Source organism: Bacillus sp. FJAT-49736 (assembly GCF_018343615.1).
Classification (GTDB): Bacteria; Bacillota; Bacilli; order Bacillales; family Bacillaceae_C; genus Margalitia.
Map to the genome: position 1 here is coordinate 1588 of NZ_JAGYPI010000006.1, position 56216 is coordinate 57803.

74 protein-coding genes and 1 other annotated feature (1 of these 75 running past the window's edge) are annotated in these 56216 nt (G+C 38.9%); of the genes, 4 read left to right on the top strand and 70 right to left on the bottom strand.

Annotated features, from left to right (window positions below; all coding sequences use genetic code 11):
• Positions 1-359 precede the first annotated feature (359 nt).
• Positions 360-587, bottom strand: a complete 228-nt coding sequence (locus tag KHA87_RS20615) for a hypothetical protein (RefSeq protein ID WP_213096027.1) — start codon at positions 585-587, stop codon at positions 360-362.
• A gap of 154 nt (positions 588-741) precedes the next feature.
• Here KHA87_RS20615 and pdaB point away from each other — a divergent pair, with 154 nt between their 5' ends.
• On the top strand, positions 742-1491 hold the full coding sequence (gene pdaB, locus KHA87_RS20620) for a polysaccharide deacetylase family sporulation protein PdaB (protein ID WP_213096028.1): 750 nt from the start codon (positions 742-744) through the stop codon (positions 1489-1491).
• Between the two features lie 106 nt (positions 1492-1597).
• Here pdaB and KHA87_RS20625 read toward each other — a convergent pair whose 3' ends face one another.
• Positions 1598-2266, bottom strand: coding sequence for a KinB-signaling pathway activation protein (locus KHA87_RS20625; protein ID WP_213096029.1), 669 nt, complete (start codon positions 2264-2266; stop codon positions 1598-1600).
• Between the two features lie 152 nt (positions 2267-2418).
• Here KHA87_RS20625 and gerD point away from each other — a divergent pair, with 152 nt between their 5' ends.
• Entirely contained in the window at positions 2419-3048 is a 630-nt protein-coding gene (gene gerD / locus KHA87_RS20630; RefSeq protein WP_213096030.1) for a spore germination lipoprotein GerD, read from the top strand.
• A 41-nt stretch (positions 3049-3089) separates the two neighbouring features.
• Here gerD and KHA87_RS20635 read toward each other — a convergent pair whose 3' ends face one another.
• The 4 genes from KHA87_RS20635 to KHA87_RS20650 form a co-directional block, all read right to left on the bottom strand.
• Positions 3090-4148, bottom strand: a complete 1059-nt coding sequence (locus KHA87_RS20635) for an Mrp/NBP35 family ATP-binding protein (RefSeq protein WP_213096096.1) — start codon at positions 4146-4148, stop codon at positions 3090-3092.
• Positions 4149-4277: 129 nt separating this feature from the next.
• Positions 4278-4985: an N-acetylmuramoyl-L-alanine amidase CwlD gene (cwlD, locus tag KHA87_RS20640; protein WP_213096031.1), complete on the bottom strand. Its 708-nt coding sequence runs from the start codon at positions 4983-4985 to the stop codon at positions 4278-4280.
• 110 nt (positions 4986-5095) lie between these two features.
• Positions 5096-5539: a YbaK family protein gene (locus tag KHA87_RS20645; RefSeq protein ID WP_213096032.1), complete on the bottom strand. Its 444-nt coding sequence runs from the start codon at positions 5537-5539 to the stop codon at positions 5096-5098.
• 114 nt (positions 5540-5653) lie between these two features.
• Positions 5654-6913 carry an MFS transporter gene (locus KHA87_RS20650; RefSeq protein WP_213096033.1) on the bottom strand — a complete coding sequence of 420 codons (1260 nt, stop codon included), beginning with the start codon at positions 6911-6913 and terminating at the stop codon, positions 5654-5656.
• A 261-nt stretch (positions 6914-7174) separates the two neighbouring features.
• On the opposite strand from KHA87_RS20650, the gene KHA87_RS20655 reads away from it, so the two are divergent.
• A complete protein-coding gene (locus KHA87_RS20655) occupies positions 7175-7552 on the top strand; it encodes a YkvA family protein (protein ID WP_249310708.1) in 378 nt (125 codons plus the stop codon).
• A gap of 53 nt (positions 7553-7605) precedes the next feature.
• Here KHA87_RS20655 and pqqE read toward each other — a convergent pair whose 3' ends face one another.
• From pqqE to KHA87_RS20690, 7 genes are all read right to left on the bottom strand, one after another.
• Positions 7606-8760, bottom strand: a complete 1155-nt coding sequence (pqqE, locus tag KHA87_RS20660) for a pyrroloquinoline quinone biosynthesis protein PqqE (RefSeq protein WP_249310701.1) — start codon at positions 8758-8760, stop codon at positions 7606-7608.
• Positions 8738-9070 carry a pyrroloquinoline quinone biosynthesis peptide chaperone PqqD gene (pqqD, locus tag KHA87_RS20665; protein WP_213096035.1) on the bottom strand — a complete coding sequence of 111 codons (333 nt, stop codon included), beginning with the start codon at positions 9068-9070 and terminating at the stop codon, positions 8738-8740. Before pqqD ends, pqqE begins: the two co-directional genes overlap by 23 nt.
• Positions 9071-9114: 44 nt before the next feature.
• Entirely contained in the window at positions 9115-9843 is a 729-nt protein-coding gene (gene pqqC, locus KHA87_RS20670; RefSeq protein ID WP_213096036.1) for a pyrroloquinoline-quinone synthase PqqC, read from the bottom strand.
• Positions 9844-9845: 2 nt separating this feature from the next.
• Positions 9846-10769 (bottom strand): pyrroloquinoline quinone biosynthesis protein PqqB, encoded by a 924-nt coding sequence (pqqB, locus tag KHA87_RS20675; RefSeq protein WP_213096098.1) that lies wholly within the window; start codon positions 10767-10769, stop codon positions 9846-9848.
• Positions 10759-10998, bottom strand: a complete 240-nt coding sequence (locus KHA87_RS20680; protein ID WP_213096037.1) for a hypothetical protein — start codon at positions 10996-10998, stop codon at positions 10759-10761. Before KHA87_RS20680 ends, pqqB begins: the two co-directional genes overlap by 11 nt.
• A gap of 57 nt (positions 10999-11055) precedes the next feature.
• The gene (gene pqqA / locus KHA87_RS22740) at positions 11056-11130 is read right to left on the bottom strand and encodes a pyrroloquinoline quinone precursor peptide PqqA (protein ID WP_213096099.1); all 75 of its coding nucleotides are present in this window, start codon (positions 11128-11130) and stop codon (positions 11056-11058) included.
• 231 nt (positions 11131-11361) lie between these two features.
• A complete protein-coding gene (locus KHA87_RS20690) occupies positions 11362-13338 on the bottom strand; it encodes an outer membrane protein assembly factor BamB family protein (protein ID WP_213096038.1) in 1977 nt (658 codons plus the stop codon).
• Positions 13339-13679: 341 nt separating this feature from the next.
• Here KHA87_RS20690 and KHA87_RS20695 point away from each other — a divergent pair, with 341 nt between their 5' ends.
• Positions 13680-14135 carry a hypothetical protein gene (locus tag KHA87_RS20695; RefSeq protein WP_213096039.1) on the top strand — a complete coding sequence of 152 codons (456 nt, stop codon included), beginning with the start codon at positions 13680-13682 and terminating at the stop codon, positions 14133-14135.
• 142 nt (positions 14136-14277) lie between these two features.
• Here KHA87_RS20695 and KHA87_RS20700 read toward each other — a convergent pair whose 3' ends face one another.
• The 57 genes from KHA87_RS20700 to cysS all read right to left on the bottom strand — a co-directional run.
• Positions 14278-14748 (bottom strand): hypothetical protein, encoded by a 471-nt coding sequence (locus tag KHA87_RS20700; RefSeq protein WP_213096040.1) that lies wholly within the window; start codon positions 14746-14748, stop codon positions 14278-14280.
• Between the two features lie 102 nt (positions 14749-14850).
• Positions 14851-16782 carry an outer membrane protein assembly factor BamB family protein gene (locus tag KHA87_RS20705; protein WP_213096041.1) on the bottom strand — a complete coding sequence of 644 codons (1932 nt, stop codon included), beginning with the start codon at positions 16780-16782 and terminating at the stop codon, positions 14851-14853.
• A gap of 289 nt (positions 16783-17071) precedes the next feature.
• A complete protein-coding gene (gene rpsI / locus KHA87_RS20710) occupies positions 17072-17464 on the bottom strand; it encodes a 30S ribosomal protein S9 (RefSeq protein WP_213096042.1) in 393 nt (130 codons plus the stop codon).
• 21 nt (positions 17465-17485) lie between these two features.
• The gene (gene rplM / locus KHA87_RS20715; protein ID WP_213096043.1) at positions 17486-17923 is read right to left on the bottom strand and encodes a 50S ribosomal protein L13; all 438 of its coding nucleotides are present in this window, start codon (positions 17921-17923) and stop codon (positions 17486-17488) included.
• 293 nt (positions 17924-18216) lie between these two features.
• On the bottom strand, positions 18217-18957 hold the full coding sequence (truA, locus tag KHA87_RS20720; protein WP_213096044.1) for a tRNA pseudouridine(38-40) synthase TruA: 741 nt from the start codon (positions 18955-18957) through the stop codon (positions 18217-18219).
• An 11-nt stretch (positions 18958-18968) separates the two neighbouring features.
• Complete coding sequence (locus tag KHA87_RS20725) at positions 18969-19766, bottom strand: energy-coupling factor transporter transmembrane component T family protein (protein WP_213096045.1); 798 nt, start codon at positions 19764-19766, stop codon at positions 18969-18971.
• Positions 19763-20632: an energy-coupling factor ABC transporter ATP-binding protein gene (locus KHA87_RS20730; RefSeq protein WP_213096046.1), complete on the bottom strand. Its 870-nt coding sequence runs from the start codon at positions 20630-20632 to the stop codon at positions 19763-19765. The genes KHA87_RS20725 and KHA87_RS20730 overlap by 4 nt, the downstream gene beginning before the upstream one ends.
• The gene (locus KHA87_RS20735) at positions 20608-21447 is read right to left on the bottom strand and encodes an energy-coupling factor ABC transporter ATP-binding protein (RefSeq protein ID WP_213096047.1); all 840 of its coding nucleotides are present in this window, start codon (positions 21445-21447) and stop codon (positions 20608-20610) included. The genes KHA87_RS20730 and KHA87_RS20735 overlap by 25 nt, the downstream gene beginning before the upstream one ends.
• A 461-nt stretch (positions 21448-21908) precedes the next feature.
• Complete coding sequence (gene rplQ / locus KHA87_RS20740) at positions 21909-22271, bottom strand: 50S ribosomal protein L17 (protein WP_213096048.1); 363 nt, start codon at positions 22269-22271, stop codon at positions 21909-21911.
• Between the two features lie 34 nt (positions 22272-22305).
• On the bottom strand, positions 22306-23250 hold the full coding sequence (locus tag KHA87_RS20745) for a DNA-directed RNA polymerase subunit alpha (RefSeq protein ID WP_213096049.1): 945 nt from the start codon (positions 23248-23250) through the stop codon (positions 22306-22308).
• A 174-nt stretch (positions 23251-23424) separates the two neighbouring features.
• Positions 23425-23814, bottom strand: a complete 390-nt coding sequence (rpsK, locus tag KHA87_RS20750; RefSeq protein ID WP_213096050.1) for a 30S ribosomal protein S11 — start codon at positions 23812-23814, stop codon at positions 23425-23427.
• 25 nt (positions 23815-23839) lie between these two features.
• Positions 23840-24205 (bottom strand): 30S ribosomal protein S13, encoded by a 366-nt coding sequence (gene rpsM / locus KHA87_RS20755; protein ID WP_213096051.1) that lies wholly within the window; start codon positions 24203-24205, stop codon positions 23840-23842.
• A gap of 23 nt (positions 24206-24228) precedes the next feature.
• On the bottom strand, positions 24229-24342 hold the full coding sequence (rpmJ, locus tag KHA87_RS20760; protein WP_000868344.1) for a 50S ribosomal protein L36: 114 nt from the start codon (positions 24340-24342) through the stop codon (positions 24229-24231).
• A 38-nt stretch (positions 24343-24380) separates the two neighbouring features.
• Positions 24381-24599 (bottom strand): translation initiation factor IF-1, encoded by a 219-nt coding sequence (gene infA, locus KHA87_RS20765; RefSeq protein ID WP_055741079.1) that lies wholly within the window; start codon positions 24597-24599, stop codon positions 24381-24383.
• Positions 24600-25099: 500 nt separating this feature from the next.
• Positions 25100-25759, bottom strand: coding sequence for an adenylate kinase (locus tag KHA87_RS20770; RefSeq protein WP_213096052.1), 660 nt, complete (start codon positions 25757-25759; stop codon positions 25100-25102).
• Positions 25760-25824: 65 nt separating this feature from the next.
• On the bottom strand, positions 25825-27117 hold the full coding sequence (gene secY / locus KHA87_RS20775) for a preprotein translocase subunit SecY (RefSeq protein ID WP_213096053.1): 1293 nt from the start codon (positions 27115-27117) through the stop codon (positions 25825-25827).
• Positions 27117-27557, bottom strand: coding sequence for a 50S ribosomal protein L15 (gene rplO / locus KHA87_RS20780; RefSeq protein ID WP_213096100.1), 441 nt, complete (start codon positions 27555-27557; stop codon positions 27117-27119). The genes secY and rplO overlap by 1 nt, the downstream gene beginning before the upstream one ends.
• A 32-nt stretch (positions 27558-27589) precedes the next feature.
• Positions 27590-27772, bottom strand: a complete 183-nt coding sequence (gene rpmD / locus KHA87_RS20785; RefSeq protein ID WP_213096054.1) for a 50S ribosomal protein L30 — start codon at positions 27770-27772, stop codon at positions 27590-27592.
• Positions 27773-27785: 13 nt separating this feature from the next.
• Positions 27786-28286: a 30S ribosomal protein S5 gene (rpsE, locus tag KHA87_RS20790; protein ID WP_055737816.1), complete on the bottom strand. Its 501-nt coding sequence runs from the start codon at positions 28284-28286 to the stop codon at positions 27786-27788.
• Between the two features lie 21 nt (positions 28287-28307).
• Positions 28308-28670, bottom strand: a complete 363-nt coding sequence (rplR, locus tag KHA87_RS20795) for a 50S ribosomal protein L18 (RefSeq protein WP_213096055.1) — start codon at positions 28668-28670, stop codon at positions 28308-28310.
• A gap of 33 nt (positions 28671-28703) precedes the next feature.
• A complete protein-coding gene (rplF, locus tag KHA87_RS20800; protein ID WP_213096056.1) occupies positions 28704-29243 on the bottom strand; it encodes a 50S ribosomal protein L6 in 540 nt (179 codons plus the stop codon).
• Positions 29244-29273: 30 nt separating this feature from the next.
• Positions 29274-29672: a 30S ribosomal protein S8 gene (rpsH, locus tag KHA87_RS20805; RefSeq protein ID WP_213096057.1), complete on the bottom strand. Its 399-nt coding sequence runs from the start codon at positions 29670-29672 to the stop codon at positions 29274-29276.
• Positions 29673-29702: 30 nt separating this feature from the next.
• Positions 29703-29888, bottom strand: coding sequence for a type Z 30S ribosomal protein S14 (locus KHA87_RS20810; RefSeq protein WP_055737812.1), 186 nt, complete (start codon positions 29886-29888; stop codon positions 29703-29705).
• Positions 29889-29913: 25 nt separating this feature from the next.
• On the bottom strand, positions 29914-30453 hold the full coding sequence (gene rplE, locus KHA87_RS20815; RefSeq protein ID WP_213096058.1) for a 50S ribosomal protein L5: 540 nt from the start codon (positions 30451-30453) through the stop codon (positions 29914-29916).
• A gap of 26 nt (positions 30454-30479) precedes the next feature.
• Positions 30480-30791 (bottom strand): 50S ribosomal protein L24, encoded by a 312-nt coding sequence (rplX, locus tag KHA87_RS20820; RefSeq protein ID WP_213096059.1) that lies wholly within the window; start codon positions 30789-30791, stop codon positions 30480-30482.
• A gap of 36 nt (positions 30792-30827) precedes the next feature.
• Positions 30828-31196, bottom strand: coding sequence for a 50S ribosomal protein L14 (gene rplN, locus KHA87_RS20825; protein ID WP_213096060.1), 369 nt, complete (start codon positions 31194-31196; stop codon positions 30828-30830).
• A gap of 47 nt (positions 31197-31243) precedes the next feature.
• Complete coding sequence (gene rpsQ, locus KHA87_RS20830) at positions 31244-31507, bottom strand: 30S ribosomal protein S17 (protein WP_066226688.1); 264 nt, start codon at positions 31505-31507, stop codon at positions 31244-31246.
• A gap of 18 nt (positions 31508-31525) precedes the next feature.
• Complete coding sequence (rpmC, locus tag KHA87_RS20835; protein ID WP_003351417.1) at positions 31526-31729, bottom strand: 50S ribosomal protein L29; 204 nt, start codon at positions 31727-31729, stop codon at positions 31526-31528.
• The gene (gene rplP, locus KHA87_RS20840; RefSeq protein ID WP_213096061.1) at positions 31719-32153 is read right to left on the bottom strand and encodes a 50S ribosomal protein L16; all 435 of its coding nucleotides are present in this window, start codon (positions 32151-32153) and stop codon (positions 31719-31721) included. The genes rpmC and rplP overlap by 11 nt, the downstream gene beginning before the upstream one ends.
• 2 nt (positions 32154-32155) lie before the next feature.
• Positions 32156-32812, bottom strand: coding sequence for a 30S ribosomal protein S3 (rpsC, locus tag KHA87_RS20845; protein WP_213096062.1), 657 nt, complete (start codon positions 32810-32812; stop codon positions 32156-32158).
• 3 nt (positions 32813-32815) lie between these two features.
• The gene (gene rplV / locus KHA87_RS20850) at positions 32816-33157 is read right to left on the bottom strand and encodes a 50S ribosomal protein L22 (protein WP_213096063.1); all 342 of its coding nucleotides are present in this window, start codon (positions 33155-33157) and stop codon (positions 32816-32818) included.
• An 18-nt stretch (positions 33158-33175) separates the two neighbouring features.
• On the bottom strand, positions 33176-33454 hold the full coding sequence (gene rpsS, locus KHA87_RS20855; RefSeq protein ID WP_213096064.1) for a 30S ribosomal protein S19: 279 nt from the start codon (positions 33452-33454) through the stop codon (positions 33176-33178).
• 60 nt (positions 33455-33514) lie between these two features.
• On the bottom strand, positions 33515-34345 hold the full coding sequence (rplB, locus tag KHA87_RS20860; RefSeq protein WP_213096065.1) for a 50S ribosomal protein L2: 831 nt from the start codon (positions 34343-34345) through the stop codon (positions 33515-33517).
• Positions 34346-34383: 38 nt separating this feature from the next.
• Positions 34384-34668: a 50S ribosomal protein L23 gene (gene rplW / locus KHA87_RS20865; protein WP_213096066.1), complete on the bottom strand. Its 285-nt coding sequence runs from the start codon at positions 34666-34668 to the stop codon at positions 34384-34386.
• The gene (gene rplD, locus KHA87_RS20870) at positions 34668-35291 is read right to left on the bottom strand and encodes a 50S ribosomal protein L4 (RefSeq protein WP_213096067.1); all 624 of its coding nucleotides are present in this window, start codon (positions 35289-35291) and stop codon (positions 34668-34670) included. Before rplD ends, rplW begins: the two co-directional genes overlap by 1 nt.
• A 28-nt stretch (positions 35292-35319) precedes the next feature.
• The gene (gene rplC, locus KHA87_RS20875; protein WP_213096068.1) at positions 35320-35949 is read right to left on the bottom strand and encodes a 50S ribosomal protein L3; all 630 of its coding nucleotides are present in this window, start codon (positions 35947-35949) and stop codon (positions 35320-35322) included.
• A 33-nt stretch (positions 35950-35982) separates the two neighbouring features.
• Complete coding sequence (rpsJ, locus tag KHA87_RS20880; RefSeq protein WP_003354783.1) at positions 35983-36291, bottom strand: 30S ribosomal protein S10; 309 nt, start codon at positions 36289-36291, stop codon at positions 35983-35985.
• Positions 36292-36859: 568 nt separating this feature from the next.
• A complete protein-coding gene (gene tuf, locus KHA87_RS20885) occupies positions 36860-38047 on the bottom strand; it encodes an elongation factor Tu (RefSeq protein WP_213096069.1) in 1188 nt (395 codons plus the stop codon).
• A 129-nt stretch (positions 38048-38176) separates the two neighbouring features.
• On the bottom strand, positions 38177-40255 hold the full coding sequence (fusA, locus tag KHA87_RS20890; protein ID WP_213096070.1) for an elongation factor G: 2079 nt from the start codon (positions 40253-40255) through the stop codon (positions 38177-38179).
• 50 nt (positions 40256-40305) lie between these two features.
• Entirely contained in the window at positions 40306-40776 is a 471-nt protein-coding gene (gene rpsG / locus KHA87_RS20895; RefSeq protein WP_213096071.1) for a 30S ribosomal protein S7, read from the bottom strand.
• Positions 40777-40817: 41 nt separating this feature from the next.
• On the bottom strand, positions 40818-41237 hold the full coding sequence (gene rpsL, locus KHA87_RS20900) for a 30S ribosomal protein S12 (protein WP_055737797.1): 420 nt from the start codon (positions 41235-41237) through the stop codon (positions 40818-40820).
• A 103-nt stretch (positions 41238-41340) separates the two neighbouring features.
• Entirely contained in the window at positions 41341-41589 is a 249-nt protein-coding gene (locus tag KHA87_RS20905; RefSeq protein ID WP_213096072.1) for a 50S ribosomal protein L7ae-like protein, read from the bottom strand.
• Positions 41590-41726: 137 nt separating this feature from the next.
• Positions 41727-45323, bottom strand: a complete 3597-nt coding sequence (rpoC, locus tag KHA87_RS20910; protein ID WP_213096073.1) for a DNA-directed RNA polymerase subunit beta' — start codon at positions 45321-45323, stop codon at positions 41727-41729.
• 112 nt (positions 45324-45435) lie between these two features.
• Positions 45436-48996 (bottom strand): DNA-directed RNA polymerase subunit beta, encoded by a 3561-nt coding sequence (gene rpoB / locus KHA87_RS20915; protein WP_213096074.1) that lies wholly within the window; start codon positions 48994-48996, stop codon positions 45436-45438.
• Between the two features lie 251 nt (positions 48997-49247).
• Positions 49248-49850, bottom strand: coding sequence for a class I SAM-dependent methyltransferase (locus KHA87_RS20920; protein WP_213096075.1), 603 nt, complete (start codon positions 49848-49850; stop codon positions 49248-49250).
• 83 nt (positions 49851-49933) lie between these two features.
• On the bottom strand, positions 49934-50299 hold the full coding sequence (gene rplL / locus KHA87_RS20925; RefSeq protein WP_249310703.1) for a 50S ribosomal protein L7/L12: 366 nt from the start codon (positions 50297-50299) through the stop codon (positions 49934-49936).
• Positions 50300-50366: 67 nt separating this feature from the next.
• On the bottom strand, positions 50367-50867 hold the full coding sequence (gene rplJ, locus KHA87_RS20930; RefSeq protein WP_213096076.1) for a 50S ribosomal protein L10: 501 nt from the start codon (positions 50865-50867) through the stop codon (positions 50367-50369).
• Positions 50868-50906: 39 nt separating this feature from the next.
• Positions 50907-51056, bottom strand: a sequence feature (ribosomal protein L10 leader region).
• A 45-nt stretch (positions 51057-51101) separates the two neighbouring features.
• On the bottom strand, positions 51102-51800 hold the full coding sequence (gene rplA, locus KHA87_RS20935) for a 50S ribosomal protein L1 (RefSeq protein ID WP_213096077.1): 699 nt from the start codon (positions 51798-51800) through the stop codon (positions 51102-51104).
• A 120-nt stretch (positions 51801-51920) separates the two neighbouring features.
• A complete protein-coding gene (gene rplK / locus KHA87_RS20940) occupies positions 51921-52346 on the bottom strand; it encodes a 50S ribosomal protein L11 (protein ID WP_213096078.1) in 426 nt (141 codons plus the stop codon).
• A gap of 171 nt (positions 52347-52517) precedes the next feature.
• Positions 52518-53051 carry a transcription termination/antitermination protein NusG gene (gene nusG, locus KHA87_RS20945; protein ID WP_213096079.1) on the bottom strand — a complete coding sequence of 178 codons (534 nt, stop codon included), beginning with the start codon at positions 53049-53051 and terminating at the stop codon, positions 52518-52520.
• A 236-nt stretch (positions 53052-53287) separates the two neighbouring features.
• Positions 53288-53470: a preprotein translocase subunit SecE gene (secE, locus tag KHA87_RS20950; RefSeq protein ID WP_213096080.1), complete on the bottom strand. Its 183-nt coding sequence runs from the start codon at positions 53468-53470 to the stop codon at positions 53288-53290.
• Between the two features lie 37 nt (positions 53471-53507).
• A complete protein-coding gene (rpmG, locus tag KHA87_RS20955; RefSeq protein ID WP_213096081.1) occupies positions 53508-53651 on the bottom strand; it encodes a 50S ribosomal protein L33 in 144 nt (47 codons plus the stop codon).
• Between the two features lie 133 nt (positions 53652-53784).
• Positions 53785-54423 (bottom strand): RNA polymerase sporulation sigma factor SigH, encoded by a 639-nt coding sequence (sigH, locus tag KHA87_RS20960; protein ID WP_213096102.1) that lies wholly within the window; start codon positions 54421-54423, stop codon positions 53785-53787.
• An 83-nt stretch (positions 54424-54506) separates the two neighbouring features.
• Entirely contained in the window at positions 54507-55016 is a 510-nt protein-coding gene (locus KHA87_RS20965; RefSeq protein WP_213096082.1) for an NYN domain-containing protein, read from the bottom strand.
• 2 nt (positions 55017-55018) lie between these two features.
• Positions 55019-55762, bottom strand: coding sequence for a 23S rRNA (guanosine(2251)-2'-O)-methyltransferase RlmB (rlmB, locus tag KHA87_RS20970; RefSeq protein WP_213096083.1), 744 nt, complete (start codon positions 55760-55762; stop codon positions 55019-55021).
• A gap of 16 nt (positions 55763-55778) precedes the next feature.
• On the bottom strand, positions 55779-56204 hold the full coding sequence (locus KHA87_RS20975; RefSeq protein ID WP_213096103.1) for a Mini-ribonuclease 3: 426 nt from the start codon (positions 56202-56204) through the stop codon (positions 55779-55781).
• A 2-nt stretch (positions 56205-56206) separates the two neighbouring features.
• On the bottom strand, positions 56207-56216 hold the 3' portion of the coding sequence (cysS, locus tag KHA87_RS20980; protein WP_213096084.1) for a cysteine--tRNA ligase. It continues 1388 nt past the right edge of the window; the window shows 10 of its 1398 coding nt (coding positions 1389-1398); its start codon lies beyond the right edge, outside the window — the gene reads right to left on this strand; its stop codon occupies positions 56207-56209.

Below are 56216 nucleotides of genomic sequence, written 5' to 3' on the forward strand. Positions count from 1 at the left end.
CAGGCAGGTTACCCACGTGTTACTCACCCGTCCGCCGCTAATCATCAGGGAGCAAGCTCCCATCTGATTCGCTCGACTTGCATGTATTAGGCACGCCGCCAGCGTTCGTCCTGAGCCAGGATCAAACTCTCCAAAAAGATGTTTGATATAGCTCATAAAAATTTAAAACATTGACGTTTTGTTCTGTTTAGTTTTCAAAGATCAATTCACGTTGCTTTCAAACAGCAACTTTTATATTATAAAACTTAAAAGCTATCATGTCAACAACTTTTTTTAATCGCATCAGCGACATGTATTAATATAACAGGTTTTAGATATAGTGTCAACCTTTCTCTCTCCCTTTTTTAAAAACAAATTTTTTAGCTTTCCTTCATTACCTTTGTTGGGATTATATAATTTACACACTCATTATGCGGAGCAACTCTTGTGAAGAGCGAAAATAGTATTTTATATCTTTCCTTCATAGCTCTTTTTACAATATGATCGATCCGGGGATCTCTTAGGTCATGCAGTATCTCGTCCATCTCTCTCTTTAATAAATACTGTATTTCTAACTTTTCCTTTTCCTTAATTAGGAGTCCAAGCATTTTGTCCACCCCTTCTTTGTAGTACGTCTAGTTTTTTCCAAATGAGCCAAAATTATAAGAGAAAAAATTTTTTAGGACATATTTTTTATAGGGGCAAGCATAGATTTAGGTAAAAGAACTTGTCTATTCTGTTATTGCAGGAAGGGGGATCAATATGAACTTTTTTATGGTATTTAACGGACGTAAAGTTAAACAATTAATGCTGATTTTGGTGGTTTCGTTTTTCACAGCCCTCTTTTTCTATTCACAATCAGCTGCAAATGTGTCTGTTTTCTCCACTAAGGAAGGTCCAAAAGCTGTATATAAAGGAGAAAAAGGGATTGCGTTGACCTTTGATATTGGATGGGGAGATGAAAAGGCAGCTCCGATTATTGAGGCATTGGATAAAGAGGGGGTTAAATCAGCAACCTTTTTCCTTTCCGGTTCCTGGGCCGAGAGGCACCCGGATATTGTGAATAAGATTGTAAAACAAGGATATGAAATTGGCAGTTTAGGGTACGCCTATGAAGATTATACAGAACTTGATTCCAATAAAATTAAAACCGATATAATAAAAGCACAAGAGGTATTCAACAAGCTGAATATTAAAAAAGTAAAGCTACTACGCTCTCCTACAGGGCATTTTGATGAAAAGACATTAAAGGTAGCAGAAAATTTAGGTTTAACTGTTGTTCATTGGAGTGTGAATTCCGACGACTGGAAAAATCCAGGTGTTGAAAAAATTGTAAAAAAGACAGTAAGGGCTAAAAACGGCGATATTATTTTATTGCATGCTTCCGATTCTGCAAGGCAAACAGCTCAAGCAATTCCCACCTTAGTTAAGGAGTTATCCAAAAAGAGCAATTTCATTAGTGTTTCAGATATGATTGCAAACGGTAAAGTGAAAACAACTCTTATCCAATAGAAACACTTTTTCTTAACTTAATTGTTTTTATTCGAATGCAGAAATAACACCTATTAAGATAGGATTCCTCGAAAACAGCTTCAATAAAAGAAAAACACGAGAAAATTTATTTTTCCTCGTGTTTTTTCGCTTTTATAGCCTTGCGTGCTTCCATTCGTTGCTTTGCTTGCTCCCGCTCAGCTTCTGATTTTTTTAAGTACTTAGGAAGAACCAAAATTTGATAAGCATTACAAAAAATTAATGGATAAATCATAAGGAAGATCCAGCTTTCTTCGTTCACACGTAAAACCGGAACCCATTCCACAATCGTAACAACGACCATAAAAAATAAGGCAGATATAAAAGTATTCTTCTGTGATTGTTTCGCTTTAAAGAAAGCAATTACCAAACCGGCAATTAGGATAAATATCGCTAATCCAATGTACGGCATAATACTATCACTATGCTTGGCAAATCGTTCAAAACGGAAATATACCAAATCAAATAATGCAAATAAAATAAGCACTACCTGTACAGCATTCCACAATGAGCGAAAAATTCCGAGGCCAAATTGATGGATTGTTAAATAAGCAAAAAAGCCCACCTGGCTTATTACACTGAAAATCAATCCAACCCCGACAAGCCAAATAAAAGTAGAAAGAATACTCGTTATATTTAAATGGACAAAATACTTTTGAAACTCACTCCAACGAATTACAAATCCTAATATTCCAGTTGTTAATCCCCCGACAAATAAAGTGGAGAAAAACAAACGTACCCAATTCCTACTCGTCAATTGAGAAATCCCCCAATACCATTTTTATCATCCATATGATTTTACCAACCAAGCTATAAAAAATCTAGAAATTCCTCTTTATATGCATAATTCTTTTGAAAAATAACATATTAACATTAAAAGTTCTAATGCAAATGAAAGGAGCTCTTTTTATGAAAAAGTTCGCTTTATTGCTCCTAACTCCAATGATCATTCTTCTTGCATCCTGTTCGGGCAGTGAAACAAAAGCTGGGCAAATGGATTACGATCAAACAAAAAAAATGATTGTTGATATCTTAAAAACAGATGAAGGCAAAAAAGCCATTCAGGATATAATGACAGATGACAAGATGAGAAATCAATTAATTATGGATCAATCTACGGTCACTAAAACCATTGAAAGTACTTTATCTTCTAATAAAGGCAAAGATTTTTGGAAGAAATCTTTCAGTGATCCCGAATTTGCAAAAGCTTATGCAAAAGGTATGAAGAAGGAAAACGAAAACTTGTTAAAAAGTTTAATGAAAGATCCTGATTATCAAGGGATGATGCTTTCCCTTCTAAAGGATCCTGAATATCAGAAGCAAGTTATTCAGCTAATGAAAAGCAAGGAAATGCGTAAGCATTTTCAAAATACAATGATTGAAACCTTCGACAGCCCATTATTTAAAGCAAAAATGCAAACTACCTTGCTTAAGGCAGCCCAAGAAATGAACAGTGAAAAAGGCGGTCAACAAAATCAAGGTCAGCAGCAAGGTGGAACTTCAGGCGGACAACAACAAGGCTCATCTGGAGGAAGCTAAATGATATACGAAAACCTGCTGTGATTACAGCAGGTTTTATTTCATCTATTTAATAACTCCACAACTTTATTGGCAATATTCTCATAAATTTTACCCAATCTATGATCTCTATCATAAATGGAAGGTGCAAAGTCCTCCTCGTTCCAATCCGGTTGCTGAAGAGGAAGCTGTCCTAAGAGCTCTGTTTGTAATTCTTCGGCAAGCTTTTTACCGCCGCCTTGGCCAAATACATATTCGCGCTCACCTGTTACCTTACTTTCAAAATAAGACATATTTTCAATAACACCAAGTATCTCATGGTCCGTCTTTAATGCCATTGCACCTGCACGAGCTGCTACAAATGCAGCTGTTGGATGTGGTGTAGTTACGATGATCTCTTTACAATGCGGCAGCATGGTATGAAGATCGAGAGCTACATCACCGGTTCCCGGAGGCAAGTCAAGCAGCAAATAATCTAACTCTCCCCATTCTACCTCGGTAAAAAAGTTATTGAGCATTTTCCCAAGCATAGGTCCGCGCCAAATAACCGGTGCATTGTCTTCCACAAAAAAGCCCATGGAAATAACCTTTACTCCAAATCTGTCAACCGGAATAATTCGATCTCCACGTACTACAGGACGCTGAGTTACCCCCATCATATCAGGTACACTGAATCCATAAATATCTGCATCAACCAACCCTACCTTTTTGCCTAGTCTTGCAAGCGATACAGCTAAGTTTACAGATACAGTAGATTTTCCTACTCCACCTTTTCCACTGGCAATCGCAACGAAGGTTGTTTTACTATTTGGAGACAAAAGGTTGCTTCCCTGGTTCTCAGGCTCTGCACCTCTGAATTGCTGAAGAACTTCCTCTGGGAGCTCAGAGAAACGAATTCCGACTGTTTTCGCCCCCGCTCCCTTCAACGTATTAACGATTAATGTTTGTAATTGCAATTGTTCGCTCGTTCCCGTTTTAGCAACTGCAATTTTAACACTTACATGCTCTTTTTCTTCCTTTATTTTTATTTCAACAATCCCGTTTGTTTCTTCCAATGTTTTATGTAAAAAAGGATCTTTCATTACTTTTAATAGGTCAAAGACTTGTTGCTCGGTTAACAACATCATACACCTTCCTTTAATCGGTTCTCTCTTAGACATATCCAAGTATAACATAATTTTAATAACGGAAGAAATGAGAGAACTTTTTCCTTCTTTGCAAAAAGAAAAGTAATCGAAGACCGATTACCCTCATTTAAGATCCTTTTCATTTGTAAAATATCTCATAATACCATTATAAATAGACGCTGAAACCTTTTCTTGGTATACATCCGATTTCAAATTCTGCCTTTCTTGGGCATTGGAAAGAAATCCAACTTCTACTAGTGCACCAGGTTTTTCTGAATTTTTAACGATATATACATTTTGCAGCATTTTCGCTTGTCTATCTGTGTTACCTAAATTTCTTATTAGCTCATCTTGAATAAACTTTGCAATCCGTTTATTTTCAATCAAATGAGGAGAATAAAAGGTTTGTGCACCGCTCCATCTCGGTGATGGAATCGAGTTCAAATGAATGCTAATATATAAATCAGCATCGGAGTCATTAATCAATTCAAGCCTTCTTTTCAAATCCTCTACTTTCCTTCTGCTGTATCCCCTAACCTCACCTGCTAAATCTTTATCTGTTTCTCTTGTCATTAATACAAGGGCACCTTGCTCCTGTAAAAAATCCCTTAACTTAAGCGAGATTTTCAAGGCAATTTCTTTCTCTAAAGCATCGCTATCCCCCGCACCACCGTCAGGTCCCCCATGGCCAGGATCTAAATAAATAACTTTCCCTGAGAGGGGCAGATTCCATGAATCCCAAGTATCTTTTTGGAAAAATTGAAATTGAAAAAGTAAAAAAAGCAAAATTGCCCCAAAAATAAAACTAAATATCTTTATCCTTCGTTTCATTTGGATTCTTTCCCTTCCTTGTCTCTATTCAAAACATATGGGACAAGGATAGGTTTTAGAACATGAAAAAATGGGACAAAAAGTCCCATTTTTACGTTGATGAAATTATCCTAATGAAGCCTTAGCTTTCTCCTCTGTTCCCCTTTTTTAAAGCCCTCCATCCACCATTTATCAACAAACTCTACACATGAGTAATAGGTTGATTCCTGGATAAGGCTTTCATCCCCGAATTTCCAATATAGCCAAAAGTTATATAATGTATCTGTTAAATGCTTCAATTCTTGTTCACATCTTGATTTAATATGTTCAATTGGCTCCCTGTCGTATCCAAAACGGCTATATTGTCCTCCCAATAGATAGGCCTCAATCGCTACATCATAGCAACCTTCCTCCACGCCTTGTTGAACCCATATTCCACCTTGAACTCGCTCAGAACCAAATGAATCTTGAACGCTTTTCTTTAAGCTCTCAATTGAAAGCTCTCGAAGCAGCTTTCTTTCATTTTTTATTTGCCTTTCTCGTCTTTTCTCAGATAAAGTTGTGATAACATTCATTTTCACTCCTCCTAACGCTATTTTTCAACGAATGCTATCTTCTGATTCAAAAACAAGAGGCTAAAACATTACCAATAAAGATATCATTATCCAACCAGTACCGTAGAGGAATCATCATCCAGATGAAGCTTGTGACTTCATACGAATATCATAGGTTCGAAATATTTTTCCATATAAATAAGCAAAACTAAGCTGTAAACTGGAAGCAATATAAAAAGGAAGTGCAAGTGTACCTAACCCAAAAAGATAACCGCTTATATAAGGACCAACCGAAGTAGGAATGCGCATTGACAATACATTGATACTAGAAGCAAAGCCCCGGCGCCTGTCCCGTGTTAAACTTACGCTCAATGCTTGCTGCGCCCCCTGTGTACCGCGGTTTAAAGCTGTTCGGATAATGTACAAGACTGAAACTAGAATATAATTTGATAAGATTGGCATTAAAAGCAAGAGTATGCTTGCTAAGAAGCGCATCAGCACTATTGACCGAATCGTCCCGTGTTTACTAGATAATCTCGCTTGAAAAAGGGAAGTGATTCCAGTTGCAAAAAAGGTAATAGCTAAAGTACCACCAATTTGCGCACTTGTTGCCCCGAATTTAGCCGCAAACCAATAAGACATCATTGGCCCAGTTAATCCAATTGCAACTCCATTTAGAATATTAACCGCGGCAAGCTTTAATATCGCATGATTTTCTTCATGTGATATTTCCTTTTCTAGTTTTCCAGGAACTTCATTTTTATTTTGTCTTGCTGTTCTCTCTTCCCGAATGATAAAAAGGATGACAGTAGTAATGAGATAATTTAGGAAGATAAATAAAAAAATCGGGTGAAAAGAGGATGCATCAGGAAGATAGTTTTTCCATATAACTAATAATCCAGCGAGTACCGCCCCAGCCCCCATTCCGAAAAAGCTTAGAGCATTATTGAAACTATATACCTTTCCGCGATCAGCCACCGTAATAAAGGATGCCAGCCAGGCTTGCTCTACCGGAGCACTCGGACTTGGTGAACCGGCATCCGCTTTTCCAAAGCCAGATAATGCAATAGCCATAAATAATAAGGTAAAATTTGTTGATAATATACCAATCAACGCACATCCAGCACTTAAAATTTCATAGAAGAGCATAAATGGCTTTCTTCCAAATCGATCACTATATATACCAATAACTGGTGCGAGAGCAACTCCAAGTAATCCTCCTGTTGTAAGGACACTGCCAATTGCAGCTGTACTCCACCCTATTGCACTAAGGTAAAGAGTCAAATCAACAACTAGCATACCTTGTCCGATACTTCGTAAGGCATTAACAGCCATAAGTTTTTTAGCCTCCGGATGAATTTGTCCAGCCTCTAAATCAACAAATTTCCAATTCACTTTTCATCACTTCATTTCCAAATTCAATAATAGTATATAATTCCTCTTTCCCCGGTTGTTTCCACAACGAAGACTTTTCTTATGATACCTATTCTCCATATCCTTTATACACAATGAAATAAGAGTGTATATTAAGCACACCGCAAGGGATTTCCCGACATAATATGTTTAAAAACTCGATATGGAAGCATAATAGAGGAGACAAAATAGGGCTTGCTTATGAATGAGGATAGAAGTTGGAGAGAAGGGAACGGGTTGATTATGAATAAAACTAATAAGTGGAAACAGCTTATTCAAAATATTAAGCGTAATATTTATATCTTATATTTGGCATATCGGCATCCGGAAACACCTTGGTATGCAAAAGCTTTTTCCATATTAATAGTAGCTTATGCATTAAGTCCGATAGATTTTATTCCAGATGTGATTCCAGTATTAGGTTATGTAGACGAGGCAATTCTTCTACCGTTAGGAATATTAGGAGCTTTTACCCTAATTCCAAGTCAAATATTGCAGGAGTGCAAGGAAAAAGCTTCTCAGAATTCGAGCAAACTGAGAAAAAGTTGGGCAGCGGCAATTGTTATCCTTTTAGTTTGGATTAGTGTTGCGGCTTCTATTCTCTATAAATGGGTTATTTGAAATTTGTCATAAAGCAAAAACTGGTGCCGAGTTGGCACCAATTATTCAGGAAATTATTTTGTTTTTATTTTATTAACAGAATGTTTGTCGAGAAGAAATTTCCGATAAATCATGCGTGAATTAAATGTTATAGCTTGTTTGTTATTGGTATCCTGAATCGCTTCTTCAATTAAATGATGCTCTGGCGCTAAACTGCAGGCTGGGTCTGTAGAATAAGCATTCCCCGTTAAAGCAAAAGCTTGACAACGGCAACCACCACCATCTTGATGCCTCAGCTCACAGGAAAGACAAGGCTCCGGCATCCATTCATCACCTCGGAAGCGATTAAAAGAATCTGACTCATACCAAATATAGGTTAGTAAAGACTTACGAACATTTTCAAATGTGAAATTTTCTATCATGCCTGCTGTAGGGCAGGGAAGAACATCTCCATTCGAAGCTACTGTAAAACCAATTGCACCCCAGCCTCCCATACACGGCTTTGGGGTATTTGCATAATAATCAGGAATAACCCAAATAATTTCCATCCTACTGCCAATCCGCTCTTTTGCAGCTGTATAGATTTCACTTGCCTGATCAACTTGTTCCCTGCTTGGTAATAGCCGTTCTCTATTAAGTAATGCCCAGTTATAATACTGGGTGTTCGCCAGCTCTAGACGTTCTGCTCCCAATTCTTCTGCGAGCTGGATAATTTCATCTAAATAGCCAATATTCAAGGAATGTAATACAACATTTAAGGATAAATGCAAACCTGCTCTTTTTACCGCCTCAGCTGCCGCCTTCTTCTTCTCAAAGGCTTTATATCCGCCAATCATATCGGAGAGCTTTGCTTCGGCCGCTTGAAAACTCACCTGTACATTTGCCAAACCTGCCTGCTTCAACCTATTAATTCTTTCTTCTGATAAGCCAATACCGCTTGTAATAAGGTTTGTATACATCTCTAATTCATTTGCATGACGGATAAGTTCAACTATATCATTACGTAGGAGGGGTTCACCTCCAGAAAAATGTACTTCTACCACTCCCATTTCTGCCGCCTGCGTCAAAACACGGCACCAGTCTTCTGTTGTCAGTTCTTCTCTTTCTAAGGTCAATTCCAGAGGGTTCGAACAATATGGACAATGTAATGGACAACGATGAGTAAGCTCTGCAAGAAGGGAATATGGTGGGTCGACTGAACTGCTCCTATTTTGTTTTATTTGTGTCATAATTATGGATCACCACCCATCCTTGTTCCCTCATTTCCATCAGGAATTCAGTAATGTCCTCTTCCATCCTTTGCAAATCAGGCAAAGCTTCTTCACCCGTTGTTTCTGCCTGTAATGAATTCCTAATATGTTCTGTAATCCCTGATACCGCCAGGCTTCCATCACAAAGAGTTAGGATTGATGCGGCTGTTTCGTTCAAAACCACAACCTTTTCTGGTAACAAAAGAAGATGTTGCTCTCTCACCTTATCGAACTTTAAGCGTGCCTTTGCAGCAATTTTCGGAAAGCTGTCAGCTAAAATATGCCCCACCACCAATCCACTTTTTTCTTGGGCGCACCGACCATAATGATGACTTAAGGAAAGGCTCTTTCAATGGCATCCAACTGCACCCACAACACATCACATTTAAAACGTAATGCTTCTACAGCCTTCTGTTGATCCTCCAGTGTTTGACAATAAGACAGCACAAGCTTAAGAGCTACATCTGAATCATGGGGAGCTTGAGTGAGGCGATTTTGGAAATATTCCAATCCTGCACTGTTAATCCAAGGGTAAAGCTTCTCTATTACCTTCATTCTCTTAAAAATAAGATTAGGTGAGAACAATTCTGTTAACGAAGAGGCAACTGCTTCGATCCACGGTTTTGTCCGTGCAAAATTCACATAAGCATCTACCGCAAATCGAACACCTGGAACCACATGATCTTCTCTTACAATTTCTTCCCTAGTTAACCCAACAGCTTCACCGAGCTTGAGCCACGCCTCAATTCCGCCATCTTCTTCAGTGGTACCATCATGATCCATTATCCTTCCAATCCATTCGCGTCTTAGATCTCTCGAAGGCAGGTTCGACAAGATAGCAGCATCCTTAATAGGTACCGATTTCTGATAGTAATAGCGGTTTGCTACCCATCCCTGAATTTGTTCCTTACTTAATTTTCCCTCGTGCATCCGTACATGAAAAGGATGTTTGTCATGATAAAAGGAACGCCCAACATCCTTTAATCGTTCTGTAAATTCATCTGACGTCCAAACCTGCTTTGTATTACTTTCCTGGCTAACGGAAATACCTTGTTCCAGCATGATTACACCTCCAATTCCATACCGTCATAGGCAATCTCAATGCCAAGCTGTTCTAATCTCTTCCTCTCCATTGAATGTTTCAGAAGAATAGGGTTGCTATTATTAATGTGTATCAAAATTTTCCGTCGAGCCGGATAACCTGCTATCATTTCCGCAATCCCTGCTTCTCCGCTAATTGGAAGATGCCCCATACTCCGTGCATTTCGTACGGCGGCACCCATCTCAACCAATTCATCTTCCGACCAGAAGGTTCCATCTACTATCAAGATATCAGCTCTCTGAAAACAAGCCTCTATACTAGGGGTCATTCTTTCTAATGTTGGAAAATATGCAAGGGATTTTCCAGTTTTTATATTACGAAAAACTAATCCAATCTCCCAAATTCCTTCATCTACATTATTCGATTTACTATATAACGGCGGTTTTCTTGAAACCGGTACAGTTTCAAGGATAACAGACTCTTCTTCTCCTTCTCCTAAAGGTCCCACTTGTACCTCGGAATTTGGAGAGAGAGGCTGCCATTCCCATGAGCAATAGCTTGCGAGCATTGGGAACACAGGAAAGTCAGAATGCAAACAATTTCGCACTCTCTCTGTTCCATAGATGGTCAGATTTGAACCCTCTCGAAGTTGCAATAACCCTATCGTATGATCGAGCTCAGCATCTGTTAAAATAACACCTGCAATTGGAGTCTCCCTTATACCAGGGCCTGCATGCAAAGCTGAAAAAGATTCGATTTGATTATGGACATCCGGTCCAGCATTAACTAGGTACCAATCCTTGTTATTTACACTGATAGCAAGTGATGATTGTGATGATGGGTAGACTCCAGCTTTTCCCTCACGTACACTTCTACAATTGGAACACGCGCAATTCCACTGTGGAAAGCCTCCTCCTGCAGCAGCTCCTAATACTCTAATTCGAATTTGGTTTCAGTCCTTTCGACGTTGATTCTACACCCACATTTTTCCCTGATTCCCGCTTTCCAAGGACCCTCCCAACTTGCCACCCAATCACCATATTGGTAATAGCCATCAAGGAATATAATAAATAGTCACCAATTGGCTCAGGAGTTAGAAGATCGACAGTCAGCCACACTCCTACGGAAGCAATTCCGATAATCGCGCCTATTAATGATTTAACGTAACGAGTCATTCTATCTGCACCACCTCTTGAATTTGATAAATCCATTAAATGCATGCTGCATCCTAACTACTTGCCGATATAGGCATACATTGTCACTTCAGAAGATGTATTAATCACTTTATATTCAGGCTTCTTCCACATGTTAGTCACCACCTTTCATGACACCAGCAAATAATAAATTCTCCCTCACAAAATTATCTTATGTCGTTAGATTCCTCGAAATAACTAGAATTTTGACTGGAGGTTGTCCGAAAGTGTACGGTTTTTGCAATTTATAACAAAAAAGGACAAGGATATAAGCTATCCTTGTCACTCCATGGTACCCGGCACCATATATTATGTTTTTGACTTTATGTCATGTCTTTGATTGGATTATTTTTTTTGCGATAACCATCGTGCAAGTGTTTTTGCATCGTCACCTTGAACAAGACCAGCAGGCATACGGCCTTTTCCATTTATTATCTGATTTAAAATATCTTGTTCAGACATTCTGCTACCTACATGCGTTAAATCAGGGCCAACGCCACCCCCTAGATTTTGTCCGTGACACGAAGCACAGCTCTTTTTAAAGATTGCTGGAGCGGCAGTATTACCAGGCTGCTTCTTGGCTTTTTCCTTATTACCGCTGCTACCATCATTGGCATTATCATTTTTACCTGAACCTTCTGGACTTTGTTCCGGAGTAGTGGATTTATTGCCACCAAGTCCATAGGTGACTACCTTCGTACCAGTAACAAAAGTAACATATTGTTTACCATTGTCCATATAGATGGCCGGTGCCATCATGACCTGTTTTCCACCTGTATTTGCGTTCCATAATTTCTTTCCCGTTTTGATGTCCATTGCGCTGACGGTTCCATCTAACTCTCCATAAAAGGCAAGTCCTGTTGCGGTGCTTGTGAAGCCTCCACGTTGCGGTTGCTTCGTTTTTATTTGATAAGCTTGCTTTCCAGTATTTAGATCAATTGCGGTGATTGTTCCGGATGACTCGGTACCCTTAGGAGAAGGTAATACCTCTGTTCCTGGGAATAAACCATTTTTTCGTTCCACTTCTTTTTCATCTTTTGCTGCAATACCTAAAGTTGGCATGTTAATACCAGGAATCAGCACATAGTTCGTTCCAGGATCATATGTTTCCGTGGCGTAATTCTGACCACCTTCCACTCCTGGCCATTGGAGAACAGCTTTGTTCTTATCTGTGGTTAGTGGTGTATGCTTAATTTTGACGAATGGTACACCATCATAAATAGTATCGCCTGTTTTCGCATCCCAAGCATACCATTTTCCATTCTTGCCTCCATGAACGACAACCTTTTGTTTGTTTCCCTTCACAGTCGCATTGAGAACCATTGGAGTGGCTGCTGCATCGTAATCCCATTGATCTTCTTCCATTTCTGAATTTGCCCAAATCAATTTACCAGTTTTACTATCAAGAGCAACAACCGAATCGGTGTAAGGATTTTTTCCCGGACGAATTTTTATAAAGTAATCTGGAGCTGGATTTCCTACCCCAAAGTACATCATATCCGTATCAGGATCAAATGCCATCGGGTTCCATACTGCTCCACCACCCGTATATTTTCCTTTCACCCAATCTTTACCTTTCTCAGGGACGGTCCAGAATGGTTGATCCCAAACAGGAGAAAGATCACTTGCTTTAAAAGCCATTACGAAGCCACGGATTCCATTATCACCGCCGCTGCTTCCAACATAAATATTTCCTTTATAGTACATAGGAGCCGATGTCTCATAATACCTATTTTCAAGGGTGACTCCTTCCATCCCCTTCGTATCCCATAAATTAATTAATTTATCTAATTTTCCAGTTTTCGCATCCAGTTTAGCTAAACGATTATCAGCAATAAGTACAAATACCTTACCCTCTGCAACGGCGACGCCACGGCTTGCCACTACCTCTAGAAGGCTTAAATCAGCTTTATCAAGATGACTCTGAACTTCTTTCGGCGGCTTCCATTCCCAAATTTTCTTTCCATTAGAAGCATCCATTGCAAACACTCTGTTTAAGGAAGTTGTTACATACATTACCCCATCTACAACAACTGGATAATCCTCTGAGGCATTAGGAGCTGTTTTATCCCAACCTGCTAAATCCTGTTGCCAAACAACACCTAACTTCTTTACATTGTCTTTTGTAATCTTGTCATAGGGAACATGCCTTGTTTGCTGCAGGTCATATCCCCAATTTGGAAAACCTGTTTCCTTAGTAACTTCGGCCGTTTGATTACCAGCATTTTTATTTTTCTTATTATTTCCTTGTTTTGTAGAACAGCCAATCATTAAAACAGCCGCAAGCATTACTATACTAGTCACTTTTACAAAACGCCTCAAAAAAAGTCCTCCTATTCTATATAGTTTAGAGTGGTCAAATCCAGTAAATTTGGAAGACATTATTTTATCAGACCTTCCTCTTTTTCTATATTGAGTTAAACAGACCTTAATTATGCAAAAGAAAAAACAAATAAGATAATTTTTAAAGGCATAAAACTTGGTCATTTTTATATAAAAATCATGATCAAAATACTCCAGAAGAATATTTCCTAAAAATGGAGACAATCTATAATCGTAGGTAGGCATAAGGGTTTGACATTTACATATCTGAAACAAGCAAGGACTCTTTTGTCAGCCTTTATGCAAACAAATAATAACCAATAATAGGATGGTGGTTTTAAATGAAGATTTTCTCAAAGGGAAAGAATTGTTTTGGAGTTTTTGTTTTATCCGTTTGCTTACTTTTTGGTTTGTCATTGGCTTCTTCCCAACATTTGAGGGCAGAATCAGTTCTTGGATCGACGGAAGATAAGGGCATCACCCTTACACTTGATAACTATGAAATACAAAACTATGGTCAAGAAATGATAGTTAACTACACTATTCATGCTGCATCAGAAACTCTGTTAAATGAGGATGGGATGGCACCGATAAAAGATTTAGATTTTTCGATTGGAAATAGAGTAGTCCAAGGAAAAGACACTTGGCATAAGAAAATTGGAAACCGAAAATACCAAGGTGCGATAAAGGTAGACTTACCGCAATATAGACCGGCCACCTCAAATGTGATTTTTAATACTGATTCTATCTCTAACCAAAAGGGGAAATGGACCATTAACTTCCAAATACAAAAATAGTTCATTGGGAACTGTTGAAGTCCCAGGCTTGGCCTGGGACTTCTATTTTTATATTTTGATAAGCCTTATTAAAACGGGAATCCAAAAATTAATCCCGTACCATTTTAAAAATTGATACGGGATCCTTTAAGGTATCACTATCTTAGTATTTATCGCTCCTAAGGAGGAATTTAACGGTCCATTGACCCTTTTGATTCAAAATTCCATGTGTATGAATGGACATTTCAGAATTATCGGGTCTGTAATGCTGTAGTTGTACTGTTATAGTTCCTTTATACTCGTTACTACTTACTCTTTTAAACGATTCGAATTCCTCACGAACTAACGTATGTCCAATCCAAATATACGGATTCTGGATCAAACCTTTTGCATTCGGATTAACTTGTATATTCGAATTTGAATGTATCGTATAATGCAACTGAATATTTTGACCGTGGTTTACAATGGAATAGCTATTGATTGTAAACTGGATTCCGTTATCCTCGGATGAACCTAGGACCTGTCTTGATTGTGATTCTGCAATAATCAAAGCAGGGGAGGTAAAGCCAAAGAGCAAGCAAATGATTAAGGACACACCAATGAATTGCACGGTATATTTCGATAGATTCCTCATTTTCCACCATCCTTATTATTAATTTCTATAATTTGTTTTCTTTTATGAAGCAATCCGAGTCTAAATAAACAGACTCGACTTGGATCGCTTCAAGAAAACACCTTATTTCTTTTTGGATAGCCAATCCGCTAGTGCTTCTGCTTCTGCACCTTTAGCTAATCCTGCCGGCATGCGGTCTCCACCGTTTAAGATTTGATTCAGTATGTCATGTTTAGACATCGATTTACCTATGTGTTGAAGATTTGGAGCAGTTGCACCTTGAAGATTATCTCCATGACAAGAAACACAACTTCTTTTGTAAACCGTCATCGGGTCAATTTTAACAGTATCTGCTTGCCCTTGTAATTTTGCATTTTTATTAATAGCTCCAGGTTTTAACTTACCCCCGAGTCCGTAAACGACTACCTTCGTACCACCAGTGATTAACGCCACATATTCCTTACCGTCCACTGTATAAATGGCTGGTGCCATTTTGATTTGTTTTCCTCCACTGTCCATGCTCCATAACACTTTATTGTTTTTAATATCGAGAGCATTCACTTTTCCGCTCAATTCCCCGTAAAAGGCAAGTCCTGAGGCTGTACTTGTGAATCCACCATACATCGGATCGTCCGTTTTCCTTTGATATGCCTTTTTCCCCGTATTCATATCAATTGCTGTAATGGTACCAGAAGGCTTAACATCTTTTGGTAAAGGCAGTATCTTCGTACCTGGGAAGGTATTATTATCTTTTGCAATCTCTTTTGCATCTTTAGCTGCTACCATTAGATTAGGGCTGTTAATACCAGGAATAAGCACATAGTTGGTGTCAGGATCATAAGTCTGTGGAGCATAGCTTTCTCCACCTGGTGTTCCTGGCCATTGTAGTTTAACCTTACTCTCATCGCTTGGTACGGAAGAATGTTGAATTTTGACAAACGGTACACCATCATAAATGGTTTTCCCCGTTTTTGCGTCCCATGCATACCACTTTCCATTCTTACCGCCTTCCACCACAACCTTTTGTTTTTTCCCGCCGACCTTTGCATTGAGAATCATCGGTGTCGCGGCAGCGTCATAATCCCAAACATCATGATCGACTTGAGATGATGCCCACTTAAATTTCCCTGTTTTACTATCCAAAGCAACGATAGAATCAGTGTAAGGATTTTTTCCTTTTCTATCTGCATCGTAAAAGTCAGGAGCTGGGTTCCCTACTGCAAAATACATCATATCTGTATCTGGATCAAAGGACATCGGCGTCCATACGGAACCTCCGCCCGTATATTTCCCCTTCGCCCAACCCTTTCCTCTTTCAGGAACGGTCCAAAACGGCTCTTTCCATAGCGGTTCCAGGGTATCAGCTTTAAACGCCCAAACGAAACCTCGTGTACCATTATCGCCACCGCTGCTTCCAACGTAAATGTTGCCATCATAATACATTGGGGCCGAAGATTCATAGTATCTGTTTTCTAACTTGATAGTAGGCTCATGATCCCAAAAGTTTACCATTTTTATCAGTTTTCCGGTTTTCGCATCAAGTTTGGCAAGTCGATTGTCTATCATCAAGACAAATACATTGCCATTGGCTACAGCTACGCCTCTACTTGCCACATTGGATTGCCATGGCAAACTATTAAGATGGTCAAGTACCTCCTTAGGAGGTGTCCATGCCCAAAGCTTCTTTCCGCTAGCACCGTCAATGGCAAATACATGATTTTTGGCACTAGTCACATACATCACCCCATCATGCACGACTGGGAAATCCTCTTGTAAGTTAGGAACATCTTTATTCCAATCCAAGATATCTTGTTGCCAGGCAATCCCCATTTTTTTCACATTATCTTTTGTAATTTCTTTATAGGGCACATGTCGGGTATGCTGAAGGTCATAGCCCCAATTTGGGAAACCTGTCTCCTCTACCTGATTTGCCTGATTGGATTTCTTCGTTTCGTTTCCCTTATTTGCATTGTTTTGGTTATTCTTCGTTTGACAGCCAACCATGACTATACCGGCAAGCAAGACTAAACCTGTTGACTTAAAAAAACGCCTCACAAAAATACCCTCCTTAAGACAATTTCTTTTATAAGAACAATGGTATATTTTCCTAAGTGCCCTCAGATTATACAAATTGTGAAACATACACCATTTTTATTTTGTCTGGAGTTAAGTGAGGCTATTTTACAAGTTCACTTTCGCTTATGTAAGATAACTATTCCTTATAAAGGTCAATTCGTTTCTAATTTCATGATTTTATAGTGTTGGAATACGTGGATATAAGGAATTTTTCAAGCAAAAAAAGACCCCCAGACAAAATGTCTGAGAGCCTTTGAAACGTTGATAATTAACGTTTTGAGAACTGAGGAGCACGACGTGCACCTTTAAGACCGTATTTTTTACGTTCTTTCATACGTGGGTCACGTGTTAATAGACCTGCTGGCTTTAATGTTGCACGGTAAGCAGGATCTGCTTGTAGTAACGCACGAGCGATACCATGACGGATTGCACCAGCTTGACCAGTAAATCCACCGCCGTTAACATTTACTAATACATCATAGCTGCCAAGTGTTTCAGTAGCAACTAGAGGTTGTTTGATTACTTCGATTAATGCTGCAAATGGAATGTAGTTTTCTACATCACGACCGTTAATAACAATGCTGCCGTTACCTGGAACTAGGCGTACACGAGCAACAGAGCTTTTACGACGTCCTGTTCCGATATATTGAACTTGTGCCAAAATAATACCCTCCCTTATAAATTATCCGCGAAGTTCGTAACTTTCCGGTTTTTGTGCTTGATGTGGATGTTCTGCTCCAGCATAAACATGAAGCTTTTTGAACATTTGACGTCCTAAAGATCCTTTTGGAAGCATGCCTTTAATAGCAAGCTCAAGCATTTTCTCTGGATAGTTTGTACGCATTTCGTTTGCTGTACGAGTTTTTAAACCGCCTGCAAATTGAGTATGACGGTAGTAAATTTTGTCAGAAAGTTTTTTACCAGTTAATTCGATTTGAGATGCGTTAATAATAATTACATGATCACCAGTATCAACATGTGGTGTGAAAGTTGGTTTATGTTTACCGCGTAAAATAGATGCTACTTCACTAGCTAGGCGACCTAAAGTCTTGCCAGCAGCGTCTACAACATACCATTTACGTTCAACTGTATTTGCATTAGCCATATACGTAGTACGCATTCGTTACCCTCCTAAAAATAAAAAATATCCATTATCTTGTATTTATTTCATCACAATAAGTTTCCGGGGCTTATCGTGGGGTTAAAAATAATACCATAGGTTATAATATCTTTTTCTGACGTCAATGTCAAGATAATGTTACACCTGGTTTAGTTGTTTTAATAGAAAAGAGAAAGTGCCTTGCTCATCGGCGTATGGATGAGTGATATTAGAAGCGTCAATTCACTTGGAGCTAGACATCTCGAAAAGCAGAATCTCCTTGCTCATGGATGTATAGCCACTTGGAATACCTTCTATTCATAAAATACTTTCCATAAATATAAACCTTCTGGCCCAGCAGTTTTTCCAGCAAGCTTTCTATTTTTCTCCTCTATTATCATCGGAATTTGCTCAGGCTGTTTTCTGCCTCTTCCTACTTCTAATAGTGTCCCCATAATAATTCGCACCATATTATATAAAAATCCATTGCCGACAAATTTAAAAATCAATTCATCCTTTTCCTGAGTAAAACTAATTTCGTGCAGCGTCCTAATTCTGCTCGAAACAGTTGTTTTAGCAGAACAGAAGCTCGTAAAATCATGGGTCCCCAAGAAGTATCCCAGTGCCTTTTCCATAGCTTCTAAATCTAGTTTATATGGATAATAGTGCGAATAGTGGCGTTTAAATGGATCTCTTTCGCTGCTAGTATATACTCTATAGCGATATTCCTTGCCAATCGCACTATGTCTTGCATGAAAATCATTATCTGCTGCTTCCACACTTTTGACCACAATATCATCCGGAAGTGTCGTGTTTAGAACAGTCGACCATTTCTCCACAGGTACTTCAAGCGGAGAATCAAAATGAATCACTTGACCATATGCGTGAACACCTGCATCTGTACGGCCAGATCCTTCTACAATAATATGCTGCCCTTTATGAATCTTGCGGAGCGCTTTTTCAAGTTCTCCTTGAACCGTTCTATCTCTCGGTTGAATTTGATAACCGCAAAAGCTGGAGCCATCATAAGATATTACACCTTTGTAACGTGACATAAAAAACCTCGTTATGATCGTAGGATAGTTAAAATTGCTGTAATAAAAACTAATACTATAAGACTTGCTGTATCAGAGAAGGACCATAGCAGCAATCTATATTTTGTTCTGCCTTCCCCACCGTGATATCCTCTCGCTTCCATCGCTGTTGCTAGCTCCTCTGCACGTTTAAATGAGCTAACAAAAAGAGGAATCAATAAAGGAACAATTGCCTTAATCCGATCTTTCAATGGACCGCTTGTAAAGTCCACCCCTCTTGCCATTTGTGCTTTCATAATTTTATCCGTCTCGTCCATCAAGGTAGGAATAAAACGCAAGGAAATGGACATCATTAGTGCCAGTTCATGGACAGGAAATTTGATTTTTTTTAATGGATTTAATAATGTTTCTAAACCATCTGTTAACGAAATTGGTGAGGTTGTTAAGGTTAATAATGATGTAACAAAAATCAAAATCATAAATCGAAAGGAGATAAATAATCCTTGTCTTAACCCTTCTTCATATATTTTAATAAATCCCAAATGAAAAATAACCTGCCCTTGTTTCGTAAAAAATAAGTGTAATACTAAAGTAAAAAGTACAAGCCAAAGCACCGGCTTTAAGCCATTAATAAAAAATCGAAAAGGAATCTTTGCTATAAAAATTAGTAAGATCGTAAAAGCAGCTAAAATAGCATAGGTAACTACATTATTTGCCAAGAAAACAATACAAATAAATGCGAATACAAATATTAGTTTCGAACGAGGATCCAAATGATGTACGATAGAATCAGCAGGAACATAGCGCCCAAAGATCATTTTCTCCATCATACCCGAACACCTCTCCATTCCACATTTTTCAATGCCTGAGTTAATTCATCAATGGTAAGACAGGTTTTCCCTAGCTTTACATGGAACTTTTCCTCAAACAAATATTGAAAACGGACAACATCCGGTACATTTAATCCTAAGGAAATTAACTCCTTTGGCTCCGAAAAAATCTCTTGCGGAGTCCCCTTTTGCTTTAACTCCCCATGCTGTAAGATTGCAATTTCATCTGCATAAATAGCTGCATCCTCCATGCTATGGGTTACTAGAATCGTGGACAAGCCTTTTTCCTTATGCAAGCGGTAGAACATTTCCATAATCTCTTTCCTGCCTCGCGGATCAAGTCCAGCCGTAGGCTCGTCTAATACAAGAACCTCAGGTTCCATTGCTAAAACACCTGCAATTGCAACTCTTCTCATTTGACCACCGGACAGATCAAACGGTGACTTTAATAGGACCTCTTCCGGCAATCCTACTTGCAAGATCAGCTCTCTTGCCCGTTTTTGTGCATCTTCCTTTGAAACACCAAAATTCATTGGTCCGAAGCAAATATCCTTTTCCACCGTTTCTTCAAAAAGCTGATGCTCTGGGAATTGAAATACTATACCGACTTTTTGTCGAATGGGACGAAGCTGTTTTTCTTTTTTACCGGACATAACAGTTCTATCACCAATGGTAACTTTGCCATTTGTCGGCTGTAGTAAGGCATTTAAATGCTGAAGTAAAGTAGATTTCCCTGATCCAGTATGACCGATTATTGCTAAAAACGTGCCTTGTGGTATTTGAAGATTGATATCATGAAGAGCCAGTCTCTCAAATGGTGTACCGGCTTGGTATCGATATTCTACTTGTTCGAGTGTAATGTCCATAATGCATCCACCAATTCTTCTTCTGTAAGATAATATGATTCCAGGGGAAAACCTATTTCTTGTAAAGATTTAGACATTTTTATGGAGAAAGGTATATCCAAACCTAATTTAACTAATTCTTCATCCATCTCAAAAATTTCACTTGGGAGTCCTTCTCTATAAACTTTCCCACTATTCATGACAATAATTCGATCTGCTCTTGCTGCCTCTTCCAAATCATGTGTGATTGATATAACTGTTAATCCGATTTGATCCTTTAATTCACGGATAGTGTTTAAGACTTCTAACCGCCCCTTCGGATCTAACATAGAAGTAGCTTCATCCAAAATAATGACATTCGGTTGTAAAGCAATAACTCCTGCAATCGCCACTCTTTGCTTTTGTCCGCCAGATAAATGGTGTGGCTCTTGATCGAGAAATGCAGACATATTGACCTTTTCTAATGATTCAAGGACTCTCGTAACCATTTGTTCACGTGGTATCCCATTGTTTTCTAAACCAAAAGCCACATCATCTTGTACAGTAGTACCCACAAATTGATTATCAGGATTTTGAAAAACCATTCCGATTCGTTTTCTAACATCCCAGATGGTTTCTTCCGATAAAGAAATACCATCAACACGCACTTCACCCTTTTCTGGGAATTGGAGACCATTAATTAGCTTCGCAAGCGTAGATTTCCCCGATCCATTATGTCCAACAATTGCAAGCCATTCTCCTCCCCTTACTTCCAAGGAAACGTCTTCAAGCGCATAATGCTCCTGACCTTCATATTTATAGAATATATTTTCAATAGAAATTATGGGTGCTGCCATCCAATTTCCTCCTCTGTCTATGCTAGTCTAGTCATTCTAAAACTCTGCTCTACTGTTTTTTAGGCTGTTTTCGCATTTGTTGTTGCTGTTCTTATGTTGTTATCCATCCTATTATAGGTTTGGCTAAGGGATATCTAATCTTAAGATGATTATGGATACATTGCCTAGATAAGGATTATTATAAGGTTATTGTTAACAAAGGCTACAAAGTATAAGTAATGAGCCTTTATTAAAATCGAGATTTATGAAATAAATAAAAAAGCCCGTACCCCTCTCCAAGGTTACGCGCGCCCTTTTTATCATCACTCTAGTATTAGAGATGGAGAGGGATACAAGGAGCTAGACGGGACAGCCAATTTACATTTCTGCCCATCATAACACTCTGATAGCTTTATAATTATACAAAAAGGGCATTGAAGCAGTTATGAATAACTGTCCTGCCCTTGATGTAAAAAGTAGTATTATACTAATTCGATAACAACTACAGGTGCACCGTCACCGCGACGAGGTCCAATTTTCATGATACGTGTGTATCCGCCTTGACGCTCTTGATAGCGAGAAGCAATATCACCAAATAGCTTTTGAACAGCATCTTGGTTTGTTTCAGCATCTGCAACTTCGTGGCGAATATATGCAGCAGCTTGACGACGTGCGTGTAAGTCACCACGCTTACCAAGTGTAATCATCTTTTCAACAACTGAGCGCAATTCTTTCGCACGAGCTTCAGTTGTTTCAATACGTTCGTTGATGATTAGGTCAGTTGCTAAATCGCGAAGTAATGCTTTACGTTGGGCACTTGTACGTCCTAATTTTCTGTAAGGCATGAAGTTTCCCTCCCTTGTTGAATTTTACTTTATATCAATCGTCTTTTCTTAAGCCAAGACCAAGCTCTTCTAGCTTTGCCTTTACTTCTTCTAAAGACTTACGACCAAGATTACGTACCTTCATCATATCCTCTTCAGTTTTGTTGGCCAACTCCTGAACAGTGTTAATCCCAGCACGTTTTAAACAGTTATAGGAACGAACGGAAAGATCCAATTCTTCAATGGTCATTTCAAGAACCTTTTCTTTCTGATCCTCTTCTTTTTCAACCATGATTTCAGCATTTTGAGCCTCATCCGTTAATCCGACAAAGATGTTTAAATGTTCATTTAAAATCTTTGCACCAAGAGAAATGGCTTCTTTTGGTCCAATGCTGCCATCAGTCCAAACATCGAGTGAGAGCTTGTCATAATTGGACATTTGTCCAACACGTGTATTTTCCACTTGGTAGTTTACACGTTGAACTGGAGTATAAATAGAGTCAATAGGAATAACTCCAATAGGATGATCCTCACGCTTATTAAGATCTGCTGGTGTATAACCGCGACCTCTAGTAGCAGACATACGCATACGGAAATGGGCATTTTTTGCCAAAGTAGCAATATATAAATCTGGATTTAAGATTTCTACATCACTATCATGTGTAATATCTGCAGCCGTAACGACTCCTTCTCCCTGAACATCAATTTCAAGCGTCTTCTCTTCGTCAGAATATATTTTTAATGCTAGCTTTTTAAGATTTAGGATAATAGATGTAACATCTTCCACGACGCCTTCAATTGTTGAGAACTCATGCATTACCCCATCTATTTGAATAGACGTGACAGCGGCACCTGGGAGTGAGGATAATAGGATACGACGTAAGGAGTTACCCAAAGTTGTACCATATCCACGCTCAAGCGGTTCTACGACGAACTTTCCATAAGATGCATCATCGTTGACCTCAACCGTTTCAATTTTTGGTTTTTCAATTTCAATCATTCAAATTTACCCTCCTTCAAAACGTCGAAACCCCGGTAAGAAATTAATTCTAGTAAACCGAAATTCCCCTGTATACATTCCCGTTTGTGCACAACAACTGGATTAATCTAATCTGTTTTAAAAACATATCATATCCCATTATAGACAGGGATACAAAATCTCATACAGAGAAAATTAAACACGACGGCGTTTTGGTGGGCGACATCCATTATGTGGAACTGGTGTAACGTCTTTAATTGCTGTAACTTCTAATCCTGCAGCTTGTAATGCACGGATCGCAGCTTCACGGCCAGCACCAGGACCTTTAACAGTTACTTCAAGAGTTTTCATACCATGCTCCATAGAAGCTTTTGCTGCAGTTTCAGCTGCCATTTGTGCCGCGAATGGAGTAGATTTACGAGAACCTTTAAATCCTAGCGCACCAGCACTTGACCAAGCAAGAGCATTTCCATGAGGATCAGTAATAGTTACGATTGTATTGTTAAATGTAGAACGAATATGTGCAATACCAGATTCGATATTCTTTTTCACACGACGTTTACGAGTATTAGTTTTACGTGCCATTCTATTAAGAAACCTCCTTTGCTAATTATTTCTTTTTACCTGCTACAGTCTTACGAGGACCTTTACGAGTACGTGCATTGTTCTTCGTGTTTTGACCGCGAACTGGTAAGCCACGACGATGACGTAGACCACGGAATGAACCGATTTCCATCAAACGTTTGATGTTTAATGAAATTTCACGACGAAGGTCACCTTCTACTTTAAGCTTGTCGATAATATCACGAATTTTATTTAATTCTTCTTCTGTTAAATCGCGAACGCGTGTATCTTCAGATACGCCTGCTTCAGCTAAAACTTTTTGAGCAGTTGGTTTACCAATACCATAGACATAAGTTAATGAGATCACTACACGTTTATCACGTGGAATGTCAACACCTGCAATACGTGCCATTGAAAAAGCGCACCTCCTTCAATTTATCCTTGTTTTTGTTTGTGTTTAGGGTTTTCACAAATAACCATGACTTTACCTCTTCTGCGAATAACTTTGCACTTTTCACAGATTGGCTTAACTGATGGTCTGACTTTCATCTGTCTTTACCTCCTTAACAGTACGGAGTGCATTACTATTATTTATAACGATACGTGATTCTTCCGCGCGTTAAATCATATGGAGAAAGCTCAACCGTAACTTTATCCCCAGGTAGAATTCGAATAAAGTGCATTCTGATCTTTCCGGAAACATGTGCTAATACGGTATGGCCATTCTCTAATTCTACCTTAAACATTGCATTTGGCAAAGTTTCACTTACAGTACCTTCAACCTCGATAACATCGTCTTTCGCCATCGAACCCGACTCCCTTCTATCAAGCATATGGGACCACTTTTAATATCGCATTATATTACATAATGATATATTGGTGGGTCTTCATGTAATTCTTGACCAATCCTATGTTCAGCATACTTGCCAACATAAAAAAGCCTTTTTGCTACGACAACTAATGAATCGCATGAGAGATGTTCGAAAGACGCTCACAAGGCTTTTAATCTTGTAAGCCTTGATAGAGAGATTTTCTCAAGTCACCTCTAATAGCTTCCCGGTTTCTATGTCAATTGTACCTAAAGGATAGGTCCATAAAGAATCACCATGATAGCCATTATAAATAACATCGTCACCGATGTTAGATGTCTCCATCTTAATATTGATTACAAGAAATGATGGAACAAATAATATTGTTCACGAAAAAATTTGCACCCACGCATTCCATTATAACCTTTCATTGAAGGAAATGCATCAAACCTATACATAAAATTTTCAGCAATTACATCCAATTTTAGAAATGTATATTAGGCTTTACTGGATAATCCTTCTAATAACACTTCAATGTCAACAAATACTTTATCAATATCCTGTTGACCATTGATGGATCTCAAATAACCTTTTTGTTCATAAAAATCAAGCAGAGGCTGAGTTTGTTTAATGTTAACCTCTAATCGGTTTTGAACAGTTTCTTCATTGTCATCTGGTCTTTGATATAATTCTCCGCCACAACGATCACATACACCAGATTGCGTTGGAGGATTAAAAACCAAGTGATAAGTGGCACCACAATTTTTACAAATTCGGCGGCCAGTTAAACGTTCCATTAAAATATCTTTATCTACTTGAATATTGATACAAAAATCGATTTGCTTTTGAAGATCCGTGAGAATTGCTTCAAGTGCTTCTGCTTGAGGAACCGTTCTTGGAAACCCATCAAGTAAGAAACCATCTTCACAATCCTTTTTGCTTAAACGTTCACGAACAATGCCGATTGTTACTTCATCCGGAACAAGTTCGCCTTTATCCATAAAGGATTTAGCTTTCAAGCCTAGCTCCGTGCCCTCTTTCATAGCTGCTCGGAACATATCGCCAGTTGAAATATGAGGTATTCCATACTTATCGACGATTTTTTCAGCTTGTGTTCCTTTTCCGGCACCGGGAAGACCCATTAACACTAGATTCACCAGTACTTCCCCCTTAAGACTTAATTCATGTTTTAGGAACAACTAATTGCTCCTAAAACACAGTATTACTTAATAAAACCTTTATAATGACGCTTTACAAGCTGTGATTCTAATTGTTTCATTGTATCAAGCGCAACCCCGATCATTACAAGCAAGCTTGTTCCACCGATCTGAACTGCTGGTGGCAACCCGGCAAGGTCCGTAAATAGAACTGGTAGAATCGAAACAACCGCAAGGAATATAGATCCGACGAATGTTAAACGATATAGTACCCTTGTAAGATATTCCTGAGTACTCTTACCTGGACGAATTCCTGGAATGTATCCACCTTGTTTTTTCAGGTTATCAGCCATCTGCTCTGGATTAACTTGAACAAACGCATAGAAGTAAGTGAAAGCTATGATTAACGCAACATAGATTACAGCACCTACCGGTTTCGTATAATCAAATACCCACTGGATTGTATCTGTTACATTGTTTGAACCAAAGAAAGATGCAATTGTTCTTGGAGCTACGATAAACGATACCGCGAAGATTACTGGAATAACCCCTGCTGCATTTACTTTTAATGGTAAGTGAGTCGATTGTCCTCCAACAGGACTACGACCTGCAAGACGTTGTGCATATTGAATCGGTATTTTTCTTAATGCCTGTTGAACAAAGATAACACCAACTACAATAGCTATTACAACTAAAACAATAAGTAGTAAGATAACTATCTTTAAAAATAGCTGTTGACCAGCATTTTTAAATTGTTGTTCAAAAATCTGAGTAATCATACTTGGTACTCTGGCAACGATACCTGCGGCAATGAGAATCGAGATTCCGTTACCAACACCATATGCTGTAATTTGTTCACCAAGCCACATTAAGAATGCAGTTCCAGCAGTCAAAACAACAGCAATGATTAAATATGTTCCCCAGTTAGGATTCAAAATTAATTGACCTTGTGTCATAGAGTTGAATCCGTATGACATACCAATGCCTTCAATGAAAGCAAGAATAATTGTGAAGTAACGTGTAAATTGCGCTAATTTACGACGTCCCACTTCACCTTGTTTAGACCATTCCGTAAACTTCGGAACAACGTCCATTTGCAATAACTGAACAATGATTGAAGCAGTGATGTATGGCATTATTCCCATTGCAAATAAAGAGAATTTATAAAGTGCTCCACCACCAAAAGTATTCAGAATACTGAAGAAACCACTTTGGTCGTTTGCTTCTAATGCAGCCGCGTTTACAAATGGAACGGGAATAAAAGCTCCAATTCTAAAAACGACTAGCATTAAAAGAGTGAAGATAACCTTACGTCTAATATCACCTACACGCATAAAATTGGAGATTGTCGAAAACATTAAATCACCTCGGTAGTTCCGCCAGCAGCTTCAATTGCTTCTTTAGCAGCAGAGGAGAATTTGTGAGCTTTTACAGTCAACTTTTTCTCAAGCTTACCATTTGCAAGAATTTTGATTCCTGCTTTTTCTTTGCTTACAACTCCTGTTTCGATAAGAAGAACTGGTGTAATCTCAGTACCGTCTTCAAAGCGATTTAATGCATCAAGATTAACGATCGCATAATCCTTACGATTGATATTAGTGAAACCGCGTTTTGGTAAACGACGGAATAAAGGTGTTTGACCACCCTCAAAGCCAAGGCGTACTCCGCCGCCTGAACGAGCGTTTTGACCTTTATGACCTTTACCAGCTGTTTTACCATTTCCGGAACCAATACCACGACCGACACGATTACGCTGTTTGCGTGATCCTTCTGCAGGTTGTAATTCATGAAGTTTCATCATCGGCACCTCCTTGTATAAACAAAATTGGATTACTGTTCTTTCACTGTGACAAGATGAGCAACTTTAGTAACCATACCACGAATAGCAGCATTGTCTTGATGCTCAACTGTTTGATTTACTTTACGCAAACCAAGAGCTTTAACTGTTTCACGTTGATCCTGAGGACGACCGATCAAGCTACGAGTGAGGGTAATTGCTAATTTGTTTGCCATTATAATTCCCTCCTTATCCTAACAGTTCTTCTACTGATTTATTACGTAATTTAGCAACATCTTCGGCACGCTTCAATTGCTTAACTCCCTCAATTGTTGCACGAATCATGTTAATAGGTGTATTTGAACCTAATGATTTAGATGTGATATCAGCTACCCCAGCTAATTCAAGTACCGCACGCACTGGACCACCAGCAATTACACCAGTACCTGGTGAACCTGGCTTCATAAGGATAGAACCAGCACCAAAACGACCGATCACTTCATGTGGAATGGTTGTACCTACCATAGGTACTTCCACTAAGTTTTTCTTAGCATCTTCAACAGCTTTGCGAATTGCATCAGGTACCTCTTGAGCTTTTCCAGTTCCAAAGCCAACATGACCATTTCTGTCTCCAACAACCACTAGTGCTGAGAAACGGAAACGACGTCCACCTTTAACAACCTTCGCAACACGGTTAACAGTAACAACGCGTTCTTCTAATTCAAGTTTGTTAGGATCAATGTTACGCATCTATATGTCCCTCCTTTTTTATTAAAATTCCAGTCCGTTTTCACGAGCTGCATCAGCAAGAGCTTTAATACGTCCGTGATAGAGATATCCACCACGATCGAATACTACACTCGTAAAGCCTTTTTCAACTGCACGCTTTGCAATAAGTTCGCCGACTTTTTTAGCGGCATCCACATTGCTAGCTGATTCTAAGTTTAGTTCTTTTTCAAGTGTTGATGCACTTGCTAAAGTTACACCTTGAGAATCATCAATCAATTGTGCATAGATATTTTTATTAGAACGATATACGTTTAAGCGAGGACGTGCTGTTGTACCACTTAATTTAGCGCGTACACGTGCATGTCTTTTTTTACGTACCTGATTTTTATCCGGCTTAGTGATCATCTGTGGTAACTCCTTTCTACTGTCTAGGCAGCATTATTTACCTGTTTTACCTTCTTTTCTACGTACATATTCGCCTTCGTAACGAATACCTTTACCTTTATATGGTTCTGGCGGACGAACGTCACGAATATTAGCAGCTAAAGCGCCAACGCGTTCTTTACTTGTACCTCTTACAATAACTTTTGTATTGGAAGGTACTTCAATTTCAAGACCACTTTCAGCTTCGAATTCAACAGGATGAGAATAACCAACATTCAATACAAGTTTAGCGCCTTGTTTTTGAGCACGGTATCCAACACCGACTAATTCTAATGTTTTTTCGTAACCTTTTGATACACCTTCAACCATATTTGAAAGCAAAGCACGTGTCGTACCATGTAATGCACGATGTGCTTTTGAATCTGAAGGACGAGTAACATTGATTACATTCTCTTCAACGTTAATAGCGATATCAGGGTTAAAGCTGCGACTTAGCTCGCCTTTAGGACCCTTAACTGTTACATTGTTTTCTCCGTCTACTGTAATAGTTACACCAGATGGAATTTCAATAGGTTTTTTACCTACACGGGACATTTTGTTGCACCTCCGTTCATTTAAAAAGTATTACCAAACGTAAGCTAGTACTTCTCCACCAACTTGTTTGTTACGAGCTTCTTTATCTGTTAATACACCTTGAGAAGTAGATACGATAGCTATACCAAGGCCGTTAAGAACTTTTGGAACCTCATCAGCTTTTGCATATACACGTAATCCAGGCTTACTGATACGCTTAATACCAGTGATTACACGCTCATTGTTTGAGCCGTATTTCAAGAAGATACGGATGATCCCTTGTTTGTTATCTTCAATATATTCAACATCACGAACGAAACCTTCACGCTTTAAGATTTCAGCAACTTCTTTTTTAAGTTTAGAAGCAGGAACTTCTAATTTTTCGTGACGTACCATGTTTGCGTTACGAATACGAGTAAGCAAATCTGCGATTGGATCTGTCATTACCATATGATTTTACCTCCTTCCCAAATTCGGGTTTTACCAGCTAGCTTTTTTGACACCAGGAATTTGACCCTTGTATGCAAGTTCACGGAAACAAATACGGCAAAGTTTAAATTTGCGAATAACTGAATGTGGACGGCCACAACGTTCGCAACGTGTATAAGCTTGCACTTCAAACTTTGGTGTGCGTTTTTGCTTCACGATCATAGATTTTTTAGCCACGTTTACGCCTCCCTTATTTTGACGTTTACTTTTGGAATGGCATTCCGAACTGAGTTAATAACTCACGACCTTCTTCGTCTGTTTTTGCAGTTGTTACGATAACGATATCCATACCACGGATTTTACTTACTTTATCGTAATCAATTTCAGGGAAGATAAGCTGTTCTTTAACACCAAGTGTATAGTTTCCACGACCATCAAATGACTTCTTAGAAATACCACGGAAGTCACGAACACGTGGAAGTGAAACTGAAATTAATTTATCTAGGAATTCATACATACGTTCTCCGCGAAGAGTTACTTTACAGCCGATAGGCATACCTTCACGAAGACGGAATCCTGCGATAGAGTTTTTCGCTCTAGTAATAACTGGCTTTTGACCAGTGATGATTGTTAATTCTTCAACAGCATTGTCAAGTACTTTTGAATTTTGAACAGCGTCACCAACACCCATGTTGATTACGATCTTTTCAATTTTCGGTACTTGCATTACTGATTTATAACCAAATTTACTTGTTAAAGCTGGAGTTAATTCATTTACATATTTTTCCTTTAGGCGGTTCATGTAGTGTACCTCCCTTCATCTAAGAACTATTTATCTAAAACTTCACCAGATTTTTTCGCTACACGTACTTTTTTGCCATTTACTTCTGTATAACCAACGCGAGTAGGCTCGTTTGATTTAGGATCTAATAACATTACATTTGATACGTGAATAGGTGCTTCTTGGCTAATGATTCCACCTTGTGGGTTAACTTGAGAAGGCTTGGAATGCTTTTTAATAATATTCACACCTTCAACAATCACACGGTCTTTTTTAGGAAATGAAGCAAGGATAACACCTGTTTTTCCTTTATCTTTACCTGTAATAACCATTACTTTGTCGCCTTTTTTTACATGCATCTTAATCGCACCTCCTTGATTAATAATCCGATTATATTAAAGAACTTCTGGAGCTAAGGATACGATTTTCATGAAATTATTGTTACGTAGTTCACGAGCAACAGGTCCGAAGATACGAGTTCCACGTGGACCCTTATCATCACGGATAATTACACATGCGTTTTCATCAAAACGGATGTATGAACCATCAGGACGTCGCATACCGCTTTTCGTACGAACAATAACAGCTTTAACGACATCACCTTTTTTAACAACGCCTCCTGGTGTTGCTTGTTTGACTGTACAAACGATAACATCACCAATATTAGCTGTTTTGCGGCCAGAACCACCTAGAACTTTAATCGTTAAAACTTCTCTAGCACCAGAGTTGTCAGCAACTTTTAAACGAGTTTCTTGTTGAATCATGATTGTTTACCTCCCTTCGGAATAAACATAAATCCGATACTTTTTTATTAGATAATAACAGCCTTTTCAACGACTTCTACAAGACGGAAACGTTTTGTCGCAGATAATGGACGAGTTTCCATAATGCGAACGATATCGCCGATTTTAGCTTCATTTTGCTCATCATGAGCTTTGAATTTTTTAGAGTACTTCACGCGTTTGCCGTAAAGTGAGTGTTTTTTATAAGTTTCTACAAGAACAGTAACTGTTTTGTCCATTTTATCAGAAACAACACGTCCTGTATAAACTTTTCGTTGGTTGCGTTCACTCATTGTGCAAACCTCCTCTCATTATCGATTGTTAACACCGATCTCTCTTTCACGGATCACGGTTTTCATGCGAGCAATCGCTTTGCGTACTTCACGGATGCGAGCAGTATTTTCAAGTTGCCCTGTAGCTAATTGGAAACGAAGGTTAAATAACTCTTCTTTTAAAGATTTAACTTTTTGTTCTATTTCTGCAGTGGTAAGGTCACGAATTTCATTAGCTTTCATTTGATTCACCACCAATTTCTTCTCGTTTTACGAATTTACATTTAACCGGTAACTTATGAGCTGCAAGACGAAGAGCTTCACGAGCGATTTCTTCAGATACACCTGCAATTTCAAACATAATTTTACCTGGTTTAACAACTGCCACCCAGCCTTCAGGAGCACCTTTACCGGAACCCATACGAACTTCTAGTGGTTTTGCAGTATATGGTTTGTGAGGGAAGATTTTAATCCAAACTTTACCTCCACGTTTCATATAACGAGTCATCGCGATACGAGCAGCTTCAATTTGGCGGTTAGTGATCCAAGATGCTTCAAGAGCTTGTAGACCAAATTCACCAAATGCTACTTCTGTACCACCTTTCGCACGACCACGCATTTTTCCACGATGTTCGCGACGATATTTAACGCGTTTAGGTAATAACATGATTATTTTCCTCCTTCCTCAGTCTTTTTCTTCGTAGGAAGAACCTCTCCACGATAAATCCATACTTTCACACCTAATTTACCGTAAGTTGTATCTGCTTCAGCATGTGCATAATCAATATCAGCACGTAAAGTGTGAAGTGGAACAGTTCCTTCGCTGTAGCCTTCTGTACGAGCCATGTCAGCTCCACCTAGACGGCCTGAAACTTGTGTTTTAATTCCTTTTGCACCAGCACGCATTGCACGTTGGATAGCTTGCTTTTGTGCACGACGGAAAGATACACGATTTTCTAATTGACGAGCAATATTTTCTGCTACTAATTTAGCATCAATATCTGCTTTTTTGATTTCTACAATATTAATGTGTACGCGTTTGCCAGTTAGTTCGTTAAGAGCTTTACGAAGTGCTTCAACTTCAGTACCGCCCTTTCCAATTACCATACCTGGTTTCGCTGTGCGGATTGTGATGTTAATACGATTTGCAGCACGTTCAATTTCAACACCAGAAACAGATGCATCGCTTAAACGTTTTGAAATGTATTCACGAACTTTAATGTCTTCATGTAGAAGGTCAGCGTAGTCCTTTTCCGCGTACCATTTAGATTCCCAGTCACGAATGACTCCGATACGTAAACCTATTGGATGTACTTTTTGTCCCACGAATTATCCCTCCTTCTTTTCTGATACTACGATTGTAATGTGGCTAGTACGTTTGTTAATTTGGCTTGCACGGCCCATAGCACGTGGACGGAAACGTTTTAGTGTCGGTCCTTCGTTTACATATGCTTCTGTAACTACAAGGCTATTAACGTCCAAATCATAGTTATGCTCTGCATTAGCAATAGCAGACTTTAATACTTTTTCAACAATTGGTGAAGCTGCTTTTGGCGTAAAGTTCAAAATAGCAATCGCTTCTCCTGCTTGCTTTCCTCGAATTAGATCAACAACTAGGCGTGCCTTACGAGGAGCAATACGAACTGTTCTTGCAACAGCTTTAGCTTGCATCGGGATGCCCTCCTCTCATTAGCGTCTTGTTTTCTTATCGTCACTAGCGTGACCTTTATAAGTACGAGTTGGTGCAAATTCACCAAGCTTATGACCTACCATATCTTCTGTTACATAAACCGGAACGTGTTTGCGACCATCATAAACCGCAATTGTGTGACCGATGAATGCAGGGAAGATTGTAGAACGACGAGACCAAGTTTTGATTACTTGTTTTTTGTCAGTTTCATTAAGCTTATCAACTTTAACCATTAAATGTTCATCAACAAAAGGTCCTTTTTTTAAGCTACGACCCATGCTCGAACCTCCCTTCGTGATTGCGCTACGGCCCTTAATTTGAACCGTAGTTCAACCGCGTTATTTTTTGCGACGACGCACAATAAATTTATCAGATTTGTTCTTTTTCTTACGTGTTTTGTAACCAAGTGTCGGTTTACCCCATGGAGTCATTGGTGACTTACGTCCGATAGGAGCACGTCCTTCACCACCACCGTGAGGGTGATCGTTAGGGTTCATAACAGATCCACGAACAGTTGGGCGCTTGCCTAACCAACGAGAACGACCTGCTTTACCGATATTGATTAATTCGTGTTGCTCATTACCAACTTGACCAATAGAAGCACGGCAAGTTGCAAGAATCATACGAACTTCACCAGAAGTTAAACGTACTAATACGTATTTTCCTTCTTTACCTAGAACTTGAGCAGAAGTACCTGCGGAACGTACTAATTGTCCACCTTTACCAGGCTTTAACTCGATGTTATGAACAACTGTACCTACAGGAATATTAGCAAGTGGAAGTGCATTACCTACTTTAATATCTGCATCTGGACCAGATACAACTTCCATACCAACTTTTAGGTTTTTTGGAGCTAAGATATAACGCTTCTCACCATCAACATAATTGATTAGTGCGATATTAGATGAACGGTTTGGATCATACTCAATTGTAGCAACGCGTCCTGGTATACCATCTTTATCACGTTTAAAGTCGATAATACGGTATTGACGCTTATGACCGCCACCTTGATGACGAACTGTTAACTTACCTTGGTTGTTACGGCCGCCTTTGCTTTTAAGAGGCGCAAGTAATGATTTTTCCGGTCTATCAGTAGTGATTTCCGCAAAATCAGAAACTGTCATGCCGCGACGTCCATTAGAGGTCGGTTTATATTTTTTGATCGCCATGTTTTTCCCTCCTCTTCTATTCTTTCGAGATTATTAAATTAAACTTCGAATAACTCAATTTCTTTGCTGTCAGCAGTTAATGTAACAATTGCTTTACGGCGCTTGTTTGTATAACCTGCATGTTTACCCATACGCTTGAACTTGCCTTTATAATTCATCACATTTACCTTTGCAACCTTCACACCAAAGATTTCTTCAACAGCATCTTTCACTTGTGTTTTATTTGCACGCACATCTACTTCAAATGTATATTTCTTGTCAGCCATAACATCAGTAGATTGTTCTGTGATGACGGGGCGCTTAATGATATCACGTGAATCCATTAACCAAGCACCTCCTCTACTTTTTCAACTGCAGCTTTAGTCATGATTAATTGATCATGAGATACTACATCTAATACATTAATACCATTAGCATCAACAACAGTAATACCAGGGATATTACGAGCGGATAGTGCAACATTTGCATCTGTGCCATCTGTTACTACTAATGCTTTCTTAGCCACTGATAAGTTTTTAAGTACTGCTGCAAATTCCTTTGTTTTTGGAGCATCAAAAGATAATGATTCTAATACAAGAATATTAGCTTCTAATACTTTAGAAGAAAGTGCAGATTTGATTGCTAAACGACGTACTTTCTTTGGTAGTTTGTAGCTATAGCTACGAGGAACTGGACCAAATACTGTACCGCCTCCACGCCATTGTGGTGATCTAATAGATCCTTGACGAGCACGACCAGTACCTTTTTGACGCCATGGTTTTTTACCACCACCGCTTACTTCAGAACGGTTTTTCACTTTATGAGTACCTTGACGTAATGACGCTCTTTGCATAACAATCGCATCGAACAATACGTGTTGGTTTGGTTCAATACCAAATACGGAATCATTAAGTTCTATTTCTCCAACTTGAGATCCTGTTTGGTTATATAGAGCTACTTTCGGCATTCCTGTTTCCTCCTTTCCTTAATGTTAATTACTTTGCTTTAATCGCAGATTTGACTTTAAGCAATGCTTTTTTAGGACCAGGAACATTACCCTTTACAAGGATAAGATTGCGTTCAACATCAACTTTCACAATTTGCAAGTTTTGAATAGTAATTTGCTCTCCACCCATGCGTCCAGGTAATGCTTTTTGCTTGAATACACGGTTTGGAGCAACAGGACCCATAGATCCAGGGCGACGATGATAACGAGAACCGTGAGCCATTGGTCCACGAGATTGTCCGTGGCGCTTAATTACACCTTGGAAACCTTTACCTTTAGAGATTCCAGTTACATCTACAATGTCACCTTCTGCAAAAATATCAACTTTGACTTCTTGACCAATTTCATACCCATCTAAGTTTTCTACGCCGAATTCGCGAACGAAGCGCTTAGGAGCAGTATTGGCTTTTGTTACATGACCTTTTTCCGGCTTGTTAGCAAGCTTTTCACGTTTGTCTTCAAAACCAAGCTGAATTGCTTCGTAACCATCAGTATCAACAGTTTTCTTTTGAAGAACAACGTTTGGAGTTGCTTGGATTACAGTTACAGGAATAAGATCACCATTCTCAGCAAATACTTGCGTCATACCGATTTTTCTTCCTAAGATTCCTTTGGTCATGAGTCACACCTCCTGTTTTCCATAAAATATTTATTAAAGTTTGATTTCAATGTCTACACCAGACGGTAAATCTAAACGCATTAGCGAATCTACTGTTTGTGGAGTAGGGTTCACAATATCGATTAGACGTTTATGCGTACGCATTTCAAATTGCTCACGAGAATCTTTGTACTTGTGCACAGCACGAAGAATAGTGTATACAGATTTTTCTGTTGGTAACGGAATCGGACCAGATACAGCTGCACCAGATCTTTTTGCTGTTTCAACAATTTTTTCTGCAGATTGATCAAGGATTCTGTGATCATATGCTTTTAAACGAATACGAATTTTTTGTTTTGCCATTACTTTCCCTCCTTTTTCGCCTATTTTAAATAGACATTCTCCATGGAAATTTCCCTCACACTCGCCATGGCAAAGCGGCCGGGTGTGTCGGCAACCTTCCACTTCATCGCAGTCAAAGACCAACATTATCTATTATACATAAATCATATATAATATGCAATACTATGATATATATTTGTTAGGTCTCCTTCACTTTTTTTATTATACATATTTCAACTATTAGCATCAAGGTCTTCTGCCTATCGTGGAATTTTCAATTAATTTTATTTAGAAATGTATATTATATAGAAGAAACTAAGTATAAATGGAGACCAATCACTGATTACGGTATTATTTACTAGGTTTTTTTATTTAGTTCTTTCCTAAAACTTTCCTTTTGGTAACGAAAACCTAATATCAATCCTAACTTTGGTTAATAATAGATAATCATTTTAATAAAAAAATGCATCTAAAACGAGTCCATATTAGAATAAAGAACAATTTACGAATAACAAAAATATATTTACAAATCAGCTTAATATAAAAAAGCAGACGATCGTCATCGTCTGCTTTTAATTTATTTCGTTTATTATTTTTGGATTGTAGTTACAACGCCTGAACCAACAGTACGTCCACCTTCGCGGATTGAGAAACGAGTTCCTTCTTCAATCGCGATTGGAGAAATTAGTTCTACAATCATTTCTGTGTTATCGCCAGGCATAACCATTTCAGTACCTTCTGGTAATTGAACAATACCAGTTACGTCAGTTGTACGAAAATAGAATTGTGGACGATAGTTTGAGAAGAATGGAGTATGACGTCCACCTTCTTCTTTAGATAATACATAAACTTCAGCTTTGAAGTTAGTATGTGGAGTAATTGTTCCTGGTTTAGCAAGAACTTGACCACGTTGGATTTCTTCACGAGCAACCCCACGAAGAAGTGCACCGATGTTATCTCCAGCTTCTGCATAATCAAGAAGCTTACGGAACATTTCAACACCTGTTACAGTTGTTGATTTTGGTTCTTCAGCTAAACCGATGATTTCTACAACATCACCAACTTTAACTTGACCACGCTCAACGCGTCCTGTTGCAACTGTACCACGACCAGTGATGGAGAATACGTCCTCAACTGGCATCATGAATGGTTTGTCAGTATCACGTTCTGGAGTTGGGATATACTCATCAACTGCAGCCATTAATTCAATGATTTTTTCTTCCCAAGCTGGATCTCCCTCAAGAGCTTTAAGAGCAGAACCTTTGATAACTGGTACATCATCACCAGGGAAATCATATTCAGATAGAAGGTCACGAACTTCCATTTCTACTAATTCAAGAAGCTCTTCGTCGTCTACCATATCACATTTGTTTAAGAATACTACTAGGTAAGGAACACCTACGTTACGTGATAAAAGAATGTGCTCACGAGTTTGTGGCATTGGACCGTCAGCAGCAGATACTACTAGGATACCACCGTCCATTTGAGCAGCACCAGTGATCATGTTTTTAACGTAGTCAGCATGTCCTGGGCAGTCAACGTGTGCATAGTGACGAGTATCAGTTTCATACTCAACGTGTGCAGTGTTGATTGTGATACCGCGCTCACGCTCTTCAGGAGCACCGTCAATTTGATCATATGCGCGTGCTTCTGCTTTACCTTGCTTAGCAAGAACAGCAGTGATTGCAGCTGTTAAAGTAGTTTTACCATGGTCAACGTGACCAATTGTACCGATATTAGCATGAGTTTTGGAACGGTCGAATTTAGCTTTAGCCATTAGAAAATCCTCCTCAATTTTAAAAATTAGTTTAAATAAGTATATATGGTGCTTAAAAGATGTGTACATCATCTTTTAAGCAGTCATAGCATATAATGTATTTATACTTTATTAAAGGCGATAAATCAATTATTCACCTTTATTTTTTTTGATAATTTCTTCAGAAATAGATTTTGGAACTTCTTCATAGTGATCAAAGTGCATAGAGAACACTCCACGACCTTGTGTGCTAGAACGAAGTGATGTTGCATATCCAAACATTTCTGAAAGTGGAACCATCGCACGAACTACTTGTGCATTTCCGCGAGCTTCCATACCTTCAACACGTCCACGACGCGCTGTAATTTGACCCATGATATCACCTAAATATTCTTCAGGGATAACTACCTCAACCTTCATAACAGGCTCAAGGATTACAGGGTTACATTTTGATGCAGCATTCTTAAGCGCAAGAGATGCAGCAATCTTAAATGCCATTTCACTTGAATCGACATCATGGTAAGAACCATCATATAGTTTTGCTTTAACATCAACAAGTGGATATCCAGCAAGAACTCCTCGGTCAAGTGCATCTTCAAGTCCAGCTTGCACCGCAGGGATGTATTCACGAGGAACCACACCACCGACAATTGCATTTTCAAACTCGAAGCCTTTTCCTTCTTCGTTTGGTGAGAATTCAATCCATACGTGACCATACTGTCCACGTCCACCTGATTGACGAGCAAACTTACCCTCAACCTGTGCAGATGAACGGAATGTTTCACGATATGAAACTTGAGGTGCACCAACGTTTGCTTCTACTTTAAATTCACGTTTCATACGGTCAACAATGATATCTAAGTGAAGCTCGCCCATACCGGCAATAATGGTTTGTCCAGTTTCTTGATCAGTATGTGCACGGAATGTTGGATCTTCCTCTTGTAGTTTTTGTAATGCTGTAGACATTTTGTCTTGATCAGCTTTTGATTTAGGCTCTACGGATAACTCAATAACTGGTTCTGGGAATTCCATTGATTCTAAGATTACAAGGTTCTTTTCATCACATAGAGTGTCACCAGTTGTTGTATCTTTCAATCCTACCGCAGCTGCGATATCACCAGCATGAACTTCTGAAATTTCAGCACGGTGGTTCGCATGCATTTGAAGAATACGACCTACACGTTCGCGTTTACCTTTAGTGGAGTTTGTTACATAAGAACCTGATTGTAACGTACCGGAGTAAACACGGAAGAATGTTAATTTACCAACATACGGGTCAGTCATAACTTTAAATGCTAATGCAGCAAATGGCTCATCATCACTTGAATGCTTTTCGATTACTTCATCGGAATCAGGAGCAGTACCTTTAATTGCAGGTACATCTAATGGTGATGGAAGATAGTCGATAACCGCATCAAGCATTAATTGAACACCTTTGTTTTTAAAAGCAGATCCACAAATTACTGGGTAGAATTCTACATTACAAGTACCTTTACGAATTGCAGCTTTTAGTTCCGCAACAGTGATTTCTTCACCGCCAAGGTATTTTTCCATTAGCTCTTCATCCAGTTCAGCTACTGCTTCTACTAGCTTTTCACGATATTCTTCTGCTTTATCTTTATATTCAGCAGGAATTTCAGTTTCTTCGATTTCAGTTCCCAAATCGTTACCATACATAATAGCCTTCATTTCAACAAGGTCAATAATACCTTCAAATTGATCTTCAGCTCCGATTGGTAATTGGATTGCATGGGCATTTGCTTGCAAACGATCATGCAAAGTACCTACTGAATATAAGAAGTCCGCACCAATTTTATCCATTTTATTAACGAATACAACACGTGGTACTCCATATGTTGTTGCTTGGCGCCATACTGTTTCTGTTTGTGGCTCAACTCCGGATTGGGCATCAAGAACTGCTACCGCACCATCAAGTACACGAAGGGAACGTTCAACCTCAACAGTGAAGTCTACGTGTCCTGGTGTATCGATAATGTTAACGCGGTGACCTTTCCACTGCGCAGTTGTTGCGGCGGATGTGATTGTAATACCACGTTCTTGTTCCTGCTCCATCCAGTCCATTTGAGACGCGCCTTCATGAGTTTCACCGATTTTATGAATTTTACCAGTGTAATAAAGAACACGCTCAGTAGTTGTCGTTTTACCAGCATCGATGTGTGCCATGATACCGATATTACGAGTATTTTCTAGAGAGAACTCTCTTGCCATGTGGTTTTCACCTTCCTTGTATGAGTAAGTTTTTTAAATTGAAGGTTTGATTACCAACGATAGTGAGCAAACGCTTTGTTCGCTTCAGCCATCTTATGAGTATCTTCGCGTTTCTTAACAGATGCACCAGTGTTGTTAGCTGCATCTAGAATTTCATTAGCAAGACGCTCTTCCATCGTTTTTTCTCCACGAAGACGAGCATAGTTTACTAACCAACGAAGACCTAAAGTTGTACGACGATCAGGTCTTACCTCAACAGGAACTTGATAGTTTGCACCACCTACACGGCGAGCTCGTACTTCAAGTACTGGCATAATGTTCTTAAGAGCTTGATCGAACACTTCGATAGGCTCTTTACCTGCACGTTCACGAATTAAATCAAAAGCATTATATAAGATAGTTTGAGATTTACCTCTCTTACCATCTACCATCATCTTGTTGATTAAACGTGTAACTAGTTTTGAATTATAAATAGGATCTGGTAAAACGTCTCTCTTTGCTACTGGACCTTTACGTGGCATTATGTTTTCCTCCTTTCAAAAGGGTTTTATCGTATTGTGTATTATTTTTTCTCTTTTGGTTTCTTAGTACCGTATTTTGAACGGCCTTGCATACGCTTATCAACACCTGCAGTATCTAACGCACCGCGAACGATGTGATAACGAACACCCGGTAAGTCCTTTACACGTCCACCGCGAATTAATACAACGCTGTGTTCTTGTAAGTTATGGCCAATACCCGGGATATATGCCGTTACCTCGATACCGTTTGTTAAACGAACACGAGCATATTTACGCAATGCAGAGTTCGGTTTCTTTGGTGTCATTGTACCAACACGAGTACATACCCCACGTTTTTGAGGTGAAGATAAATCTGTGTTTACTTTCTTAAAGCTGTTATAGCCTTTGTTTAATGCTGGTGACTTTGACTTCTCGATTTTAGATTTACGAGGTTTGCGCACTAATTGGTTAATAGTAGGCATTTATGTTTCCTCCCTTCACTTTTTATAAGCCCACACATCCAGGTGGTTCATTTTAAAGCAAAAACAAAGTTCTTGCAGTTCCAACGATCTGCAAAAACAGTTTTTAATAACTGATTGCAACAGCTGCCGCACCCACATCAATACCACATGCTTTACCAAGCTTTTTCATAGAATCTACTTCTATTACAAGTATTTTCAGTTCACCAGCAACTTGAATGACCTTTTTTGTTACGGAAGGATCCGCATCCGTTGCTACAATAAGTTCATTCACTTTGTGGGATTTTAGTGCTTTCACTGCTTGCTTTGTTCCTATAATTATACTTTTCGCCTGCAATACTTTTTCATAAGACATATTCATATCCTCCAAAGCATCAGGTAATGATTGATAGGAGCACCTTGAATATAGTATCATTTTCATTTTTTAATGTCAATAAAAATTATTACTTTCTTAAAGAGAAATTGCCGGCCTTTATCGGCCGGCAACCATTTTTACTGCTCTACTAACACGCTTTCTTCGTCTTCCACAATTTGTGGAGTTGCTTTCCGATAACGCTGCATGCCAGTTCCGGCTGGGACTAACTTACCGATAATAACATTTTCTTTTAATCCAAGTAACTCATCACGTTTACCTTTGATTGCTGCATCGGTTAACACACGAGTTGTTTCTTGGAAAGATGCTGCAGATAAGAAGGAATCTGTTTCAAGGGAAGCTTTCGTGATACCCAATAATACAGGTCTACCTGTAGCAGGCATTTTTCCTTCAATTAACGCTTGTTCATTAGCATCTGTAAATTGATGAATATCGAGTAATGAGCCTGGTAATACGTCGGTATCACCTGCGTCCACAACTCGTATTTTTCGAAGCATTTGTCTTACCATAACCTCAATATGCTTATCGCCAATTTCCACACCTTGCATACGATAAACCTTTTGTACTTCACGCAGTAAATATTCTTGTACAGAATTTACATCGCGTACTTTCAACAATTCTTTTGGATCTATAGAGCCCTCTGTTAATTCCTGACCACGTTCAACTCTTGAATTAACCGCAACTTTTAAACGTGATGTATAAGGAGCACTATATGTTTTTGTTTCAACGTCTCCCTGAACAGAGATTTCGTGTTGACGGTCTCTACCTTCATTAATAGCAACAACAACACCATCAATTTCAGAAATAGTTGATACCCCTTTTGGATTACGCGCTTCGAATAGCTCTTGAATACGCGGTAAACCTTGTGTGATATCGTCACCCGCAACCCCACCGGTGTGGAATGTACGCATTGTTAACTGTGTACCTGGCTCACCAATTGATTGAGCGGCGATGATACCAACTGCTTCACCAACCTCAACTTCCTGGCCAGTAGCTAGATTTCGACCATAACATTTTTTACATACGCCATGGCGAGTATTACATGTAAAGGCAGAACGAATCCATACACTTTCAATACCTGTATTAACAATCTCCTTAGCCAGATCTTCGGTAATTAGACCATTTTCAGGTACTAATACTTCACTGGTTTCAGGATGCTTTATCGCTTTTCTAGCGTATCTTCCGATTAAACGCTCTTCTAAGCTTTCAATTACCTCTGTTCCTTCTCTTAAAGCACCAACAAGTAGTCCGCGATCAGTGCCACAGTCGTCTTCACGAACTATGACATCTTGCGCAACGTCTACTAATCGACGTGTTAAGTATCCAGAATCGGCGGTCTTCAAGGCTGTATCAGCAAGACCTTTCCGTGCACCGTGCGTGGAGATAAAGTATTCCAACACTGTTAACCCTTCACGGAAAGATGACTTAATCGGCAACTCAATGATTCTACCAGCCGGGTTCGCCATCAAACCGCGCATACCAGCAAGCTGTGTAAAGTTAGATGCATTACCACGGGCACCAGAATCACTCATCATGAATATCGGGTTGCGCGGATCTAATGATTCCATTAGTTTCCCTTGAATTGTGTCCTTCGCAGCAGACCAGATAGAGATAACACGATCATATCGTTCATCTTCCGTAATCAAACCTCTTCTAAATTGTTTCATTACGTTATCTACTTTAGCCTGTGCTTCCGCAAGAATATGTTCCTTTTCACCCAATACAACGATATCAGCTACACCGACAGTAATACCTGCCTTAGTTGAATACTTAAAGCCTAGATCCTTCATGCGGTCAAGCATTTTGGATGTTTCGGTAATTTGGAATCTTTTAAATACCTCAGCAATAATATTCCCTAAGAATTTTTTAATAAATGGTTTTATAATCGGTTGATTTTTAATAAATTCTTTGACGTCAACATTCGTATCAACAAAATATTTTTCTGGAGTTTTTTCTTCCAAATTGGTTTTTGTTGGTTCATTAATATACGGGAATGATTCCGGCAGAATTTCATTAAAAATCAATTTACCAACCGTTGTAATTAGCAGTTTTTTACGCTGTTCTTCTGTAAAGGTCTGGTTATTAACCGTTCCGGCATGGACTGCAATTCTTGTATGAAGATGAACATAACCATTTTGGTATGCAAGAAGAGCTTCATTAATATCATTAAAGATAGTACCTTCTCCTACTGCATCTTCACGTTCTAATGTTAGATAATAATTACCCAAAACCATATCCTGAGATGGAGTAACAACCGGTTTACCATCCTTTGGATTTAAAATGTTTTGTGCAGCCAACATTAACAAACGCGCTTCCGCTTGAGCTTCCGCAGATAACGGAACGTGAACGGCCATTTGATCCCCGTCGAAGTCGGCGTTATATGCCGTACATACTAGAGGGTGAAGACGAATGGCTCTACCTTCCACCAAAGTAGGCTCAAATGCTTGAATACCTAATCTATGCAAAGTTGGGGCACGGTTTAGAAGAACTGGATGTTCCTTAATAACTTCTTCTAATACATCCCAAACTTCAGGGGAAAGTCTTTCAATTTTTCTTTTTGCACTTTTAATATTATGTGCTAATCCTTTTTCAACAAGTTCTTTCATAACAAATGGCTTGAATAACTCAATAGCCATTTCCTTTGGAAGTCCACATTGATACATTTTTAGATTTGGACCAACGACAATAACGGAACGACCGGAATAATCTACACGTTTTCCAAGTAGATTTTGACGGAATCGACCTTGCTTTCCTTTCAACATATGAGAAAGTGATTTAAGCGGACGATTTCCTGGTCCAGTTACCGGCCTACCACGGCGTCCATTATCTATAAGTGCATCTACCGCCTCTTGAAGCATCCGTTTTTCATTTTGAACGATGATGCTAGGGGCACCAAGATCCAATAAACGTTTAAGACGATTGTTACGATTGATCACTCGACGATATAAATCATTTAAATCAGATGTAGCAAAACGGCCACCCTCAAGCTGAACCATTGGTCTGAGTTCTGGAGGAATGACTGGAAGAACATCTAGAATCATCCAGTCTGGTGAATTTCCTGAATGACGGAACGCTTCTAAAACTTCCAAACGCTTAATCGCACGAGTACGACGCTGCCCTTGTGCAGTCTTCAGTTCTTCTTTTAACTGGTCCACTTCTTTATTCACATCAATGTCCTGAAGAAGTTTTTTAATCGCTTCTGCACCCATTGCGGCATGGAATTTATTTCCGTACTTTTCGCGATATGCACGGTATTCCTTTTCGGAAAGAAGCTGTTTCTTTTCTAATGCCGTATCACCTGTTTCTGTCACTACATAAGAAGCAAAGTAAATTACTTCTTCCAAAGCACGCGGTGACATATCAAGTACAAGGCCCATTCTGCTCGGAATTCCTTTAAAGTACCAAATATGCGAAACAGGTGCAGCGAGTTCAATATGTCCCATACGTTCACGTCGAACTTTTGCTCTTGTTACTTCAACACCACAACGATCACATACTACACCTTTATATCTTACACGCTTATATTTACCACAATGACATTCCCAGTCCTTTTGAGGGCCAAAAATCCGCTCACAAAATAAACCGTCTTTTTCAGGTTTAAGTGTACGGTAATTAATAGTTTCTGGTTTTTTTACTTCTCCGTAAGACCATGAACGAATTTTGTCTGGTGAAGCAAGACCAATTTTCATATACTCAAAATTGTTTACATCTATCAAGGGGTCTACCTCCCTTTTAGTCTATAGGTTCTACCCTTAAATAAAGGCCAGAAATCAGAAATCTCGCATCTATCGGATGCTGATTTCTGGTTTCCAGCTATTTGGCCATTTCTTACTCTTTTGATGCGACGATTTCAATTTCTTCTTCTTTTGATTCAGGGGCGATGTTTAGAGTATCTGCTTGGTTAGCATCATCTTCGTCCTCTAAATCACGCATTTCGATTTCTTCGTCATCACTTGATAGAATTTTTACATCCAAGCCTAAACTTTGTAGTTCTTTAATGAGTACTTTAAACGATTCTGGTACACCTGGTTCAGGTACGTTTTCACCCTTCACGATGGCTTCGTACGTTTTAACACGTCCCACCACGTCATCCGATTTAACTGTCAGAATTTCTTGAAGAGTATATGCTGCACCATATGCTTCGAGTGCCCATACCTCCATCTCACCAAAACGCTGTCCACCAAATTGCGCTTTACCGCCAAGTGGTTGCTGTGTTACTAGCGAGTATGGTCCTGTTGAACGAGCATGAAGCTTATCATCAACCATGTGGGCCAATTTAATCATATACATAATACCAACGGATACACGGTTATCAAAAGGTTCTCCAGTTCGACCGTCATAAAGAACTGTTTTAGCATCATTTGCCATTCCAGCTTCTTCAATCGTATCCCAAACATCTTCTTCGGTTGCTCCATCAAATACTGGTGTAGCAACATGGATACCTAATGTTCTAGCAGCCATACCAAGGTGAAGCTCAAGCACCTGCCCGATGTTCATACGTGATGGTACGCCCAGTGGATTTAACATAATATCGACTGGTGTTCCGTCTGGTAAGAACGGCATATCTTCTTCAGGAAGAATTCTAGAGATAACCCCTTTATTACCATGGCGGCCCGCCATTTTATCCCCTTGGTGAATTTTACGTTTTTGAACAATATATACACGAACTAGTTGATTTACACCTGGAGGTAATTCATCCCCATCTTCACGATTGAAGACTTTAACATCAAGGACAATTCCTCCACCTCCGTGTGGTACACGTAGAGATGTGTCACGTACCTCGCGAGCTTTTTCTCCAAAGATTGCGTGTAATAGACGTTCCTCTGCAGTAAGTTCTGTTACACCTTTTGGGGTAACCTTACCGACAAGCAGGTCGCCATCTTTTACTTCCGCCCCAACTCGAATAATTCCACGTTCATCTAAATTGCGGAGAGCATCTTCCCCAACGTTTGGAATGTCACGCGTCATTTCTTCAGGTCCAAGCTTCGTATCACGAGCCTCAGATTCATATTCTTCGATATGAATAGATGTATACACATCATCTTTTACAAGTCTTTCGCTCATGATGATCGCATCTTCGTAGTTATAACCGTCCCAAGTCATGAAGGCAACTAGTACGTTTCTTCCTAATGCTAATTCAGCTTTTTCCATTGAAGGTCCGTCTCCAAGTACCTCACCCTTTGTAACACGGTCACCAATCTTTACAATTGGACGTTGGTTATAGCATGTTCCTTGGTTAGAACGAATAAATTTTTGTAGCTTATATTTATCCAGATCACCTTTAACTTCTTGACCATCAATCTCTTTCACACGACGTACCCAGATAGAACGTGCCTCAACATGCTCAACAATACCATCATGCTTACAAATGACAGCAGCACCAGAATCCTTAGCAGAAACATACTCCATACCAGTACCAACAATCGGAGCTTCTGGCTGCATTAGCGGAACAGCTTGACGCTGCATGTTCGCACCCATTAGCGCACGGTTGGAGTCATCGTTTTCCAAGAACGGAATACATGCTGTCGCGGCTGAAACTACCTGTTTCGGAGAAACATCCATGTAATCAACACGATCACGTTTAACCGCAGTGTTTTCCCCTCTAAAACGAGAAATAACTTCTTCGTCGATAAAAGAACCATCATCGGAAACTCTTGCATTCGCTTGGGCAACTACATAATTATCCTCTTCATCGGCAGTTAAATAATCGATATGATCTGTTAACTTGCCTGTCTCCGGATCAACACGTCGATAAGGCGTTTCGATAAAACCAAATCGATTTACCTTCGCAAACGTAGACAAAGAGTTAATCAAACCGATGTTCGGACCTTCAGGTGTTTCAATCGGACACATACGACCATAATGCGAATAGTGTACGTCACGGACTTCCATCCCTGCACGTTCACGAGTTAAGCCACCAGGTCCCAATGCTGAAAGTCTTCGCTTGTGCGTTAACTCTGCAAGAGGATTCGTTTGATCCATGAATTGAGATAATTGGGAGCTTCCAAAAAACTCCTTAATCGCAGCAATAACCGGACGGATATTAATTAATTGCTGTGGTGTAATTGTATTTATATCTTGAATAGACATTCTTTCACGTACTACACGTTCCATACGTGATAGACCGATGCGGAATTGATTTTGCAATAATTCTCCTACTGAACGTAAACGTCTATTTCCTAAATGATCGATATCATCCGTATCGCCAACGCCATGAAGCAAATTAAAGAAGTAACTAATGGACGCGATTATATCTGCTGGAGTTATATTCTTAACCGCTTCTTCAACATTCGCATTGCCGATAACATTGATTACTTTTTCCCCATCATCTATTGGAGCATAAATCTTAATAGATTGAAGAACAATATCCTCTTCCACTACTCCTCCAACCTGGGAATACGCTTTAAAGCCAGTGCCATTCTCTAGATTCGGAAGGATTTTATCAAGTGTTCTACGATCTAGCAGGGTACCTTCTTCTGCAATAATTTCTCCAGTTTCAGGGTCAGCTAAGGTCTGAGCTAATTTTTGGCCGAATAAGCGATTCTTCAGATGAAGTTTTTTGTTAATCTTATATCGTCCAACATTCGCTAAATCATAGCGTTTAGGATCAAAGAAACGAGAAACCAAGAGACTCTTTGCATTTTCTACAGTTGGAGGTTCTCCTGGACGGAGTCGCTCATAGATTTCTAAAAGTGCTTTCTCCGTGCTTTCGGTATTATCCTTTTCAAGCGTATTTCGCAAATACTCATTATCGCCTAATAAGTCGATAATTTCTTGATCAGAACCAAATCCGAGTGAACGCAAAAGAACGGTAACAGGCAATTTTCTAGTACGATCGATACGAACATACACAACATCTTTCGCATCAGTTTCATACTCCAGCCAAGCTCCACGATTAGGAATTACTGTTGCAGTGAAACCTTGCTTACCGTTTTTGTCCATTTTCCCACTGAAATACACGCTTGGTGAACGAACAAGCTGTGAAACAATAACACGTTCTGCTCCATTTATAATAAATGTCCCAGTTTCTGTCATTAACGGGAAGTCACCCATAAACACATCTTGATCTTTTACTTCACCAGTTTCCTTATTGACTAGACGTACTTTGACACGAAGAGAAGCGGAATATGTAACATCACGCTCTTTTGATTCATCGACAGAGTACTTTGGATCACCGAGACTGTAATCAATAAATTCTAAAGAGAGATTCCCGGCAAAATCTTCAATTGGTGAAATGTCTTGGAACATTTCCCTCAAACCCTCATCCAAAAACCACTTATAAGATGCGGTTTGTATTTCAATAAGATTTGGTAATTCTAGAACTTCACTAATGCGCGCGAAACTCCTACGCTTTCGGTGACGTCCATACTGAACTAGTTGACCTGTCAACTGATTCACCCCTCAAATCATGCGTTTTGGTTGGCATCTATTAAAGTCTTATGATAGGTCAACCACCCTGCCATAAGACAAAAAGAAAAAGGGTTTTTCAATTAAAAACCGCAATTTTCACATGACGAACTATTATTTTATAAGTATTTTCCATAACTTCCATAAATTATACTTGACATTTTGAATTTATGAGAGGTTAAGAAAAATATGATATTGGCATTTTATAATATTATCATAGCCCCGTATTCAAGTCAACATTTTTCCGCCTTAAAAATATAATAACCTTTATCCTTACATACCACTTCTACTTCGCCAAAAATTTCCTCTAACTTATTCTTAGCCGAAGGAGCACCTTGTTTTTTCTGTATAACCACCCAAAGCTCACCATCGGTTCTTAGGTATTCGAAGCTTCTTGTTAGTATATCATGAACAACTTCTTTTCCCGCACGAATAGGTGGGTTTGTAACAATGGCGGAAAAATTTCTATCCGACACATTCTCAAAACGGTCACTTTCGTATATTTTCACATTGGAGATATGATTCAGAGCGGCATTTTCCTTTGCGAGCTCAATAGCTCTTTGATTGACATCAACCATATGTACTATGCTCTTAGGCAGCACACTTGCAATCGATAACCCGATCGGTCCATAACCACACCCAACATCAAGAACAGGTCCTTCCACCTTCGGGAGTTCAAAGCTCTCAATTAATAACCTTGAACCAAAATCAACCTCACTCTTAGAGAAAACCCCTTGGTCTGTTTTAAATTGAAAGGACTTACCCATAAGCGTGTAATTCCAGTATACCGGCTTACTTTCAATTTTAGGATTTTTGGAATAGTAATGTTCGGTCACCTACACACATCCTTTCCCTATTCTTTTAAAGAATAGACAAAAAAAGCCCGCTTTAAACAGCGAGCTTTTTCAGGTCTAGATGATTACTTAACTTCAACGCTAGCTCCAACTTCATCAAGTTTAGCTTTGATTTCTTCAGCTTCTTCTTTAGATACGCCTTCTTTAAGAGCTTTCGGAGCGTTATCAACAACTTCTTTCGCTTCTTTAAGGCCAAGACCTGTAAGTTCACGAACAACTTTAATAACTTTGATTTTTTGATCTCCTGCATTAGCAAGAATTACATCAAATTCAGTTTTTTCTTCAGCAGCGCCACCAGCAGCAGCTCCACCAACAACCGCAACAGGAGCAGCAGCTGTTACACCAAATTCTTCTTCAATAGCTTTTACAAGATCATTTAATTCAAGAACTGTCATACCTTTGACAGCTTCAATGATTTGTTCTTTAGTCATTTTTATATCCTCCTAATAAGTTTCATTATAGTTTAAATAATATAATTCAGTTCTAGCTTTCGCTATATTAAGCGCCTTGTTCTTCCTTTTGATCAGCAACTGCCTTAGTAGCAAGAGCAAAGTTGCGGATTGGAGCTTGAAGTACGCTAAGCAACATAGAAAGTAAGCCTTCGCGAGACGGAAGTTCAGCAAGAGCTTTAATTTCCTCAACTGTTGCAGTGTTTCCTTCGATAACACCTGCTTTGATTTCAAGAGCTTCGTGTTTTTTCGCGAAATCATTTAAAATCTTCGCTGGAGCTACAACATCTTCAGTACTGAATGCGATCGCGTTCGGACCTACTAATGCTTCGTTAAGACCTGTGATTTCTGCTGCTTCTGCAGCACGACGAGATAGTGAGTTTTTGTAAACTTTAAATTCAATGCCAGCTTCCCGTAGTTGTTTACGAAGTTCTGTTACTTCTGCAACATTTAAACCACGGTAATCTACAACAACCGTAGAAACACTAGCTTTGAATTTTTCAGCAATCTCTTGTACAACTACTTTCTTTTGTTCGATTGCGTTGCTCATCTTTACACCTCCTATAGATTTACTAGATGAACACATTTATACCGCAAAATAAAACCCCCAGATCTATTAAGACATGGAGGTTTTATGCATATAGCCATTAAAAGACTATATAAATATATCGCATTACCTCGGCAGGAAATTAAGCTACTAATGAGCACCTGCTGTCTTTGGTACAAATGTTATTCTATTTAACAACGTATTAAATATTAACAGACATTTGGAAGTAAGTCAATATTATTTTACGTTAAAAGAAGAAGGGTCAACTTTTACGCCAGGTCCCATAGTTGAAGTAATAGAAACACTCTTCATATAAGTACCTTTTGCAGCAGCTGGCTTAGCTTTTACTAACGTTTCAAAGATTGTTGCAAAGTTTTCAGCCAACTTATCTGTATCAAAAGAAACCTTTCCTACAGGAACATGGATAATACCGGCTCTATCTAAACGGTATTCAACCTTACCAGCTTTAATTTCGTTGATTGCTTTCGTCACGTCAAATGTAACTGTACCAGTTTTAGGGTTTGGCATTAAACCTTTAGGTCCAAGCACACGACCTAATTTACCAACTTCGCCCATCATATCTGGTGTAGCAACGATTACATCAAACTCAAACCAACCTTGGTTGATTTTGTTGATATAGTCAGCATCGCCAACATAATCAGCACCTGCTGCTTCCGCTTCTTTCGCTTTTTCACCCTTCGCGAATACTAATACGCGTTGAGTTTTACCTGTACCATTTGGAAGTACGACAGCACCACGAATTTGTTGGTCCGCTTTCTTAGGATCAACTCCAAGACGGAAAGCAACTTCAACTGTTGCATCAAACTTTGTATAACTTGACTTTTTCACAAGTTCAACCGCTTCATTTACTGCATAAAACTTTGAACGGTCAACTAGTTTAAAAGCTTCAACATACTTTTTACCTTTTTTAGCCATTCTATTTTTCCTCCTCGAATGTGGTTTTAACGGAATAACCTCCCACGAATAAAGGTTGCGAGCGAAAAATTTTGCGCATCGCAACCCCGTCGGACAAAAAAACCAATTGTTTCACATGGATTAATCTTCGATTGTGATACCCATGCTGCGTGCAGTACCTTCAACCATACGCATTGCTGATTCAACACTAGCCGCATTTAAGTCAGGCATTTTAGTTTCAGCGATTTCACGTACCTTGTCACGCTTAACAGTTGCAACCTTTTTACGATTAGGCTCACCTGAACCTGACTCGATACCAGCTGCTTTTTTAAGTAAAACCGCAGCAGGTGGGGTTTTTGTAATGAATGTAAATGAACGGTCTTCAAATACCGTAATCTCTACAGGGATAATTAAGCCAGCTTGATCTGCTGTACGAGCGTTAAATTCCTTACAGAATCCCATGATATTTACACCGGCTTGACCTAGTGCAGGACCGACTGGTGGAGCTGGGTTCGCTTTTCCAGCAGGGATTTGTAGTTTTACAATTTTGATTACTTTTTTAGCCACGAGACACACCTCCTTAAGTCCGTGATGTGGTAATAGGGGTAGCCCCTCCCACTCATCTTATGAAATCTTTATTTTATTAAAGATATATATTTGTTCAGTTTTCTCGTTGAGAATAAATACTGACCTAAAGAATATTACCATTTCTAAAAAAATATTTCAAGTTGTTTAGGTTCATATTTTATCAATTTGTGTAAAAACAAGATCCACCGGTGTTTCACGTCCAAACATATTGACACTCACCTTAACACGACCCTTGTCGCGGTCAATATCTTCGATTTTACCAGTAAAATTCGCAAATGGTCCTTCTTTCACAGTAACAGTTTCACCAATTTCAAAATTAACATCTACACGTTTTTCTTCCATACCCATATGTTTCAAGATAACATTCACTTCTTCTGGTAAGAGTGGAGTTGGTTTCGATCCGGAACCTGCGGAACCAACAAACCCTGTAACTCCTGGAGTGTTGCGAACCACATACCAGGAATCATCAGTCATAATAAGCTCCACTAGCACATATCCAGGGAAAACTTTTCTTTTTACAACTTTTTTCTTCCCATTTTTCATATCTGTTTCTTCTTCTTCTGGAACAACTACCCTGAAAATCTTATCTTGCATTCCCATTGATTCAACACGTTTTTCTAAATTTGCTTTTACTTTATTTTCATAACCTGAATACGTATGAACAACATACCAATTCTTTTCCATTAACGTAGGACCTTTGTCCGTCCCTCCCTAATATAATTAACTGTTTTGTTACAGCAAAATACTATTCTTTGTCTAGTGCAAGCGGCGTCAAGTTCAAGCAGCCATCGGCTAGCAAATTTCTAATCCAAATGAAAAAACCCGTTAAACGGGCTAAAAGGATCAAACAATGATTATTTTCCATTATACCATGGAAGATGGTAAGTTATTCAAGATAAACTTTTATTTTTTCTATTGATTTAAAAACTAAGAATCCATTTTACAAGATTAGATATTCCATAATCTACGATAACAAAAAATACAGTTAAAAAAACTACTGTGCCAATTACTGTTAACGTATAGTTTGTTAGCTCCTTGCGCTTAGGCCAGCTAACCTTTCTCATTTCAGAAGCAACATTACTAAAAAACTTTCCAATTGACATCCTTCGTACCTCCAAAAAAAACAAATATAAGGAATTGCTACTTTGTTTCACGATGAGTTGTATGGGCATTGCATTGCTTGCAAAACTTCTTAAGTTCTAGTCTTTCCACTTGTGATTTGTGGCTAGTTGTGTAATTACGGGTTCCGCATTTTTCACAAGCTAACACGATTTTTCCTTGCATGATAACACCTGCAATCTATATAAATCCTATTTTCTATCAAAATTAAAAGAATTACGAAAAGTATATAATAAATATATCATTCTTTTTAAGAAATTAACATGTAAAATCTCCATTTGTCAATATAAGGATTGTGTTACAAGCTAAATTCACGTACCTCTAGATAGCGCTCTAGTTTTCTCTTAACCCGCTGCAATGCATTATCAATAGATTTCACGTGGCGATTTAATTCCTCTGAAATTTCCTGGTAGGACTGACCGTCAAGATACAATGCCAATACCTTTCTCTCTAAATCACTTAAAAGTTCGGATATTTTACCTTCTATATTGTCATATTTTTCCCGATTAATAAGTAGTTCTTCAGGATTCAACATTTTTGCACCAGTAATAACATCCATTAGTGTGCGATCTGATTCTTCGTCATAAATTGGTTTATCAAGAGAAACATATGAGTTAAGCGGAATATGCTTCTGCCGGGTGGCTGTTTTGATAGCAGTTATAATTTGGCGGGTAATACAAAGCTCAGCAAATGCCTTAAAGGAGGTAAGCTTGTCCTCTTTATAGTCGCGAATCGCCTTATAAAGGCCAATCATGCCTTCTTGAATAATGTCTTCTTTATCTGCACCTATTAAAAAATAAGAACGTGCTTTAGCCCTGACAAAATTTCGATACTTATGAATGAGATAATCTAACGCTTCACTATCTCCATTATGTACAGATTCGATCAATTGCTCATCTTCCATGATTTCATACTTATTGTTATGCGCGACCTCCATTTTTAGGTTCACATAAATCCCCCCGAACGCGAAAAGCAATAGATAGAAATATTATACATTACTGAATTTTCAAGCGTCAACAATCATTCCTTGCCTCTTCTTAATTTTTCGAAAAATTCAGCTACCTCGTTACTTAATGGAATTCTTGAAACAGGCCTTTCCTCTTGAATTTCCTTCACATTTTTTGTGATATTTTGATTATTCATTTCTACTTCCGTTAATAACTCTCTAGCGGAAATACGCAATGCCCCCTGGCCAAAAATTGCCCATTGTTCCGTATAATCCGAGGTAGCTACATGAATCTGAGTTTTTTTATTGTTAAGCTCTATCGCCATTTTTTCAATTCTTTCATCCGCGGACTCATTTTCTCTTGTATAAATGACTTCTACATTGTGATGACGATACTTTTTTTGGATTCCTTTGACATAATGTGCATCAAAAACAACGATTACCTTAAAACCTGTGTATCCCTGATACTCAGCCATTTTTTCAATTAATCGGTCTCTTGCTGCACTCAGGTTTGTCTTCTTCAGCTTCCTAAGCTCTGGCCAAGCACCAATGATGTTATATCCATCAACAAGCAATATATCCATCTTTATTCACCAATAGGATATCGTTGTCGGTAAACCTCATAAATTAATAAACTTGCTGCCACAGAGGCATTTAATGATGTAACATGGCCAACCATCGGTAAATGAATTAGAAAATCACAGCTCTCTCTTATCAGCCTGCTAATTCCTCTTCCCTCACTACCTATAACTATCGCTAACGGAAGAGAACTATCCATTTTGCGATAATCTTGGCTGCCCTTCGCATCAGTACCAAATATCCAAATTCCCCTTTCTTTTAATTCTGCAATGGTTCTTGCTAAATTTGTTACCCTTACTACCGGAACGTGTTCAATTGCGCCAGTAGAAGCTTTTGCGACCGCTCCCGTTAAACCAACCGCTCTCCTTTTTGGAATAATAATCCCGTGCACTCCCGCTGCATCCGCTGTTCTTAAAATAGAGCCTAAATTATGAGGGTCTTCCAATTCATCCAAAATTAAAAAGAATGGTGCTTGTTGTCTTTTTTCCGCTCTTGCAAATAAATCATCCAATTCAGCATATTTATAGGCAGCGACTTGTGCAACTACACCTTGGTGATTTTCACTTACCATCTGATCTATTTTTTGTTTTGGGACGAATTGTACCAAGACCCTAGCTTCCTTCGCCAATTGAATAATTTGCTGCATCTGCCCTTTTTGTGATCCTTCAGCAATCCAAATTTTATTAATTTCCCTTTTTGATTTCAATGCTTCCATCACCGGATTTTTTCCGCCAATAAAATCTTGAGCCATTACATACCCTCCTATCTTAAAAAATCTTTTCCGCTTGGTTTTCGGCAATTTCAATGGACATATTTATTAACGCTTCCATTCTAGTCTTATTCTCCGATAAGTATAAATAACCGATTAATGCCTCAAATGCTGTACTATGCCGATAAGTCTGCACATCTGTATTTTTGGGAACCGTTCCAGACTTTGCGTTTCTTCCTCTTTTTACAATAGCTTGTTCTTCTTCTGTTAATACTTCTCTTTGATAGAGTTCTTTTAAAATTGCCGCTTGAGCCTTAGCAGATACAAATTTGGTTGCTTCACGATGAAGCTGATTCGGCTTTGTTTTTCCTAGTAGGAGTAGATGGTGACGCACATGAACCTCATAAATGGCGTCACCCATGTAAGCAAGAGCAAGACTGTTTAACCCCTTAACATCAAAGCTATGGATATTTATATCGGACATCATTATCCACGT

What these genes read in the sequence shown, in the direction of transcription:
- KHA87_RS20615 (WP_213096027.1), bottom strand. Translation starts at nt 587, where the DNA reads ATGCTTGGACTCCTAATTAAGGAAAAGGAAAAGTTAGAAATACAGTAT.
- pdaB (WP_213096028.1), top strand. Translation starts at nt 742, where the DNA reads ATGAACTTTTTTATGGTATTTAACGGACGTAAAGTTAAACAATTAATG.
- gerD (WP_213096030.1), top strand. Translation starts at nt 2,419, where the DNA reads ATGAAAAAGTTCGCTTTATTGCTCCTAACTCCAATGATCATTCTTCTT.
- cwlD (WP_213096031.1), bottom strand. Translation starts at nt 4,985, where the DNA reads ATGAAACGAAGGATAAAGATATTTAGTTTTATTTTTGGGGCAATTTTG.
- KHA87_RS20645 (WP_213096032.1), bottom strand. Translation starts at nt 5,539, where the DNA reads ATGAATGTTATCACAACTTTATCTGAGAAAAGACGAGAAAGGCAAATA.
- KHA87_RS20655 (WP_249310708.1), top strand. Translation starts at nt 7,175, where the DNA reads ATGAATAAAACTAATAAGTGGAAACAGCTTATTCAAAATATTAAGCGT.
- pqqE (WP_249310701.1), bottom strand. Translation starts at nt 8,760, where the DNA reads ATGACACAAATAAAACAAAATAGGAGCAGTTCAGTCGACCCACCATAT.
- pqqC (WP_213096036.1), bottom strand. Translation starts at nt 9,843, where the DNA reads ATGCTGGAACAAGGTATTTCCGTTAGCCAGGAAAGTAATACAAAGCAG.
- KHA87_RS20680 (WP_213096037.1), bottom strand. Translation starts at nt 10,998, where the DNA reads ATGACTCGTTACGTTAAATCATTAATAGGCGCGATTATCGGAATTGCT.
- KHA87_RS20695 (WP_213096039.1), top strand. Translation starts at nt 13,680, where the DNA reads ATGAAGATTTTCTCAAAGGGAAAGAATTGTTTTGGAGTTTTTGTTTTA.
- KHA87_RS20700 (WP_213096040.1), bottom strand. Translation starts at nt 14,748, where the DNA reads ATGAGGAATCTATCGAAATATACCGTGCAATTCATTGGTGTGTCCTTA.
- rplM (WP_213096043.1), bottom strand. Translation starts at nt 17,923, where the DNA reads ATGCGTACTACGTATATGGCTAATGCAAATACAGTTGAACGTAAATGG.
- truA (WP_213096044.1), bottom strand. Translation starts at nt 18,957, where the DNA reads ATGTCACGTTACAAAGGTGTAATATCTTATGATGGCTCCAGCTTTTGC.
- KHA87_RS20725 (WP_213096045.1), bottom strand. Translation starts at nt 19,766, where the DNA reads ATGATGGAGAAAATGATCTTTGGGCGCTATGTTCCTGCTGATTCTATC.
- KHA87_RS20730 (WP_213096046.1), bottom strand. Translation starts at nt 20,632, where the DNA reads ATGGACATTACACTCGAACAAGTAGAATATCGATACCAAGCCGGTACA.
- KHA87_RS20735 (WP_213096047.1), bottom strand. Translation starts at nt 21,447, where the DNA reads ATGGCAGCACCCATAATTTCTATTGAAAATATATTCTATAAATATGAA.
- rplQ (WP_213096048.1), bottom strand. Translation starts at nt 22,271, where the DNA reads ATGCCTTACAGAAAATTAGGACGTACAAGTGCCCAACGTAAAGCATTA.
- KHA87_RS20745 (WP_213096049.1), bottom strand. Translation starts at nt 23,250, where the DNA reads ATGATTGAAATTGAAAAACCAAAAATTGAAACGGTTGAGGTCAACGAT.
- rpsK (WP_213096050.1), bottom strand. Translation starts at nt 23,814, where the DNA reads ATGGCACGTAAAACTAATACTCGTAAACGTCGTGTGAAAAAGAATATC.
- rpsM (WP_213096051.1), bottom strand. Translation starts at nt 24,205, where the DNA reads ATGGCACGTATTGCAGGTGTTGACATTCCACGTGATAAACGTGTAGTG.
- rpmJ (WP_000868344.1), bottom strand. Translation starts at nt 24,342, where the DNA reads ATGAAAGTCAGACCATCAGTTAAGCCAATCTGTGAAAAGTGCAAAGTT.
- infA (WP_055741079.1), bottom strand. Translation starts at nt 24,599, where the DNA reads ATGGCGAAAGACGATGTTATCGAGGTTGAAGGTACTGTAAGTGAAACT.
- secY (WP_213096053.1), bottom strand. Translation starts at nt 27,117, where the DNA reads ATGTTTTCGACAATCTCCAATTTTATGCGTGTAGGTGATATTAGACGT.
- rplO (WP_213096100.1), bottom strand. Translation starts at nt 27,557, where the DNA reads ATGAAACTTCATGAATTACAACCTGCAGAAGGATCACGCAAACAGCGT.
- rpmD (WP_213096054.1), bottom strand. Translation starts at nt 27,772, where the DNA reads ATGGCAAACAAATTAGCAATTACCCTCACTCGTAGCTTGATCGGTCGT.
- rpsE (WP_055737816.1), bottom strand. Translation starts at nt 28,286, where the DNA reads ATGCGTAACATTGATCCTAACAAACTTGAATTAGAAGAACGCGTTGTT.
- rplR (WP_213096055.1), bottom strand. Translation starts at nt 28,670, where the DNA reads ATGATCACTAAGCCGGATAAAAATCAGGTACGTAAAAAAAGACATGCA.
- rplF (WP_213096056.1), bottom strand. Translation starts at nt 29,243, where the DNA reads ATGTCCCGTGTAGGTAAAAAACCTATTGAAATTCCATCTGGTGTAACT.
- rpsH (WP_213096057.1), bottom strand. Translation starts at nt 29,672, where the DNA reads ATGGTAATGACAGATCCAATCGCAGATTTGCTTACTCGTATTCGTAAC.
- rplE (WP_213096058.1), bottom strand. Translation starts at nt 30,453, where the DNA reads ATGAACCGCCTAAAGGAAAAATATGTAAATGAATTAACTCCAGCTTTA.
- rplX (WP_213096059.1), bottom strand. Translation starts at nt 30,791, where the DNA reads ATGCATGTAAAAAAAGGCGACAAAGTAATGGTTATTACAGGTAAAGAT.
- rplN (WP_213096060.1), bottom strand. Translation starts at nt 31,196, where the DNA reads ATGATTCAACAAGAAACTCGTTTAAAAGTTGCTGACAACTCTGGTGCT.
- rpsQ (WP_066226688.1), bottom strand. Translation starts at nt 31,507, where the DNA reads ATGAGTGAACGCAACCAACGAAAAGTTTATACAGGACGTGTTGTTTCT.
- rpmC (WP_003351417.1), bottom strand. Translation starts at nt 31,729, where the DNA reads ATGAAAGCTAATGAAATTCGTGACCTTACCACTGCAGAAATAGAACAA.
- rplP (WP_213096061.1), bottom strand. Translation starts at nt 32,153, where the DNA reads ATGTTATTACCTAAACGCGTTAAATATCGTCGCGAACATCGTGGAAAA.
- rplV (WP_213096063.1), bottom strand. Translation starts at nt 33,157, where the DNA reads ATGCAAGCTAAAGCTGTTGCAAGAACAGTTCGTATTGCTCCTCGTAAG.
- rpsS (WP_213096064.1), bottom strand. Translation starts at nt 33,454, where the DNA reads ATGGGTCGTAGCTTAAAAAAAGGACCTTTTGTTGATGAACATTTAATG.
- rplB (WP_213096065.1), bottom strand. Translation starts at nt 34,345, where the DNA reads ATGGCGATCAAAAAATATAAACCGACCTCTAATGGACGTCGCGGCATG.
- rplW (WP_213096066.1), bottom strand. Translation starts at nt 34,668, where the DNA reads ATGGATTCACGTGATATCATTAAGCGCCCCGTCATCACAGAACAATCT.
- rplD (WP_213096067.1), bottom strand. Translation starts at nt 35,291, where the DNA reads ATGCCGAAAGTAGCTCTATATAACCAAACAGGATCTCAAGTTGGAGAA.
- rplC (WP_213096068.1), bottom strand. Translation starts at nt 35,949, where the DNA reads ATGACCAAAGGAATCTTAGGAAGAAAAATCGGTATGACGCAAGTATTT.
- rpsJ (WP_003354783.1), bottom strand. Translation starts at nt 36,291, where the DNA reads ATGGCAAAACAAAAAATTCGTATTCGTTTAAAAGCATATGATCACAGA.
- tuf (WP_213096069.1), bottom strand. Translation starts at nt 38,047, where the DNA reads ATGGCTAAAGCTAAATTCGACCGTTCCAAAACTCATGCTAATATCGGT.
- fusA (WP_213096070.1), bottom strand. Translation starts at nt 40,255, where the DNA reads ATGGCAAGAGAGTTCTCTCTAGAAAATACTCGTAATATCGGTATCATG.
- rpsG (WP_213096071.1), bottom strand. Translation starts at nt 40,776, where the DNA reads ATGCCACGTAAAGGTCCAGTAGCAAAGAGAGACGTTTTACCAGATCCT.
- rpsL (WP_055737797.1), bottom strand. Translation starts at nt 41,237, where the DNA reads ATGCCTACTATTAACCAATTAGTGCGCAAACCTCGTAAATCTAAAATC.
- KHA87_RS20905 (WP_213096072.1), bottom strand. Translation starts at nt 41,589, where the DNA reads ATGTCTTATGAAAAAGTATTGCAGGCGAAAAGTATAATTATAGGAACA.
- rplL (WP_249310703.1), bottom strand. Translation starts at nt 50,299, where the DNA reads ATGACTAAAGAACAAATCATTGAAGCTGTCAAAGGTATGACAGTTCTT.
- rplJ (WP_213096076.1), bottom strand. Translation starts at nt 50,867, where the DNA reads ATGAGCAACGCAATCGAACAAAAGAAAGTAGTTGTACAAGAGATTGCT.
- rplA (WP_213096077.1), bottom strand. Translation starts at nt 51,800, where the DNA reads ATGGCTAAAAAAGGTAAAAAGTATGTTGAAGCTTTTAAACTAGTTGAC.
- nusG (WP_213096079.1), bottom strand. Translation starts at nt 53,051, where the DNA reads ATGGAAAAGAATTGGTATGTTGTTCATACGTATTCAGGTTATGAAAAT.
- secE (WP_213096080.1), bottom strand. Translation starts at nt 53,470, where the DNA reads ATGTCAATTGGAAAGTTTTTTAGTAATGTTGCTTCTGAAATGAGAAAG.
- rpmG (WP_213096081.1), bottom strand. Translation starts at nt 53,651, where the DNA reads ATGCAAGGAAAAATCGTGTTAGCTTGTGAAAAATGCGGAACCCGTAAT.
- sigH (WP_213096102.1), bottom strand. Translation starts at nt 54,423, where the DNA reads ATGGAGGTCGCGCATAACAATAAGTATGAAATCATGGAAGATGAGCAA.
- KHA87_RS20965 (WP_213096082.1), bottom strand. Translation starts at nt 55,016, where the DNA reads ATGGATATATTGCTTGTTGATGGATATAACATCATTGGTGCTTGGCCA.
- rlmB (WP_213096083.1), bottom strand. Translation starts at nt 55,762, where the DNA reads ATGGCTCAAGATTTTATTGGCGGAAAAAATCCGGTGATGGAAGCATTG.
- KHA87_RS20975 (WP_213096103.1), bottom strand. Translation starts at nt 56,204, where the DNA reads ATGTCCGATATAAATATCCATAGCTTTGATGTTAAGGGGTTAAACAGT.